49 protein-coding genes and 1 tRNA gene (2 of these 50 cut by a window edge) are annotated in these 57,671 nt (G+C 58.2%); 20 read left to right on the forward strand and 30 right to left on the reverse strand.

Annotated features, from left to right (window positions below; genetic code table 11):
- The 6 genes from Q6A51_RS21485 to Q6A51_RS21510 form a co-directional block, all read right to left on the reverse strand.
- A protein-coding gene (locus Q6A51_RS21485) for an AGE family epimerase/isomerase (protein ID WP_304575685.1) crosses the window boundary here: on the reverse strand, positions 1–1,066 show its 5' portion. 65 nt of this gene lie to the left of the window's left edge; the window shows 1,066 of its 1,131 coding nt (coding positions 1–1,066); the start codon lies at positions 1,064–1,066; the stop codon falls past the left edge of the window.
- Positions 1,067–1,179: 113 nt separating this feature from the next.
- Positions 1,180–1,980, reverse strand: a complete 801-nt coding sequence (locus tag Q6A51_RS21490; RefSeq protein WP_304575686.1) for a carbon-nitrogen hydrolase family protein — start codon at positions 1,978–1,980, stop codon at positions 1,180–1,182.
- 18 nt (positions 1,981–1,998) lie between these two features.
- Positions 1,999–3,678: a flavin monoamine oxidase family protein gene (locus Q6A51_RS21495; RefSeq protein ID WP_201018153.1), complete on the reverse strand. Its 1,680-nt coding sequence runs from the start codon at positions 3,676–3,678 to the stop codon at positions 1,999–2,001.
- 182 nt (positions 3,679–3,860) lie between these two features.
- Positions 3,861–4,904, reverse strand: a complete 1,044-nt coding sequence (locus tag Q6A51_RS21500; RefSeq protein ID WP_201018152.1) for a methyl-accepting chemotaxis protein — start codon at positions 4,902–4,904, stop codon at positions 3,861–3,863.
- A gap of 315 nt (positions 4,905–5,219) precedes the next feature.
- Positions 5,220–5,681: an Lrp/AsnC family transcriptional regulator gene (locus tag Q6A51_RS21505; protein WP_304575687.1), complete on the reverse strand. Its 462-nt coding sequence runs from the start codon at positions 5,679–5,681 to the stop codon at positions 5,220–5,222.
- 11 nt (positions 5,682–5,692) lie between these two features.
- Positions 5,693–6,760: an FUSC family protein gene (locus Q6A51_RS21510; protein WP_201001794.1), complete on the reverse strand. Its 1,068-nt coding sequence runs from the start codon at positions 6,758–6,760 to the stop codon at positions 5,693–5,695.
- Between the two features lie 550 nt (positions 6,761–7,310).
- Here Q6A51_RS21510 and Q6A51_RS21515 point away from each other — a divergent pair.
- Positions 7,311–8,201, forward strand: coding sequence for a glycosyltransferase family 2 protein (locus Q6A51_RS21515; RefSeq protein ID WP_201018151.1), 891 nt, complete (start codon positions 7,311–7,313; stop codon positions 8,199–8,201).
- On the opposite strand, the gene Q6A51_RS21520 is transcribed toward Q6A51_RS21515, so the two are convergent.
- The 6 genes from Q6A51_RS21520 to rpsU form a co-directional block, all read right to left on the reverse strand.
- Positions 8,191–9,393 (reverse strand): O-antigen ligase family protein, encoded by a 1,203-nt coding sequence (locus Q6A51_RS21520; protein WP_304575718.1) that lies wholly within the window; start codon positions 9,391–9,393, stop codon positions 8,191–8,193. The genes Q6A51_RS21515 and Q6A51_RS21520 overlap by 11 nt on opposite strands.
- 682 nt (positions 9,394–10,075) lie before the next feature.
- Positions 10,076–10,152: transfer RNA gene (locus tag Q6A51_RS21525), tRNA-Ile, on the reverse strand.
- A gap of 15 nt (positions 10,153–10,167) precedes the next feature.
- Positions 10,168–13,395, reverse strand: a complete 3,228-nt coding sequence (locus tag Q6A51_RS21530) for a bifunctional diguanylate cyclase/phosphodiesterase (RefSeq protein WP_304575688.1) — start codon at positions 13,393–13,395, stop codon at positions 10,168–10,170.
- Positions 13,396–13,535: 140 nt separating this feature from the next.
- Entirely contained in the window at positions 13,536–15,386 is a 1,851-nt protein-coding gene (rpoD, locus tag Q6A51_RS21535; protein WP_304575689.1) for an RNA polymerase sigma factor RpoD, read from the reverse strand.
- Between the two features lie 67 nt (positions 15,387–15,453).
- Positions 15,454–17,409 (reverse strand): DNA primase, encoded by a 1,956-nt coding sequence (dnaG, locus tag Q6A51_RS21540; protein ID WP_201001798.1) that lies wholly within the window; start codon positions 17,407–17,409, stop codon positions 15,454–15,456.
- A gap of 469 nt (positions 17,410–17,878) precedes the next feature.
- Positions 17,879–18,094: a 30S ribosomal protein S21 gene (rpsU, locus tag Q6A51_RS21545; protein ID WP_002551877.1), complete on the reverse strand. Its 216-nt coding sequence runs from the start codon at positions 18,092–18,094 to the stop codon at positions 17,879–17,881.
- 198 nt (positions 18,095–18,292) lie between these two features.
- Here rpsU and tsaD point away from each other — a divergent pair, with 198 nt between their 5' ends.
- A complete protein-coding gene (gene tsaD / locus Q6A51_RS21550; RefSeq protein ID WP_201018148.1) occupies positions 18,293–19,318 on the forward strand; it encodes a tRNA (adenosine(37)-N6)-threonylcarbamoyltransferase complex transferase subunit TsaD in 1,026 nt (341 codons plus the stop codon).
- Positions 19,319–19,367: 49 nt separating this feature from the next.
- Here tsaD and plsY read toward each other — a convergent pair whose 3' ends face one another.
- Entirely contained in the window at positions 19,368–19,937 is a 570-nt protein-coding gene (gene plsY, locus Q6A51_RS21555) for a glycerol-3-phosphate 1-O-acyltransferase PlsY (RefSeq protein ID WP_304575690.1), read from the reverse strand.
- A 74-nt stretch (positions 19,938–20,011) separates the two neighbouring features.
- On the opposite strand from plsY, the gene folB reads away from it, so the two are divergent.
- Positions 20,012–20,365: a dihydroneopterin aldolase gene (gene folB / locus Q6A51_RS21560; RefSeq protein WP_201001801.1), complete on the forward strand. Its 354-nt coding sequence runs from the start codon at positions 20,012–20,014 to the stop codon at positions 20,363–20,365.
- A complete protein-coding gene (gene folK, locus Q6A51_RS21565; RefSeq protein WP_304575691.1) occupies positions 20,356–20,871 on the forward strand; it encodes a 2-amino-4-hydroxy-6-hydroxymethyldihydropteridine diphosphokinase in 516 nt (171 codons plus the stop codon). The genes folB and folK overlap by 10 nt, the downstream gene beginning before the upstream one ends.
- An 8-nt stretch (positions 20,872–20,879) precedes the next feature.
- Here folK and Q6A51_RS21570 read toward each other — a convergent pair whose 3' ends face one another.
- The 11 genes from Q6A51_RS21570 to Q6A51_RS21620 form a co-directional block, all read right to left on the reverse strand.
- Entirely contained in the window at positions 20,880–22,118 is a 1,239-nt protein-coding gene (locus tag Q6A51_RS21570; protein WP_201018145.1) for a multifunctional CCA addition/repair protein, read from the reverse strand.
- A gap of 86 nt (positions 22,119–22,204) precedes the next feature.
- Positions 22,205–23,767, reverse strand: a complete 1,563-nt coding sequence (locus tag Q6A51_RS21575; protein ID WP_201001804.1) for a SpoVR family protein — start codon at positions 23,765–23,767, stop codon at positions 22,205–22,207.
- Positions 23,764–25,035, reverse strand: coding sequence for a YeaH/YhbH family protein (locus tag Q6A51_RS21580; RefSeq protein WP_198724432.1), 1,272 nt, complete (start codon positions 25,033–25,035; stop codon positions 23,764–23,766). Before Q6A51_RS21580 ends, Q6A51_RS21575 begins: the two co-directional genes overlap by 4 nt.
- Before the next feature lie 116 nt (positions 25,036–25,151).
- Entirely contained in the window at positions 25,152–27,074 is a 1,923-nt protein-coding gene (locus Q6A51_RS21585; RefSeq protein ID WP_201001805.1) for a PrkA family serine protein kinase, read from the reverse strand.
- Positions 27,075–27,410: 336 nt separating this feature from the next.
- Positions 27,411–27,731 carry a thiosulfate sulfurtransferase GlpE gene (gene glpE / locus Q6A51_RS21590; RefSeq protein WP_201018144.1) on the reverse strand — a complete coding sequence of 107 codons (321 nt, stop codon included), beginning with the start codon at positions 27,729–27,731 and terminating at the stop codon, positions 27,411–27,413.
- Positions 27,732–27,754: 23 nt separating this feature from the next.
- Positions 27,755–28,639 (reverse strand): symmetrical bis(5'-nucleosyl)-tetraphosphatase, encoded by an 885-nt coding sequence (locus tag Q6A51_RS21595; RefSeq protein ID WP_201001807.1) that lies wholly within the window; start codon positions 28,637–28,639, stop codon positions 27,755–27,757.
- On the reverse strand, positions 28,639–29,019 hold the full coding sequence (gene apaG, locus Q6A51_RS21600) for a Co2+/Mg2+ efflux protein ApaG (protein WP_201001808.1): 381 nt from the start codon (positions 29,017–29,019) through the stop codon (positions 28,639–28,641). Before apaG ends, Q6A51_RS21595 begins: the two co-directional genes overlap by 1 nt.
- Before the next feature lie 120 nt (positions 29,020–29,139).
- Positions 29,140–29,946 (reverse strand): 16S rRNA (adenine(1518)-N(6)/adenine(1519)-N(6))-dimethyltransferase RsmA, encoded by an 807-nt coding sequence (rsmA, locus tag Q6A51_RS21605; protein WP_201018143.1) that lies wholly within the window; start codon positions 29,944–29,946, stop codon positions 29,140–29,142.
- Complete coding sequence (gene pdxA / locus Q6A51_RS21610; protein WP_201018142.1) at positions 29,943–30,932, reverse strand: 4-hydroxythreonine-4-phosphate dehydrogenase PdxA; 990 nt, start codon at positions 30,930–30,932, stop codon at positions 29,943–29,945. Before pdxA ends, rsmA begins: the two co-directional genes overlap by 4 nt.
- Entirely contained in the window at positions 30,929–32,251 is a 1,323-nt protein-coding gene (locus Q6A51_RS21615; RefSeq protein ID WP_201018141.1) for a peptidylprolyl isomerase, read from the reverse strand. Before Q6A51_RS21615 ends, pdxA begins: the two co-directional genes overlap by 4 nt.
- On the reverse strand, positions 32,232–35,003 hold the full coding sequence (locus Q6A51_RS21620) for an LPS-assembly protein LptD (protein WP_201001812.1): 2,772 nt from the start codon (positions 35,001–35,003) through the stop codon (positions 32,232–32,234). Before Q6A51_RS21620 ends, Q6A51_RS21615 begins: the two co-directional genes overlap by 20 nt.
- Before the next feature lie 129 nt (positions 35,004–35,132).
- Between Q6A51_RS21620 and Q6A51_RS21625 the strand changes: the two genes are divergently transcribed.
- The 3 genes from Q6A51_RS21625 to Q6A51_RS21635 are packed head-to-tail and all read left to right on the forward strand — an operon-like array spanning position 35,133 to position 37,641.
- Positions 35,133–36,158, forward strand: a complete 1,026-nt coding sequence (locus Q6A51_RS21625) for an aminoglycoside phosphotransferase family protein (RefSeq protein ID WP_201001813.1) — start codon at positions 35,133–35,135, stop codon at positions 36,156–36,158.
- A gap of 43 nt (positions 36,159–36,201) precedes the next feature.
- Positions 36,202–36,873: an N-acetylmuramate alpha-1-phosphate uridylyltransferase MurU gene (gene murU / locus Q6A51_RS21630; protein ID WP_201018139.1), complete on the forward strand. Its 672-nt coding sequence runs from the start codon at positions 36,202–36,204 to the stop codon at positions 36,871–36,873.
- Positions 36,874–37,641 carry a TerB family tellurite resistance protein gene (locus tag Q6A51_RS21635; RefSeq protein ID WP_304575692.1) on the forward strand — a complete coding sequence of 256 codons (768 nt, stop codon included), beginning with the start codon at positions 36,874–36,876 and terminating at the stop codon, positions 37,639–37,641. It abuts the gene before it with no gap.
- Between the two features lie 72 nt (positions 37,642–37,713).
- Here the strand turns inward: Q6A51_RS21635 and Q6A51_RS21640 are convergent, their stop codons facing one another.
- Positions 37,714–38,670, reverse strand: coding sequence for an alpha/beta hydrolase family protein (locus tag Q6A51_RS21640; protein WP_304575693.1), 957 nt, complete (start codon positions 38,668–38,670; stop codon positions 37,714–37,716).
- 113 nt (positions 38,671–38,783) lie between these two features.
- On the opposite strand from Q6A51_RS21640, the gene Q6A51_RS21645 reads away from it, so the two are divergent.
- The 9 genes from Q6A51_RS21645 (at position 38,784) to trpE (ending at position 49,283) form a co-directional block, all read left to right on the forward strand.
- Positions 38,784–40,796, forward strand: coding sequence for a sensor histidine kinase (locus Q6A51_RS21645; RefSeq protein ID WP_304575694.1), 2,013 nt, complete (start codon positions 38,784–38,786; stop codon positions 40,794–40,796).
- Positions 40,793–41,422 carry a response regulator gene (locus Q6A51_RS21650; RefSeq protein ID WP_025258351.1) on the forward strand — a complete coding sequence of 210 codons (630 nt, stop codon included), beginning with the start codon at positions 40,793–40,795 and terminating at the stop codon, positions 41,420–41,422. The genes Q6A51_RS21645 and Q6A51_RS21650 overlap by 4 nt, the downstream gene beginning before the upstream one ends.
- Positions 41,423–41,696: 274 nt before the next feature.
- Positions 41,697–42,821 carry an ABC transporter ATP-binding protein gene (locus tag Q6A51_RS21655; RefSeq protein WP_304575695.1) on the forward strand — a complete coding sequence of 375 codons (1,125 nt, stop codon included), beginning with the start codon at positions 41,697–41,699 and terminating at the stop codon, positions 42,819–42,821.
- 81 nt (positions 42,822–42,902) lie between these two features.
- Positions 42,903–43,934 carry a polyamine ABC transporter substrate-binding protein gene (locus Q6A51_RS21660; protein WP_201001818.1) on the forward strand — a complete coding sequence of 344 codons (1,032 nt, stop codon included), beginning with the start codon at positions 42,903–42,905 and terminating at the stop codon, positions 43,932–43,934.
- Between the two features lie 79 nt (positions 43,935–44,013).
- Complete coding sequence (locus Q6A51_RS21665; protein WP_095068343.1) at positions 44,014–45,261, forward strand: ABC transporter permease; 1,248 nt, start codon at positions 44,014–44,016, stop codon at positions 45,259–45,261.
- 11 nt (positions 45,262–45,272) lie between these two features.
- The gene (locus Q6A51_RS21670) at positions 45,273–46,097 is read left to right on the forward strand and encodes an ABC transporter permease (RefSeq protein ID WP_304575696.1); all 825 of its coding nucleotides are present in this window, start codon (positions 45,273–45,275) and stop codon (positions 46,095–46,097) included.
- Positions 46,098–46,235: 138 nt separating this feature from the next.
- Positions 46,236–46,910, forward strand: a complete 675-nt coding sequence (rpe, locus tag Q6A51_RS21675) for a ribulose-phosphate 3-epimerase (RefSeq protein ID WP_201001820.1) — start codon at positions 46,236–46,238, stop codon at positions 46,908–46,910.
- Positions 46,907–47,725 (forward strand): phosphoglycolate phosphatase, encoded by an 819-nt coding sequence (locus Q6A51_RS21680; RefSeq protein WP_304575697.1) that lies wholly within the window; start codon positions 46,907–46,909, stop codon positions 47,723–47,725. The genes rpe and Q6A51_RS21680 overlap by 4 nt, the downstream gene beginning before the upstream one ends.
- Before the next feature lie 70 nt (positions 47,726–47,795).
- Entirely contained in the window at positions 47,796–49,283 is a 1,488-nt protein-coding gene (gene trpE / locus Q6A51_RS21685; protein ID WP_201018132.1) for an anthranilate synthase component I, read from the forward strand.
- 63 nt (positions 49,284–49,346) lie between these two features.
- On the opposite strand, the gene Q6A51_RS21690 is transcribed toward trpE, so the two are convergent.
- Entirely contained in the window at positions 49,347–50,375 is a 1,029-nt protein-coding gene (locus tag Q6A51_RS21690) for a bile acid:sodium symporter family protein (RefSeq protein WP_201018131.1), read from the reverse strand.
- Positions 50,376–50,460: 85 nt separating this feature from the next.
- Here Q6A51_RS21690 and Q6A51_RS21695 point away from each other — a divergent pair, with 85 nt between their 5' ends.
- Together Q6A51_RS21695 and Q6A51_RS21700 are read left to right on the forward strand one after the other, a co-directional pair.
- Positions 50,461–51,264: an AraC family transcriptional regulator gene (locus tag Q6A51_RS21695; RefSeq protein ID WP_236250183.1), complete on the forward strand. Its 804-nt coding sequence runs from the start codon at positions 50,461–50,463 to the stop codon at positions 51,262–51,264.
- 234 nt (positions 51,265–51,498) lie between these two features.
- Positions 51,499–52,395: a PA4780 family RIO1-like protein kinase gene (locus Q6A51_RS21700; protein WP_201018130.1), complete on the forward strand. Its 897-nt coding sequence runs from the start codon at positions 51,499–51,501 to the stop codon at positions 52,393–52,395.
- 71 nt (positions 52,396–52,466) lie between these two features.
- On the opposite strand, the gene cueR is transcribed toward Q6A51_RS21700, so the two are convergent.
- The 3 genes from cueR to Q6A51_RS21715 form a co-directional block, all read right to left on the reverse strand.
- A complete protein-coding gene (gene cueR / locus Q6A51_RS21705; RefSeq protein WP_304575698.1) occupies positions 52,467–52,868 on the reverse strand; it encodes a Cu(I)-responsive transcriptional regulator in 402 nt (133 codons plus the stop codon).
- Entirely contained in the window at positions 52,865–55,063 is a 2,199-nt protein-coding gene (locus Q6A51_RS21710) for a heavy metal translocating P-type ATPase (RefSeq protein ID WP_304575699.1), read from the reverse strand. Before Q6A51_RS21710 ends, cueR begins: the two co-directional genes overlap by 4 nt.
- 69 nt (positions 55,064–55,132) lie before the next feature.
- Complete coding sequence (locus Q6A51_RS21715) at positions 55,133–55,513, reverse strand: hypothetical protein (protein WP_201001827.1); 381 nt, start codon at positions 55,511–55,513, stop codon at positions 55,133–55,135.
- A 146-nt stretch (positions 55,514–55,659) separates the two neighbouring features.
- Between Q6A51_RS21715 and Q6A51_RS21720 the strand changes: the two genes are divergently transcribed.
- The gene (locus Q6A51_RS21720) at positions 55,660–55,860 is read left to right on the forward strand and encodes a heavy-metal-associated domain-containing protein (RefSeq protein WP_201018127.1); all 201 of its coding nucleotides are present in this window, start codon (positions 55,660–55,662) and stop codon (positions 55,858–55,860) included.
- A gap of 104 nt (positions 55,861–55,964) precedes the next feature.
- On the forward strand, positions 55,965–57,167 hold the full coding sequence (locus Q6A51_RS21725) for a multidrug effflux MFS transporter (RefSeq protein ID WP_201001829.1): 1,203 nt from the start codon (positions 55,965–55,967) through the stop codon (positions 57,165–57,167).
- A gap of 129 nt (positions 57,168–57,296) precedes the next feature.
- On the opposite strand, the gene Q6A51_RS21730 is transcribed toward Q6A51_RS21725, so the two are convergent.
- Positions 57,297–57,671: the final stretch of a zinc-binding alcohol dehydrogenase family protein gene (locus tag Q6A51_RS21730; RefSeq protein WP_304575700.1), read on the reverse strand. It continues 639 nt past the right edge of the window; only the last 375 of its 1,014 coding nucleotides appear in the window; the start codon falls outside the window, past its right edge — the gene reads right to left on this strand; its stop codon occupies positions 57,297–57,299.

Consider the following 57,671-nt stretch of genomic DNA (forward strand, 5'->3'; position numbering starts at 1 on the left):
CGCTGCGGCTGACCTGGCCATCGGTGTCCAGGCATTCATGCCAGCCCTTGGCATGCAGGAATCGCTGCTGCAGCGCTATCAGGTGATCATTCAGGCGGCTCAGACTGTCAGGACGCAACGCCAGCGCCCGAAGGTATTCGGCCTGTGCCCAGATTCTCTGGGTGCCATCACGTACAACACCGTCACATGTCAGCATCGCGGTCACAGCACCGCTTTGTTGATCGACACCCTGAGTCTCTGCAAGAGTGAACGCGCGGTTCAACGAGGCATACAACGGAGTGCTGCGAAGTTCGGCAGAGGTGTGCAGCAAGAAAAACCACTCGAACTGGTGCCCCGGTTCATACCAGTTATCCACAGCCCCCAGCGGTTTCTCCAGCATCACACTTGTCGCCGGGTCGATGAAACGGCGCTGCATGTGAGTGACCAGCCCATTCAAGGCCGATTGGGTCCTGGGATCCGGGCGTACCGACAGCGTTGCCAGAAACGCCTCCGCCAGATGCATCAACGGGTTCTGCAAAGGGCCGCTACCCAGCGTGGACCAGTCTTCGTCCAGGCTCGCTTCGTAAAGACCTGCGCCATCGTCGAAACGCTCGGCGACGACATTGAGCGCGGCATTGAGTGCCGACTCGGCCAGAGGCTCTTTTACCCTGGCCCAGTAATGGGCGAAGGCAAAAATGATAAAGGCGTGGGTGTAGAGATCCTTGCGGCGGTCCAGCGGTTGGCCTTGTGGATCGATGCTGTAAAACCAGCCGCCGTGTTCGGCGTCATGAAAGTGTTGCTGCATTGAGCGAAACAGCGCGCCGGCGCGAGTCGCGGCGTCCGGAAACTCCGGATGACCGATCAGGCTGGAAAACAGGAACAACTGCCGGGCGCAGGCCATGGCTCTGTAGCGCTGTGGCGGCAGAGGATGGTGCTGTGCATCGAGCGCTTCATAAGGCAACGCCAGTTGCGCGTTCCAGCCAGGACCTTGCCAGAGCGGCACGACGACTTTGAAGAAGTGTTCCTGAAGGCGGGTGAGGCTGGAGGTCAACTCAGACCTCGAGGCAGAACTGGAAGCATGGGGCATCGGCTGGCGTCACGGCAGTGTCGAGATGCGCCACATGTTAGCAGGAGGCGCTCGGGATTTTGCGCTCAGGCCGCTACAGGAGCGAATTTATTCGCGAACAACGCCATGAAAACTCAGGTCTTGGTCAGATCTCGGTACAACTCCGGCCGCCGATCCGTGAAATAGGTAGTGATCGCCCGCGAGCCTTCCATCAATGGCCTGTCCAGCTCGACAACCATCAGCGTCTCATTTTGCGCCGCCAAGGCCGGGCGGCTGCCATCCGGTGCGCAAAGGCTGCTTTGCCCGCAGTAGTGAATATCGCCCTCGCTGCCACAGTAATTGGCATACACCACATAACATTGGTTCTCGAACGCTCGCGCACGCACGGTAATGTCACAGACGAAATCGTAAGGAACCATGTTCGCCGTAGGCACCACAATCAGTTCGGCACCGGCCAGTGCCAGACGCCGGGTGTTTTCGGGGAATTCCACGTCGTAGCAGATCAGCAGCCCCAGACGCCAGCCATCGAGCTCTACCACCGGGAAGTCATCACTGCCCGCCGTGAACATCGACTTGTCCAGCTCGCCGTACAGATGGGTCTTGCGGTAGTTGGTCAGGCTTTGTCCGTGGCTGTCGATCAGTTGCGCCGCATTGTAAATGCGCCCGTCACTGCCCAGTTCGGGATAGCCATACACAATCGCGATGCCGTGTTCTTGGGCAATAGCCGCAATCCGAGAGGCTGCAAGGCCATTGACCGGCTGTGCCAGCTTGCGAGCGGCTTCTGCGCCGATGTTGTAGCCGGTCAGAAACATCTCCGGACAGACCAGCAGGTCGGCTTTTTGCTCTGCCGCGGCCTTGGCCTGCTGCTCCAGTCGCAGCAGGTTGGCACCGATATCCAGTGGCAGAGGAGGGCATTGATACTGCGCGATGCGCATGGCTGTTTTCCTTCTCAATCAGTCGGCAAGCGCGATGGGGCCGATCTCGTGGAACACATCGCCGGGGCCTGGGTTTTGCGGGAGCGTCTTGCCGCCAAAGTGAGTCATGATGCCCCATACGGCATTCAATGACGTCTGCACCGCGCCCTCGACCCACGCGGGCGTCCAGGAGATATCATCGCCGGCCAGAAACATGCCGCGATGTTCGGCGGGCATGTCCTGTTGCATGAAGTGCGAGTACATCCGCTGGTTATAGCGGTAATGACCCGGCAGCGCACCTTTGAAAGCACCGAGGAAATGCGGGTCGGCTTCCCATGAAATGGTGATCGGGTCACCGATGATACGCGCTGCGATATCCACTTTCGGATAGATCTTCTTCAGGGCATCCAGAGCCAGTTTTACGCGCTTGTCGATAGGCTGCGGCAGCATCTTCAGGGCATCGCTCATCCACGAGTAGGACAGGCAGATCACGCCCGGCTTGTCGTCGCCGTTATCGAACAGATAGGTGCCTCGGGTCAGCCTGTCGGTGAGGGTCATGCTCATGAGGTCGCGACCGGTTTGCGGGTCTTTGTCTTTCCAGAACGGGCGATCCACCATGACGAAGGTTTTCGAGGATTGCATGTAGCGGGTGCGATCCAGAGCCATCCACATCTTTTGTGAGAACAGCGACTCTTCACACTCGATCTGTGTCGTCAGCAACCAGCTCTGGCATGTGGTCAGCACCGCCGAGTAGTGCCGCGTATCGCCCCAGTTGTCGGTGACGGCCAGGTTTCCGTCCTCGGTCCGCGCAATGCGTTTGACCCCGGTCCGCGGCGCGCCATGATGCAGCGACGACAGGCTGGTGCCTTGCGGCCAGTGGGCGCAACGATCCGGTACGTGACGCCAGATACCCAGCGGGACCTGCTCAACGCCACCGACAATCAGGTGTTGGTGATCGTCGCAGTTGGTCATCACCACGCGAAAGATTTCCAGCATCGAGTTGGGGAAATCCGAGTCCCAGCCGCCCGTGCCGAAACCGACCTGACCGAATACTTCGCGGTGATAGAACGACAGTTTGGCGAAGGCTTTGGAGGTGGCGACGAAATCGTAGAAGGTTCGGTCGTCCCAGAGCGGAACCAGTTTGTTCCACAGCTCCTTGAGGCGCGGCACATCACGGTCGCGAATGGCCTGCTGGATATCGGAGAACTGCGAGCCGCACTCCAGCGCATCGGCCCAGGCGTCGGCCACTTCCTGAAATATCGTCGGTAAATCCGACAGCTTCTGTGCGTAATAGGTTGTGCCTTCCAGATCGATGACGGTGCTGCCTGAAGCCGCCGTCAGCGGGTTGGGAAAGGGTCTGGACTCAAGACCCAGCTTGTCGACGTAGTGATAGAACGCGGTGGATGAGACGGGAAAGCGCATCCCGCCCAGTTCCGCGATGATCCCTTCGGCACCCTCAAAAGCCTGGGAGCGCAAGCGGCCGCCCATTTTCGAGGCTTCGTAAACGACGGGTTTGAGGCCCAGCTTCATCAGCTCATAGGCCGCCACCAGACCCGCGATCCCGGCGCCAATGATCGCGACTTCCTTGCCATGGTTTTCTGCCGGAATGCTGCCCAGGCCTGCCGGATGCTCGATCCAGTCATCAAAGGCAAAAGGAAAGTCAGGGCCAAAAATGGTGATCGGCTTTTTGCCGTCTTGAGGATGACGATTGTTTTTCATGACAGACCTTGATTCGGCTACAGCGAAAACAACAGTCTAGATAAGCGTGAGTACGTTAATAAGACGCAAAGTGTCGTCGTTATGATGTGTTTTTATTCAATGTGACGAATATGTAGGTCATTTTGTAGTGGTGGCTGACCCCGCGAGCGAGTCAGAAGGTCCGGCTCGCGGGTTGGGCTGCGTCAGGCTTCTATGGCAGGGAGTTGTTGCTCGATGACGCCAAGCCATCCCATACCGGGCCAGGTTTCAAAGCCGGGCGTCAGTGCATAGCCTTGAATGGCTTGAGCCTGCTGGGTGCTGTAACCGCTGTTCTGCCCGGCCTTGGTTTGTAACTGGACAGGCTCGCCGAGCAGGCTTTCTGCATCGGAACTGGCGATTATCCGGTGGTTGGCGTCGACCATCATTACACGGCTGCGCGCGCGTTCTTCGTCACTCAGTCGAACGCCATCAATGACCGATCGGGCCTGACTTTGCCAGTCGAAGAGAATACCGATGACACCGATCACTGGGCTTTGCGAACCAGCATTGCTGCGCACCGCGGCACTGAACGCGCATGTCTGCGAGTTGTTCAGTAAAGGTTCTACAGCCACTTGCCCTGCGTAGTACTGATCGCTTGAGGTGTGACGCAAGGCGTTCTTGAACCACGGCTCTTCGGCGACATTGGCTCCCATGACTTTTTCGTACGTGCCAGAGCGGCCAGAGGCAACCACTCGACCGTTTTTATCAGCCACCCATATGTCCAGATAGACGGTGTAACTGTCCAGAATGATTCCCAGGCGTTTGCTGGCATGCGCGCAGGTTTGCGGTGTCTGGGTGGTAAGCATATCGACCAGCGAGGCATCCGTTGCCCACCAGCGAACGTCACAGGTCCGTTCGTACAAGTTACGGTCGATGATTTCGATCATGTTCAGTGACAGGTCGGCCAGGCGCTGGCCGCGCATATCGAAACACATGCCTTGGCCCAGTTCGATCAATTGATTGACCGAGGCTTGCAAATCATGAGTCAGGGCTGCAGCGATCTTTGAAACACGCTCGGAGATGTTCTTGACCTCTTCGGCCACTACTGAAAAACCTTTGCCTGCGCTACCGGCATGGGCGGCTTCGATCAGTGCATTGATTGCCAGCAAGCGTGTCTGTCGGGTGATGACTTGAATATCACTGACGCCCCGATTGGCTAACGCTTCTACTTCTTTGGACAGGATGACAATCCGCTCTGGCTCAATCATTTTCGTTCTACTTGAAAAAATGTGGAGTGGCGGCAGAGTTCTCGAACGTCGAGAAAGTAAAACGGAAAAAAGGGCTTTTTAGCCCTGAATTTATTGTCCCTGAATTTTTATGTGCTCATCGGAATGGATGGCGTCCCTGATTTTCGCAACTTAGCTGAAAAGTTCAGTGATGTCATCCTGCCTGCGTGTTGTTTTGATTATTATTTAACCATGTCGTAAATAGATAAATGCAGGTCGTTAGTGGATGCCTGAACTCAATAAAAACGGGTTTTTAAATTACGTGTAAGCGCCATTATTCCGCTCGCAAAAACATGATCAAACAGCGTGTCCGCGATCAATCTTGCTGCTGAGAATAATTGAGGTCGTGGTCTTTTCCACGCCATCGATGCTGCCGATCAGGTCCAGCAACTGGTCCAGTTGCTCCGGTGAGTCGGTGCGCAGCCAGGCGACGTAATCGAACTCGCCACTGACGGCGCATAACTGTTGAACCTGTGCCAGTGTGCTGAGCCGGCGCAGCACCTCTTTGCCCGAACGTGGCTGGACGGTAATGCCGACATACGCCTGCAAGCCGCCATCCACGACACGCTGACTCAGGCGCACGCCATAACCTGTGATCACCTTGGTGCTTTCCAGGCGGGCAAGCCGTGAAGTGACGGTGGTACGGGCAATCCCCAGTTGCCGCGCCAGCATGGCCACGCTTTCCCGTGCATTGAGTTGCAGGGCCGCAATCAACTGGCGGTCGATATCGTCGAGGGTGAGAGGGCGGCTATCGGACAAAATGCTCTCCTTCAAAATTTCCAGCGCTTGGCGGTCTTGGACAGGCGCTCCTGCAGGCGATCCAGATTGTGCGCCAACTGTTGAGTCATCAAGTGGTAGCCGGTCAGTTCGGCAGGTATTGCCGATTCGGTGGCCGCCGTTTCGGATTGCCGTGCCAGACGCTCGGTAGCACCGGTTTGCAGGGCTCGGGCCATGCCGATCAGTTGCCTGCGAATCTGGCGGTAGTCGGCGTCCATGGACGTTTTCAACGCAGCACCTGCGGCTTGGTCTAGATTGGCAGGACGAATGTTGGAAAGGATCTCCAGCGTGCTCAGGCACATCCGGAAATGACCCTGTATGGCATCCAGTTCGACCATGGAAATCTTCACTTCCTTGGACACCGATGGCAGCAGTGAGCGCAGTTGCAGCATCGTGGCGTTGAGCCTTGCAGTCAGTTTCAAGTGCTCGTCGGCGCTGATCGGCTCGCCTTGATGGATGCGCCCGTAAACCTTCGCGCAATCGCGCAGGCCGCTGGCCAGGTTGTACCGCCAGGAAAAGACCGCATACAGCGGCAAGGCAAAGGAGAAGGCCAGCGCCAGTGCGATACCGATCATGATATCCAGCGTCCGCCACAGACCATCACTGATCGGGTTGACCCCGTGGCCCGCCACGATAAACAGGGTAATCGCCGACAGCAGCGCGGTATAACCGCCCTTGCCGATCGCGTGATAAGCGAAGAAACCACACATCACGGACATCATGACGTAGGTCAGCAACGGAATTTCCAGATACCCCTGCTGCACCACCACAAACAGCCCAAGGCCCGCGCCAATCAGCGTCCCGTATGCGCGCTCGACGGACTTCTTGCCGATGTTGCCATGGTGCTGCAAACCGCCGATCACGATCAGCATCGTTACCGACGCCCATTCACCATGGGGCATGTTCAAGCCGGAAGTCAGCAGGATCGATACCAGCAGCCCGACCACGATACGTGCGGCATGAATCAGCCGCGCATGCCGATAGCGGCGATACGGGTCAAGCACAGGACGCAGAACAGGGCGAAGCCAGGAAGGGATAAAAACAGAGCGCGAATTCGTCATGCGTTAAATGGCCGCGAGGGTGGGGAAAGTGTCCATGCTTTGATGATGGCGATGCCCAGTAAGCCACAAGTGGAGGGGGAATTGTTTATTGCTTTCCTGCTTTGAGTCATTGTCATTGGCGCGACAGACTCATGAGAAAAACGAATGCCAACCCCGCTTGATGCACTGACACGCTGCGGCGGTTGGCCCAGCTGGTCAAGCAGGCACGTCTGCACAGGATATCCGCCTCTCGGCGCCATGAGTCACAAGCGTGTGCGTCTGGCCCAGAGCAAGCCGGAGAATCTCTGATGCGGAATGTGTATATCTACATGGAATGCCCGGTACGCGAAGACGTTTACGCCGGGCAAGCTGGCTGTCGAGAAGGGGGGAAGTGGTGGTCTGGATTTCAGCAAGGGCAGTCCTTACAGGCTGAGATACCTACGAAAACATGGGTGATTCAAGTAATATTGCGCAAAATTTATTCGCCGGGGCCTACGAGCCTTGAGCCCGGCATTCACAGTTTTCAGCTGAAAATACTGAATGCCGTACAGATTCGATCCAGGGGATTTTTATGTGCGCTCAACGTCACGATGTCACCGATACACCATTGGTGACAGTGATCATCGCTTCCTACAATCACGCACGCTACATCGAAGACAGTATCAATAGTGTCATCAATCAAACCTACCCGAATATCGAGCTTCTGGTCGTCGACGATGGCTCTAAAGACGAAAGCCCGGAAGTCCTGAAGCGGCTTCAGGAGGCGCATGGCTTTGATCTGCGCTTTCAGGCCAACCAGGGCCTGGCCCGCACCCTCAATGAAGCGATCGAGCGTGCGCGAGGCGAGTTGGTCGTTCCCTTCGGCTCCGATGACATCATGTTTCCCCACCGTATCGCCACGCAAGTGGAGTACATGAAAGACAAGCCTGAAGTGGGCATCTGCGCGGCCAACATAGAAACTATCGACCAGAATGGCCAGGTGATGGGTGAGCGTGAGCAGCGCAACAGAAACCTTCCATTCCGCCGTCTGGATTTCGACGATCTATTTCTCAATCGCAAGCCAGGGCCTGCCTCAGCCACATTGATGTTTCGACGAGAAGCTCTGGATAAGGTCGGCGGCTTTAACGCCAATATTCGGCTTGAGGATATTTATATCGAGCTGGCGATTGCCCGCGCCGGTTACTTCATCGACATTCTCGGTGAAGTGCTGGCGCAATACCGTGACCACCCTAGCAACACCTTCAAGAACGGTCGGTTCATGGTGGACAACGTGCTCAAAACGTACGAGGTGTTTCGTGATCATCCTCAGTACGAGAAGGTGTGCATGAACTTCCGCAACTCCATGGTGCTCAAGTACGCCAACCGCGACAAGGCGCTGACTCGGGAAATCCTGGCAGATATCCCGGTCAGGTTCTGGAACAGGAAAACCCTGCGCGGCATGTGGCGGCTGGTTATTTCTTGATCGTTTGGCTGCGCGCCCGGTAAATCAATGACTGGGCGTAGACCAGGGCCAGGGGCATCCAGATCAGGAACCAGTGTTCCTTGGGACGTGACATGAAGGCATTGCCTTCAGTCAGCCCTGAAGCAAAGCCGAATACAAGCCAGGTCGCCGCGATGGTGACGGCTGGATACTGGCGGTGGGTCCAGCAGAAATGGATCGCCAGGCCATACATCGTCATCCACAGTACCAGCCCTATGATGCCGCCCGAATAGAGCACGCCCAGCTCTATATTGTGTGGATCGGCAAGATTGAAGGGCAGGCCTGGAATCACTACTGTCATCGTTGTACCGAAACCATAGCCCAGCCACGGGTGTTCGCTGATCTGGCGCAGTGATTCCATCCATATCGCGGGCCGGTAGGACAAACCGCGCTGCGTGATTGCGTCGGGATGAATCAGCAGAACAGCAATCAGGGCAATAACGGCTATCCCGATGGCAAACAAGCTGCGTCGCCGGTCACCAACGAGTAACAGCCACCCAAGGGCAGCCGCCAACCCAATCAATGGCGTCCGTGACCCGGTTGCCATGATTGCTGCTCCCAGAAATGCCAGACAGATAATCGGCACCGGGTTCCATGCCTTGCGTGCCTGGAACCATGAGGCTAGCCAGAACGCAGCGAATGCGCCCAAGACATGAGAGGTAAGCAACGGATTTTCGAGCACGCCGTAACCATTCAGGCGGCTTTCACCGGCAGGTATATCGAAAAGTACGAAATAGGCCAGTGACAGGCAAGCCACCACTGCGGCAATGATGGCTGACAGGCGTGTGGACTGCTCCAGCCGTGCGGGGTAATTCAAGGCAATGATGCCTGTAGAAAACAACAACAACGCGATGTAGAGAGGGCGTTTGAGCAGGCCTGGCAGATCATCCTCCGTCACGGCCCAGGCAATGCTGATCAGGATGTATGCACTGAAGACACCGAATGCAATGAATAATGGATTGCAGGTCAGGGGCTTCAGCAAGCGAGGCCGCATGACCAATACGAGAAAGGTAGGGAAGGCCAGAAATATATAAAAAAGCTTGTGGTAGAGCGCTCTATCCCAGATCCAGAATATCCCTGTCAGGGTAACGAGCCAGCCTAGCGGTAACAGGTACTTGTTGATCAGATTACCCAAGCGTTGATTTGTGCTCTCTGCTGATACATCAGCTGACATTTTTCGTGCCCATCTAAATAAACCCTGTAATTGTACGGGATGCGCCTGTGATTTATCAGAGGCATCTTGCGGGCTGTTTTTGTTTGGTATTCCTGAAAACGGAGGGCCGTAGTCTTGCTTCAAAAAAATCAGGCATCTACCCGATGTGTCCGGCCAATCTCGGTATGAGCCCCTCAGCGGCATATTCCCCGCTTCGAGCGCTACCGTCTGTATAGCAGCAATTCCTGTACGAGCCAGCCATCCTCAACGTGACCGGCGCCGGTAGCTTACACGTCAGTGGGAAAAAAGGGCGTGTAGCTTTTATTCGGGAGCGTTGCAAAACTCATCATCAGCACGGAAAACCCACCATTCAGGGCGGCTGCTTCCATGAGGTGATTCGAGCGTCTGCGGGCGCTGGAGGTTCCCGGAGGGCTCGGTGAAATCCTCTTACGGTGATTGTGCTGACGTGAGCCTCTCTTGTTTTGATTTCTCCCAAAAGTCAGGCATACGTTACATTCAAGGTCACTTGTCACGTAAACCGAGCATGGATTACGCCTGAACGGCTTGAGGTAGTCGATTTGAACTCTTTGGCAAAGTGTGGTGGACACTTTGTGGACTCAGCCAGCATCGAGCAAGGCGAATCAGCCTGAAATTCCTGGGATTTAAAACGACAAAAGCCGCGCAATGCGCGGCTTTTGAAAAATGGTGGGCCCACACGGACTCGAACCGTGGACCAAAGGATTATGAGTCCTCTGCTCTAACCAACTGAGCTATGGGCCCTCAGTAGGCCGCGGATTATAACGGCGGTTTCGCGGCTGTGCTATCCGAAAAATCCGAAAGATTCATAAGAAGAAATCTGGAGCAGAATTCCTCGGGAGGTAAGGGGAGGCTGACGATGTAGCCCTGAATCTGTTCGCAGCCGTGTTCGGTGAGGAATTTCTGTTGTTCGGGGTTCTCGACGCCCTCGGCGATGATGGTCAGTTGCATGCTGCGGCCCAGGGCGATGATGGCGCGAACGATGGCTGCGTCGTGGGTGTCTTCGGGGAGGCCGCGGACGAAGGACTGATCGATTTTCAGGATGTCCAGTGGCAGTCGTTTGAGATAACTCAAGGACGAGTAGCCGGTGCCGAAGTCGTCTATGGCCAGTTGAACGCCAAGCTTTTTCAGTTTGTGCAGCACCGAGAGGGCTTCTTCTGTCTGGCTCATGATGAAGTTTTCAGTGATTTCCAGTTGCAGGCAGCCGGGCTCCAGGTCGTTGTCCAGAAGCAGTTGCTCGATGCGTTTGAGCAGGTTGGGCTGGCGCAGTTGAGCGCCGGCCAGGTTTACCGAGAGTGGTCCGAAGGGTTCGTAGGTCTTGCGCCATTTGCGCATCTGGATGCAGGCATGTTCCAGGACCCAGTCGCCTATCTGGAGGATCATGCCGTTTTCTTCCGCCAGCGGGATGAAGTGTTCAGGCGGTACTTCACCGAAGGTTGGGTGACTCCAGCGAATCAGGGCTTCGGCGCCCACCAGTTTGTTGGTCAGCAGGCTGGTTTTTGGCTGATAGGACAGGCTCAGTTCGTTGCGTTCAATGGCTCTGCGCAGTTCCTGTTCCAGGGCGATCCGTTCGCTGGCCTGAGAGGTCAGGTCGCGGGTGTAGCTTTCGATCCGGTTGCGCCCCTTGGCCTTGGAGCGGTACATCGCTGCATCAGCGTTCTTGACCAGTGTGGCGACGTCGGTGCCATCAGTCGGGAAGAGGCTGCTGCCGATGCTCGCACTCATGAAAAACTCATGTTCGCCTGCCTGGAACGGTGCGGTAAAGCAGGCCAGGAGCTTGTTGCCGATGGTTTGCGCATCGCCAGGTTGCAGCAGGCCGGGTAGCAGGACGATGAATTCATCGCCGCCGAGGCGTGCCACGGTGTCTATGTCGCGCAGCGTCTCCTTGAGGCGCTGTGCGATGCCTTTGAGAAGCAGGTCGCCCACGGGATGCCCGAGGCTGTCGTTGATGTGCTTGAAGCGATCCAGATCGAGAAACAGCACGGCGCCAAGGCTGCCCGACTCTTCGCTGTGTAGCAGGGCGGATTGCAGGCGGCTTTCAAACAGGGTGCGGTTGGGCAGGCCGGTCAATGGATCGTGATGGGCCTGATAGTCCAGACGGGCCTGGGCGTGTTTGAGGCTGGAGATGTCGGCAAACACGGCGACGAAGTGGGTTATGAAGCGATCCTTGTTGCGCACGGCACTGATCGTCAGCCAACTGGGGTAAAGCTCGCCATTCTTGCGACGGTTGCAGATTTCGCCTTGCCAGTGCCCTTCGGCGCCCAGTTGGTGCCACATGGAGGCGTAGAACGCGCTGTCATGCTGCCCGGAGGCGAGCAGGCGTGGTGTCTGGCCCAAGGCTTCCTGTTCGCCGTATCCTGTTATTTCGCTGAATGCACGGTTGACGGCGTTGATGCGCTGGCGGGTATCGGTGATCAGCACGCCTTCGGCGGTGCTCTCGAAGACGGTCGCGGCCAGGTGCAGTTTTTCCTGCATCTGTTGGCGTTCGGTAATATCACGGGCCAGGGTCATGATGCATTCTTCCCCGGCGATGAGCAGCGGATGCGAGGACATTTCGCAAAGCCGGACCTGGCCATCCAGGCGACGGATCTGGCCACGGAAATCCCGTACGACGCCATGCTGCTGTAGCTGCTTGACCAATTGCTGGCGCTCGCTCGGATCGACCCAGATCTGTAGATCAAGGCCTGAGCGTTCCAGGCACTGGTCTTCGCTGTAGCCGGTCAAGCGGCAGAAGCCCTCATTGACTTCCATCAGCATGCCGTCGCTGGTCCGGGCGATAACCAGGCCGTCTGGCGATGAGTGGAAGGCTTTGGCGAATTTCTCTTCGGACAGTTGCAGTTGCTGCTGGGCCTGCTTGAGAGGCGTGATATCGCTCACGGTGAGCAAGACGGCTGGTGTAGCGCTCATCTCGAAAGGGTCGGCTGACATGAGGCAGGAAAATGTACGGCCATCCTTGCGGCGCAGGGGCATTTCCAGATTGCGGATACGGCCTTGTTGCAGGCGCTCCAGCAGGCCCGGCCCAACGCCGGGAATGGCCCACAGGTTGATTTGTGTGGCGGTTTTGCCGATGGTTTCTTCGCTGGTCATGCCGGTCTGGGCCACGAAGGCTTTGTTGACCTCAAGAATGATGCCGTCGCAAAGGCGGGCGATGATCAGAATGTCCGGGCATTGGGCAAAGACCGAGGAGAACTTTCCTTCTGACAGGCGCAGGGCTTCTTCGGTTTGTTTGCTGGCGCTGATGTCGATCATCAGGCCGCGGATGATGGGTTCTGGGCCGCACTTGATCAGGCTGACGATGTCGCGGATCCAGAGTATCCGGCCTTCGGCGTTACGGACCCTGTAGTCGAGGCTGTGGTCGTTGCCGCTCAGTGCCTGTTGCTTGCAGAAGGTCTCGGCTGCGTCGATGTCTTCCGGATGCACAATGCTGCGCCAGAAGCCGGGTTGCAGCCATTTTGCCAGCGGGTAGCCCAACAGGCTTTCGGCCTGCGGCGAGACATAGTTGTAGGTCATTTTTTCCGGGTTGGCTTCCCAGGCAACCGCTGAGAGGCTTTCAACCAGCCCGCGATAATGGTACTCGCTGCCTCTGAGTTTCTGTTCCAGTTCGACTCCGCGAGAAATCTCCAGGTTGAGTTTCCGGTTATTGCGGATAACGACTGCCAGAACCGCCGAAAGAAGTAATAGGCCCGGAAGGCCATAAAGCAGAAAGTTTTCCCAATGCACCGGCTCGCTGTTTTCCCATCTATCGATGTCGGGCTGTTGCAGGCTCGTCAGCGTGCTGTCCGAGACGAGCAGCAAGGCTTTTGAATCTTGCTGGGCGAGCCAGAGTCTTGGGCTTTCGGTGTCCTGAAACGGGTAGGCATGAGTGCCGTTACGAAGTTCTTCGCTGGCGGTCAGAGCGTCTTGTCTAGTGTCCGGCAAGCCCGGAGTGTTGGCATGTGCTATGGAGCCGATCAGACAAAAGAGTGTGATGGCCGACAGTCGTAACATGGCAGCCTCATAGCGGCGGATAGTAATGAGACGAGTGTAGACGGCGTTGGGAAAGGGGTGAAAAAACTACTAATCGGAAAGTGTTATTCCAGAAAAGCAAAACCCCCGGCGGGCCGGGGGTTTTTGACTTGTTTGTGCTATTACTCGTCAAGGAACGAGCGCAGGTGCTCGCTTCTTGTCGGGTGACGCAGCTTGCGCAGTGCCTTGGCTTCGATCTGACGAATCCGCTCGCGGGTTACGTCAAACTGCTTACCAACCTCTTCCAGCGTGTGGTCGGTATTCATGTCGATGCCGAAGCGCATGCGCAGAACCTTGGCTTCGCGAGCGGTAAGGCCCGACAGCACTTCGCGTGTCGCTTCTTTCAAGCTTTCTACCGTGGCGACATCGATTGGCGACTGCATGGTCGAGTCTTCGATGAAGTCACCCAGATGCGAGTCTTCGTCGTCGCCGATCGGGGTTTCCATGGAGATCGGCTCTTTGGCGATCTTCAGTACCTTGCGGATCTTGTCCTCAGGCATTTCCATGCGTTCGCCCAGCTCTTCCGGAGTCGGTTCGCGACCCATTTCCTGCAGCATCTGGCGGGAAATACGGTTGAGCTTGTTGATCGTCTCGATCATGTGTACCGGAATACGGATGGTGCGTGCCTGGTCGGCAATCGAGCGAGTGATCGCCTGACGGATCCACCAGGTTGCATAGGTCGAGAACTTGTAGCCGCGACGGTATTCGAACTTGTCCACCGCTTTCATCAGGCCGATGTTGCCTTCCTGGATCAGATCGAGGAATTGCAGGCCGCGGTTGGTGTACTTCTTGGCAATGGAGATCACCAGACGCAAGTTCGCTTCGACCATCTCTTTCTTCGCGCGGCGGGCCTTGGCCTCACCGATCGACATGCGACGGTTGATGTCCTTGATCTCGGCAATCTTCAGGCCGGTTTCTTCTTCAAGCGCGGTCAGCTTCTGCTGGCAACGCTGGATGTCCGGCTGCAGACGAGCAATGGCTTCGGCATATTTGCTTTTGCCTTTGGCCAGTGCGTCGGTCCAGCTTTCGTCAACTTCGTTGCCTGGGAACTGGCGAAGGAAGTCTGCACGTGGCATGCGGGCATCACGAACACACAGCTGCATGATCGCGCGCTCTTGGGCGCGGAGGCGATCAAGGGCGCTGCGAACGCGCTCTACCAGGCCTTCAAACTGTTTTGGAACCAGTTTGATTGGCATGAACAGTTCGGCCAGGGCAACCAGCTCGGCGATGGCATTCTTGTCTTCACGACCGAATTTCTTCAACGCCTTGCGGGTGATTTCCATCTGCTCGGAAACTGCACCGAAGCGCTGTTGAGCCACGACGGGGTCTGGACCGCTTTCGGCTTCTTCTTCGTCGTCCGAAGATTCGCCCGATTCTTCTTCGTCATCGTCGCTGTCGTCAGCCTTGGCTGCTTTCGCGTCGAGTGGCGGAGGTACTTCGGCAGGCGGCGCAATGCCGTCGTCCGGGTCGATATAACCGCTCAGAACGTCAGACAGGCGGCCGCCTTCGCTCGTGACACGTTCGTATTCGGAGAGAATATGGTCAACCGTGCCAGGGAAGTGCGCGATTGCGCTCATCACTTCACGGATGCCTTCTTCAATACGCTTGGCGATTTCGATCTCGCCTTCACGGGTCAGAAGTTCAACGGTACCCATTTCGCGCATGTACATACGCACGGGATCGGTAGTACGACCGATGTCGGTTTCAACCGCTGCCAATGCTGCGGCCGCTTCTTCTGCGGCTGCTTCATCGGTATCGGCATCGGCCAGCATCAAGGCGTCTGCGTCCGGAGCACTCTCGTGTACCGGGATCCCCATGTCGTTGATCATGCGGATGATGTCTTCCACCTGCTCAGGATCTGAAATATCCTCAGGCAAATGGTCGTTGACCTCTGCGTAAGTCAGATACTTCTGCTCACGACCCAGGGTGATCAACTCTTTGATACGAGATTGCTGTTGCGCTTTTCCGGACATAACACCCTATCCACTGAAGGTCTTGGCGGGCAAAAAACAAGCCGAGGATTATACCCGAGCTATGACCTCACGCGCCAGTTGAGGTCGGGTTTTGTGCAGAAACATTGCGACTAAGCAGCTGGAGCAGTAGAGTTTTCTCTTCTGCCGTCAGGCCGACTTGGCGATCCTTGATGATCAATTGATCAATGTTCCGCTCACGTTGGTTTGCCGATAGCCTAGTTATAGTGTCGAAAAACTGTTGTTCAAGGTTGTCGGCCTCGATCAGCCATTCCTTTTCTGCCAGTGCGCGCAGCAATCGGCCTTGTTCCGTGCCGTGCCAACGCGCTATCAACTGTAACGACCGAAGATTCGGATTCTTTTGTCGGGCCTCGATCAGGGCGACCAGTAACTGTGCCTGTGCGTGGTCTTCTGCGGCGAAGTGGCTCGCATTTTCGACCTTTTCGGCCAGTTCCGGGTGGTGCAGCAGGGTTCTCAGTGCTGCCTGCAACGGCGGTTCGACTGCCGTTGGTACGCGCGGGGCGCGAGGCTCGAACTCCTGACGCTTGCCTTTTTTGTCCCAGGGCTTCTTGTCCCATTTTTTCTGATTCTGACCGCCGGTTTTCTTGGGCGTCCATTGCGGCTGCTCTTCGTAGCCGCCGTGCTGCTGGTAATCCGCGAAATCCGGCATTGCGTCGTAATCGACGTACGGATCGTAGCTGGGAGGCACATCTGCGGGCGCACTTTGTACCAACTGACTGACGGCTTCGTTATTGAGGCCGGTGATTTCGCTCAGGCGCTGGCGCATGAGCGTGCGCAGATTCGCGCCGGGAACCTTGTCGATCAGCGGTGCCGCAAGGGTGGCCATGTGGGCCTTGCCTTCGAGCGAGCGCGGGTCGGATTCCTTGGTCAGTTGCTCGAAGAAGTAGTCGGCCAGCGGTTGAGCATGCTGATTGATGCGCGCCTTGAAGGCGTCAGTACCTTCGGAGCGCACCAGGGTGTCCGGGTCTTCGCCTTCGGGCAGAAACAGGAAGCGTGCGCGCCGTCCGTCCTGAAGGCTCGACAGGGTGGCCTCCAGTGCGCGCCATGCGGCATTTCGGCCGGCCTGGTCGCCGTCAAAACAGAACAGCACGTTGGGCACGACCCTGAACAGTCGCTTCAGGTGCTCTTCGCTGGTCGCGGTGCCCAGGGTGGCGACGGCATTGCGCAGGCCTTGCTGGGCCAGGGCAATGACATCCATGTAGCCTTCGACAACGATGATTTCGTCGAGATTGCGGTTGTACTTGCGCGCTTCGAACAGGCCGTACAGTTCCTGTCCCTTGTGAAACACCGGGGTTTCAGGGGAGTTCAGGTATTTGGGCTTGTCGTCGCCCAGTACCCGGCCACCAAAGGCGATGACGCGGCCTCGTGAGTCGCGGATCGGGAACATGACCCGGTCACGAAAGCGGTCGTAGCGTTTGCCGGTTTCCGCGTTCTCGATCAGCAGGCCGGCATCGATCATGACCTTTTGCTGAAGTGTGTCGCTGCTCAGGTGCTTGTAGAGATTGTCCCAGCCCGGCGGGGCGAACCCCATGCCAAAGTCTCGTGCGATCTCGCCCGACAGGCCGCGGCCCTTGAGGTAGTCCACGGCGGCCTTGCGCATCGGGTGGCTTTTCAGGGCCTGGCGATAAAACTCGGCGGCGGCTGTCAGCAGCGGATACAGCGGTGAGTCGGTCGGCTGGCGTGGTTTCTGGCCTTTGACGCTCTGTTCGCGTGGCACTTCCATGCCTGCCGCTTTGGCTAGTTCCTCGACAGCCTGGGGAAAGTCCAGGTTGTCGTGGTCCATGATGAAGCCCAGTGCGTTGCCGCCGGCACCGCAACCGAAGCAGTAATAGAACTGTTTGTCAGGGCTGACACTGAAAGAGGGGGTTTTCTCTTTGTGGAACGGGCAGCAGGCGCTGAAGTTTTTCCCGGTTTTCTTCAATTGCACGCGCGAGCTGACAACATCGACGATGTCGGTGCGGTTCAGAAGGTCGTCAATGAAGCTTTGGGGGATTAGCCCTGCCATGGCGTTCTCGTCATCAGGCTTGTTACGAAAGTATCGTGGCGAATCTGTAAGCGTGCGCCAACCTGTCGGCCGCCTTTGTCAGCAATGGTAGCGACATACGGATGGGTATCGGCATCCGATAATCGGGCCTGCAGCTTTGAAAGGAAATAAGTGCGCAGCGATTTCATGTGAATTCGACTTCAGCCTGTAGCTTTGGTGTTCACTGAGTGATCGCAAGAGACGCTGCCTTGGCTGAGCTTCTTGCGAAGTCATCAAGGCATGCTCGTCATGCTCATTGATCAAGCCTGTCCGAAGGGCAGATCAATCAATGTTGCCTGAAGCAGGCTGGACGTGCTTTGACGGATTTGTCTGGGTCGCATGTGCGGCTTCGACGGCCTCTGTCAATGAAGCGTGAGGCTAGTGCTCCAACTGCCGACAGCCCGGCGTTGATGGCCGGGCAAGGCAGAAGCTTGCGACGTACGGCTGTAAATTAATACAGACGAACGGCGCGGCGCTGTTCGCGCTGGACTTTCTTGGCGTGACGCTTGACAGCAGCAGCTGCCTTACGCTTACGCTCGGAAGTCGGCTTCTCGTAAAATTCGCGGCTACGAACTTCAGCCAGAACACCGGCTTTTTCGCAGGAGCGCTTGAAACGACGCAGAGCTACGTCGAAGGGTTCGTTCTCTTTAACTTTGACGGCTGGCATCCAGAGCTACCTTCATTCATTACCGGGGTCAACGCCTCGTGCAAACACTGCACAAAAGTACGTCGGTTTTTAAGGGTTGCGGATGTTAACCCCTCATTGAGAGGAATGCAAAGCCTCTGATCGAAAACCGCTGGTCGGAGCCTTGAGCGACGACTATCATGCGCGCCTTCAAATCTGCCCCCTACAAGGCGCAAACCCATGTTAGTACTGGGATTAGAAACTTCTTGTGATGAAACCGGCGTCGCACTTTACGACAGCGAGCGCGGTTTACTGGCTGACGCATTGTTCAGTCAGATCGACCTGCATCGCGCCTATGGTGGCGTGGTGCCGGAGCTGGCGTCACGCGATCATGTAAAGCGCATGTTGCCGCTGATTCGCCAGACTCTGGCCGAAGCGGACTGTGTCGCGACCGATATCGATGCCATTGCCTACACGGCCGGGCCGGGTCTGGTCGGTGCCTTGCTGGTGGGCGCTTCCTGTGCCCAGGCTCTGGCATTTGCCTGGGATATTCCGGCTCTTGGCGTCCATCACATGGAAGGCCATCTGCTGGCCCCGATGCTTGAAGAGCAACCGCCACAGTTTCCGTTCGTCGCCTTGCTGGTGTCCGGTGGGCATACGCAACTGGTTCGGGTCGACGGCATTGGTCGTTACGAGCTGCTGGGCGAAACCCTGGATGACGCCGCAGGCGAAGCTTTCGACAAGACGGCCAAGATGATGGGCCTGCAATATCCCGGTGGTCCTGAAATCTCGCGGCTGGCGACTCGCGGTGTCGCGGGGCGCTTTGTATTCCCGCGCCCGATGACCGACCGCCCGGGCCTGGTATTCAGCTTCAGCGGCCTGAAAACCTCTGCGCTCAATACCTGGCAGCAGTGCCAGAGCGCTGGAGACGACAGCGAGCAAACCCGTTGCGACATCTCTCTGGCCTTCCAGCAGGCGGTAGTGGAGACTTTGACCATCAAATGCAAGCGTGCGCTCAAGCAGACCGGCCTCAAGAGCCTGGTCATTGCGGGTGGCGTCAGTGCCAACAAGGCGTTGCGACTGTCGCTTGAGAGCATGCTGGGTGATCTGCGCGGTAATGTTTACTACGCTCGTCCCGAGTTCTGCACCGATAATGGTGCGATGATCGCGTTCGCGGGCTGTCAGCGTCTGCTGGCGGGTCAGAAGGAAGACTTGAGTATCACCGTGCAGGCGCGTTGGCCGATGGAGCAGTTGCCGGGTATCTGACTGTTTTTCGGGGGTGTGGCGTGAAGTTGAGCCGTTTTCATGCCACCCCTCAGAAATGCCGTTCGCGCCCGGCGAGCAGGTCGCGTAGATTGCCTCGGTGACGCCAGACGATCAGCAAGGTCAGGACACTCATGGGCAGCAGTGCCCGAGGTTCCTGCCAGGCCAGCAGTGGCAGGGTCAATGGCGTGGCGATCAGCGCAGCAAGCGAGCTGGTACGGGTCAGGTAGAACGTCAGCAGCCAGGTCGTAATGGCCAGGGCGGCGGCAGGAGGGTAGAGCCCCAGCAGCATTCCGGCTGCGGTTGCAACGCCTTTGCCGCCCTTGAAGCGGAAGTACAACGGAAACAAATGGCCCAATACGGCGCAAACGCCGATCCAGGCCTGTTCTCCGGGGTCAAGGCCGCCAAGGCTGGCGAGGAGTACCGGTATCAGACCTTTGCAGAGGTCACCGATCAAGGTCAGGACGGCCAGCTTTTTGCCGGCCAGACGCAGCATGTTGGTTGCGCCTGCATTGCCTGAGCCGCTGGCGCGCGGGTCCGGGCTGCCATTGAGGCGGCTGAGCAGGATGGCGAAGGACAGTGAGCCGAGCAGGTAGGCGAAAATAGCCAGTAACCAAAACATGCTAACCATTCCGGGCGAGGATGCCCTGATTCTAACGGCGCATCGCGCCCTTGTCGTGCAGTGGAGAGTAGTGCTTGGACAGAGTTTTCATCGACGGTCTTGAGGTCGATACGGTGATCGGCGCTTATGACTGGGAGCGTGGCATTCGCCAGTGCTTGCGGCTGGACCTGAGTTTTGCCTGGGATAACCGGCCTGCCGCCGCGGGTGACGACCTGAGCAAGGCGCTGGACTATGCGAGTGTTTCAACCCGTATTCAGGCCTTTGCCGAGCAGGCGCAGTTCCAGTTGGTGGAGACTTTTGCCGAGCGTCTGGCCGAAGTGTTGATGAGCGAGTTTCATATTCCCTGGCTGCGTCTGAGGCTGACCAAGCCGGGCGCTGTCGCTGCTGCTGCGGGTGTGGGCGTGGAGATTGAGCGCGGATGTCCCTGACTCGGGTTTTTCTGGGGCTCGGCAGTAATATCGAGCGCGAAAGGCACCTGCATGCCGGGCTGGATGCACTGGATTCATTCCTGAGCGAGCTGACCTGCTCGCCGGTATTCGAGAGCCAGCCGGTGGGGATCAAGAGCGGTCCGTTCTTCAATCTGGTGGTTTCGGCGCTGACTGATCTGCCATTGCTGGAGCTGGACCGCCGTTTGAAGATGATCGAAGCCGATAACGGCCGTTACGCGCCTGATCGCAAGGGTCTGCCGCTGGATATCGACGTGCTCCTGTATGGCGAGCAGGTCGGTAATTTCGACGGATTGATCCTGCCGCGTGCAGAAATTCTCAAGAATGCCTTTGTGCTGTGGCCCTTGTCGCTGATCGCGGCGGATCGCCTGCATCCAGGTGTTGGCGTGCCTTTCGGCACGCTCTGGGCTGATGCGCAGATCGATCAACAGCTCTGGCCTGTAGCGTTCGAGTGGCGCGGCAAGCAATTAACGCCGGATGCCGTGTAGGCGCGAATTCATTCGCGAAGCGCAGCGCACTCAGCCTTGTACACCTTGAGCGCATCCAGCCGTTCGCTTTTCAGCGCATTTCCCAAATCCTGCCCTTTCAAGCCCTTTTCAACCAGGGGCTGGACCGCAACGGTCCGGGCTGCATGGGCCGCGCCGCGCAGATAGTCAGCCTGTGGATAACTGCGCTCCTCGAAACCGTCGCGCCCACGGGCGTCCATCTCGCAGGCGGCGATGAACTCTTCGAATCGCTGCGGGCGGCGATAGACGTCGAAGCTTTGCAGCAGCTCCAGCAACGTCGAAGGCTTGAGTTCCAGCGCACGATGTCCATGGGTGTGATATTGGCCTGTCAGCAGCGCCAGTTCCTGACATTCCTTCGGTACCCGGAAGCGCTCGTTGACGGCTTTTATCAGGCGCAGGCCCGTATGCTCGTGTGCGATGTGCCGTGGCCATTCGGATTCGGGCGTCAGTCCTTTGCCCAGGTCATGCAGCAGGCAGGCCCAGCGCACGCTCAGCGGATGTTTATGGATGGCGGATTGCTCTAGTACGCTGAGTACATGCTTGCCCGTGTCGATTTCCGGGTGATGGGCGGCAGGCTGCGGCACGCCGAACAATGCCTCGACTTCAGGAAGCAACTCCTTGAGGGCGTCGCAATCATGTAGCACCTGAATGAAAACCTGAGGCTGATCTTCCATCAGTGCCCTGGAGATCTCCTTCCAGCTGCGCTCGGGTGTCAGGGCCTTGAGTTCGCCGGATTCGCTGAGCTGACGCATCAGTTCCAGCGTCTCTGGCGCGATGCTGAAGCCCAGTGAGGCATAACGTGCGGCAAAGCGGGCTACCCGCAATACCCTGAGGGGATCTTCGGCGAAAGCAGGGGAAACATGACGCAATACCCGTGCTTCAAGATCGCGCTGACCACCATAGGGGTCGGTCAGATTACCGTCCTTGTCTTCGGCAATGGCGTTGATGGTCAGGTCGCGGCGGATCAGGTCTTGTTCAAGGGTAACTTCGGGGCTGGCATGAAAGACAAAGCCGCCGTAGCCGACGCCGCTTTTGCGCTCGGTACGGGCCAGAGCGTATTCCTCACCCGTGAGCGGGTGAAGAAAGACCGGAAAGTCAGTGCCAACCGGGCGATAGCCTTTGATCAGCATTTCTTCGGCGCTGGCGCCTACGACTACCCAGTCACTGTCGGTAACAGGTTGACCCAGAAGGCGGTCGCGTACAGCGCCACCCACTTTATAAATCTGCATAAAAAACCTCCGTAAGCGCGACAGGATAAACCTGAGTCGCCCTCGCGGAGGTTAAAACTTAAAAACATTCTTCCAGGCTCTGCTCCTCAGAGATGAACAACTGCCAGGTCGAGCCTCGGATAGTCGCCCTCGGCATGTTCGCCGCGTGGCGGGACATGGTGAGTTTTCATCACCTGATCGCCTTGTAGGGTTTCCAGGTGGATATCGAAGCCCCACAGACGGTGCAGGTGTTTGAGCACTTCGTCCGTGGAGTCGCCCAGTGGTTTGCGGTTGTGTTGTTGATGGCGCAGCGTCAGCGAACGGTCGCCACGGCGGTCGATGCTGTAGATCTGCACGTTGGGTTCGCGATTGCCCAGGTTGTATTGGGCTGCCAGGGTTTCCCGAATGGTCCGATAGCCGGCTTCATCGTGAATCGCGGGCACCAGCAGGTCATCTTTCTGATCGTCATCCATGATGCTGAACAGTTTGAGGTCACGAATGACCTTGGGTGACAGGTACTGGAGAATGAAGCTCTCGTCCTTGAAGCTGGACATGGCGAACTTGATTGCCGTCAGCCAGTCTGTGCCTGCAATCTCCGGGAACCAGTGGCGATCCTCATCGGTCGGGTGTTCGCACATGCGCCGAATGTCCTGATACATGGCAAAGCCCAGGGTGTACGGGTTGATGCCGCTGTAATAGGGGCTGTCGAAGCCAGGCTGGTAGACCACGCTGGTGTGCGACTGCAGGAACTCCAGCATGAAACCGTCGGTGACCAGGCCTTCGTCGTACAGATCGTTCATCAGCGTGTAGTGCCAGAACGTCGCCCAGCCTTCGTTCATCACTTGGGTCTGGCGCTGCGGATAGAAGTACTGGGCAATCTTGCGCACGATGCGCACCACTTCGCGCTGCCATGGCTCCAGCAGCGGTGCATGTTTTTCGATGAAGTACAGGATGTTTTCCTGGGGTTCGGCAGGGAAGCGGGCATTGTCTTCCTTGTTGCCCTTGTCGGCGCTTTTCGGAATGGTGCGCCACAGGTCGTTGATCTGCCGTTGCAGGTGTTCTTCACGATCCTTTTGTCGGCGTCGTTCTTCCTCTGCTGAAATCGGATAGGGCCGCTTGTAGCGGTCCACACCGTAGTTCATCAGGGCATGGCAGGAGTCGAGCAGGTCTTCCACTGCATCGATGCCATGGCGCTCTTCGCATTGCATGATGTACTGCTTGGCGAAGACCAGATAATCGATGATCGAACTGGCATCGGTCCAGGTCCGGAACAGGTAATTGCCCTTGAAGAAGCTGTTATGCCCGTAGCAGGCGTGGGCGACGACCAGAGCCTGCATGCAGATGGTGTTTTCTTCCATCAGATAGGCAATGCACGGATCCGAGTTGATCACGATCTCGTAGGCCAGCCCCATCTGCCCGCGAGTGTAGGATTTCTCGGTACTCAGGAAGTGTTTGCCGTATGACCAGTGATGATAGCCCAGCGGCATGCCCACCGAGGCATAGGCATCCATCATCTGCTCGGCCGTGATGACCTCGATCTGGTTCGGATAGGTATCCAGAGCGTAGCGATCAGCGATACGGCTGATTTCGCGGTCGTAGGCCTGGATCAGTTCAAATGTCCACTCGGACCCTGTGGAGAGGGGTTGGCGCTTCTGCTCTCTAGCGGTCATGTCACTAACCTGCGCTGGAAGAGTTCACGGAATACCGGATAGATATCACCGGCAGAGACCAGCTGCTGCTGGGCAAACGTATCGGCAAACTCTTCACCGATGCGTTCGTATTCAAACCATAAGGCCTGATGCTCGCGTGGGGTGATCTCCACGTAGGTGTAGTACTGCACGAAAGGCATGATCTGCTTGGTCAGGATTTCGCGGCAGATCGGTGAGTCATCGTTCCAGTTATCGCCGTCGGAAGCCTGGGCGGCATAGATGTTCCATTCGTTGCTCGGGTAGCGTTCGGCCATGATTTCCTGCATCAGCTTCAGAGCGCTGGAAACGATGGTGCCGCCGGTTTCCCGTGAATAGAAGAACTCTTCTTCATCAACTTCGCGGGCGCTGGTGTGGTGGCGGATGAACACGACTTCGATCTTGTCGTAGTTACGCTTGAGAAACAGGTACAGCAGGATGAAAAAGCGCTTGGCAACATCCTTGGTCGCCTGGGTCATGGAGCCAGAAACGTCCATCAGGCAGAACATCACCGCTTTCGAGCTTGGGTTGGGTTGCTTGACCAGCAGGTTGTACTTGAGGTCGAAGGTGTCCAGGTAGGGCACGCGACGAATCCGCGCTTTCAAACGGTCTATTTCTACTTCCAGTTCCTGGATATCGCCGAAGTTGTCTGGTTCTTCGCGCTTGAGGCGCTCCAGTTCGTTCACTGTTTCCTTGAGCTTGGCGCGGCTGCTGCCGGACAGCGCGATGCGGCGTGCATGGGCCGAGCGCAGGGTACGAATGATATTGATGCGCGAGGGGTTGCCCTCGTTACTGATCCCGGCGCGTACAGTCTTGAACGTGTCGGTGCCGGTCAGGTTGCGTTTGACCAGGTTGGGCAGCTCGAGGTCCTCGAACATGAATTCGAGAAACTCTTCCTGGGTGATCTGGAAGACGAACTCGTCCATGCCTTCGCCGGAGTTGCTTGCCTTGCCAGGCCCCTTGCCACCGCCACCACCTTGCGGGCGGGCGATATGCTCGCCGCTGGAGAATTCCTTGTTGCCGGGATGGACAACCGTCTGTTTGCCACCGCGACCATGATGAAGCACCGGCTCGTCGATATCGCGACCGGGAATGCTTATTTGCTCGCCATGCTCCATATCGGTAATGGAGCGACGACTGACCGCTTCTTCCACTGCTTTTTTGATGTGGTCACGATAACGCCGCAGAAACCGCTGGCGATTTACCGTGCTCTTGTTCTTGCCATTGAGGCGTCGGTCGATCACATAGCTCATAGGCCCTCCGGGCAGCCGCAAGTAGAAAGCAGCTTCAAGCTACAAGCTGGTTGCGGTCGTATCTGTGAACCCGACCGTCCCAGCTTGTTGCCTGAGGCTTGTAGCTTACCGCTGCATCACTGTGACTTGCGCACGCGCAGATACCACTCGGAGAGTAGACGCACCTGTTTGTCGGTATAGCCCCGCTCGACCATTCGGGTGACGAAGTCGTTGTGTTTTTGTTGATCCTCTTTGCTGGCCTTGGCGTTGAAACTGATGACTGGCAGCAGGTCCTCGGTGTTGGAGAACATTTTCTTCTCGATCACCACACGCAGTTTTTCGTAACTGAGCCAGGTTGGATTCTTGCCGTTGTTGTTGGCGCGGGCACGCAGCACGAAGTTGACGATCTCGTTGCGGAAATCTTTCGGGTTGCTGATGCCGGCAGGTTTTTCGATCTTTTCCAGCTCTTCGTTCAGGGCGACACGGTTGAGAATTTCACCGGTTTCCGGATCACGATATTCCTGGTCCTGAATCCAGAAGTCTGCATACAGCACGTAGCGGTCGAAGATGTTCTGACCGTATTCGCTGTAGGACTCAAGGTACGCGGTCTGGATTTCCTTGCCGATGAACTCGATGTAGCGCGGTGCCAGATACTCCTTGATGAAACGCAGATAGCGCTCACGGGTTTCAGCCGGGAATTGCTCCTGTTCGATCTGCTGCTCCAGCACGTACAACAGGTGTACCGGGTTGGCGGCGATTTCGTGCGGATCGAAGTTGAAGACCTTGGACAGGATCTTGAATGCGAAGCGGGTTGAAAGGCCGTTCATGCCTTCGTCGACGCCCGCACTGTCGCGGTACTCCTGGATCGACTTGGCCTTGGGGTCTGTATCCTTGAGATTCTCGCCGTCATACACACGCATCTTGGAGTAGATGTTGGAGTTTTCCGGCTCTTTGAGGCGCGACAGAGTCGTGAACTGCGCCAGCATTTTCAGTGTGTCGGGCGCGCAATGCGCCTTGGCCAGCGAGCTGTTGAACAGCAGCTTGTCGTAGATCTTGATCTCGTCGCTGACACGCAGGCAGTACGGCACTTTCACGATGTAGATACGGTCGATGAAGGCTTCGTTGTTCTTGTTGTTACGGAAGCTGTGCCATTCCGATTCGTTGGAGTGAGCCAGCAGGATGCCCGTAAACGGAATCGCCCCCAGGCCTTCGGTACTGTTGTAGTTGCCTTCCTGAGTCGCAGTCAGCAACGGGTGCAGGACCTTGATAGGTGCCTTGAACATCTCGACGAATTCCATCAGGCCCTGGTTGGCCCGGCACAGAGCGCCTGAATAGCTGTAGGCGTCTGCGTCGTTTTGCGGGAATTCCTCAAGCTTGCGGATATCGACCTTACCCACCAGAGCGGAAATGTCCTGGTTGTTCTCGTCACCCGGCTCGGTTTTCGCCACGCCGATCTGGTTGAGAACCGATGGATAAAGTTTCACCACCTTGAACTGGCTGATGTCGCCCCCGAACTCAGCCAGACGTTTGGTCGCCCATGGCGACATGATGGTGTTGAGGTAGCGCCGAGGGATGCCGAAGTCCTCTTCGAGAATGGCACCGTCTTCGGTTGCATTGAACAACCCCAGTGGCGACTCGAAGACCGGCGAACCCTTGATTGCGTAGAAGGGGACTTTTTCGATCAGTTGTTTGAGCTTTTCAGCCAGAGACGACTTGCCGCCACCCACCGGACCCAGCAGATAGAGGATTTGTTTCTTTTCCTCAAGGCCTTGGGCTGCGTGGCGGAAATACGACACGATCTGGTCGATGCATTCTTCCATTCCATGGAAGTCCGCAAAGGCCGGATAACGCCGGATCACCTTGTTGGAAAAGATCCGCGACAACCGTGAGTTGGTGGAGGTATCCACCAGTTCGGGCTCGCCAATGGCCAGCAGAAGACGTTCTGCGGCAGAGGCGTAGGCGCTGCGATCCTGTTTGCAGAGCTCCAGATACTCCTGTAACGAGAGCTCTTCCTGACGTGTGGTTTCAAAGCGTTGTTGGAAGTGGCTAAAAATACTCATGACGTCACCTCGCTCGATACGTTGAGCCGGCGGCGGATCGTCAGTCGATGCTGGCAGCAGCTGAGTATCCAGATGCCGTTTACCCCCCAGAACACCATAAAAGTAACTACCGATGACCCACGCGCCGGTGTACCGGCTCTCCCCTGATTACGGATGGCCTGAGGCTAAGGATAGTTCGGATTCAGAAAGATAAAGAAGGGATGAACAAGAAGTCGGGCTGACCGTTCGTCAGTTTGGGCGCGAACCCGCGCAGGACGCGGGATCAGCCGGATAAAAATATTTTTTCAGAGTCGTGCTGGCCGTTTATACATATCTGCACCAGCATCCGTTCTGTCGTTAACCTTGCGCTGTTTCGCCCGGGAACGTGGTGCGCCACAACTCGAAACCACCGTCCAGGCTGTACACGTCGGAGAAGCCCTGGCCTACGAGATAGGCTGCAGCACTCTGGCTGGAGTTTCCGTGGTAACAGACCACCACCAGCGGCTTGTCCAGATCGGCCTTGGCGATGAAGTCAGCGATCGAGTGATTGTCCAGATGCTGCGAATCGGGAATGTGGTTGCTGGCGAAAGCCTGAGGGTCGCGAACGTCCACCAGTACGGCGCCCTGTTCGCGCAGGGCGTGGGCCTGTTCAGGGGGAATGCGTTTGAATTCGGTCATGATTGGGCTCCTGAGCTGATCTTTTAACGCCGGGCCTCGCTGGCCTCTGGCTGGGAAATGAGGGATGTTGCCGGGCGTGGGGCGGCATTGCCGACAGCATCGCAATCGCAGCGATGACGTTCAAGGGTGTCGACGTTCATAAGGGTCATGGCGCCGCCCCACACGCACCCGCTGTCCAGCGCATAAATGCCGGGCTCGTCGCACTTGCCTTCAAGGGCTGCCCAGTGGCCGAAGATGATCTTCAGGTCCCGGGTCTTGCGATTCTCGTGCTGGAACCATGGTTTGTAGCCTGGCAGGGCGGTCTCGATGCCTTCCTTGCTCTTGAGGTCGAGCTTGCCTTCGCGGGTACAGAAGCGCATGCGGGTGAAATAGTTGGTGATGACGCGCAGCCTTGTCACGCCTTGCAGGTCATTGTCCCACTTGACGGGTTCATTGCCGTACATGCCATCCAGAAAGGGCTCGTACAGATTGTCGTCCTGTAAGGCCTGTTCGACTTCGCTGGCGCACTTGAGGGCTTTTTTCAGCGACCACTGCGGGGCTATGCCTGCGTGGGCCATGGCGATATTGCGCTGGGCGTCGTAGTGCATCAGTTTTTGCCGACGCACCCAATCCAGTAGTTCATTGCTGTCCGGCGCTTCAAGAATCTCGCGCAGGGTGTCGGATTTCTTGAGGCGTTCTATCTTGCGTGAGGCGGCCAGCAGGTGCAGGTCATGATTGCCCAGTACACAGACGATGGACTCGCGGATGCTGTAGAGAAAACGCAGCGTTTCCAGCGATTGCGGGCCACGGTTGACCAGGTCGCCCACTAGCCATAGCTGATCCCTGGCCGGATCGAACCGGACATCGTCGAGCAGGCATTTCAACGGTTCAAGGCAACCTTGCAGGTCGCCAACGGCATATACCGCCATCAGTGAAGGGCACCTGGTACGGCAAGGCGGAAGGGCGCAATCACTGCATCGAAGCGTTTGCCGTCTTCGGCGAGCATCTGATACGAGCCTTGCATGTTGCCGACTTTCGTCGTCATCACTGTGCCGCTGCTGTAAGTGTGGCTCTGGCCAGCCTGGATCAATGGCTGTTGGCCTACGACGCCTTCACCACGCACTTCTTCGACATGGCCGTCACCGTCAGTGATGACCCAGTGCCGTGAAAGCAGCCTGGCAGGCAGTTCGCCGTTATTGTGGACGGTGATGGTGTAAGCGAAGGCGAAGCGATTCTGCTCGGGTTGCGATTGTTCTGCGAGGAAGCGCGTGACGACGCTGACGTCGACCTGATAACGGGAATCGGGCATGCGGTAGACCTTGAAAGCTATAGCAGCGGAAAAAACTGGAGCATTCGATAGATAGGTCAGTCTAGGACAAGTAAACGGAAAATGACTAACGGCACATAGCCATTTACTTGCCCCTTCAGATTATTCCACCCCTGCCTTTTCACTGAGTTTGTCCGCCAGACGGACAAATGCAGCAAGATCCAGTTGCTCGGGACGCAGGCTGCCATCGACACCGGCAGCCGCAATGTCATCTGCGCTCAGCAGTAGTTTGAGTGTGTTGCGCAGGGTCTTGCGGCGCTGGTTGAAGGCTTCGCGCACAAGGCGCTCCAGCAGGCGGTGATCCTTGGCCGGGTGTGGCAGTGTTTCATGGGGCACAAGGCGGACAATGGCAGAGTCCACTTTCGGTGGCGGGTTGAATGCTCCCGGCCCGACGTTGAACAGGTGTTCCACACGGCAGTGGTACTGAACCATGATCGACAGGCGGCCCCAGTCTCCGCCGCCCGGTCCGGCGGCGAGCCGCTCGACCACTTCCTTTTGCAGCATGAAGTGCATGTCGCGAATCAGGCCGGCGTTTTGCAGCAGATGAAAAATCAGCGGCGTGGAAATGTTGTAGGGCAGGTTGCCCACGACACGCAGGCTGTTGGGCGCAGCGCCCAGGCTGTTGAAGTCGAACTTCAGGGCATCGCCTTGATGCAGGTTGAAGTTCGGCTTGCCTGCGAACTGGCTGTTGAGGATCGGGATCAGGTCCTTGTCCAGTTCAACCACATCGAGGTGCGCGCCGCTGTTGAGCAGCCCTTCTGTCAGGGCACCCTGGCCCGGGCCGATTTCCAGCAGGCGGTCTTCAGGCTTGGCCCGGATGGCGCGCAGGATCTTGTCGATAACGCCCGCGTCATGCAGGAAGTTCTGCCCGAAGCGCTTGCGCGCCCGGTGTTGGTATTGCTCGGTCATGAATGAGTCTCGGCCATCTGGTAGGCGGTTTGCAGGGCTACTTTCAGGCTGCCGGTGTCGATGTTTCCGCTGCCAGCCAGATCCAGCGCAGTGCCATGATCGACGGAAGTGCGGATGATCGGCAGGCCGAGCGTGATATTGACTGCCGCGCCGAAACCTTTGTATTTCAGCACGGGCAGGCCCTGGTCGTGATACATCGCCAGCACTGCATCGCAGTGCTCCAGATATTTGGGGGTAAACAGAGTGTCGGCAGGCAGCGGGCCTCGCAAGTCGATGCCTTCGCTGCGCAGACGCTCCAGGGTTGGTTCGATGATGTCTATTTCTTCGCGGCCCAGATGACCGCTTTCGCCGGCATGCGGATTGAGGCCGCAGACCAGAATGCGTGGCCGGGCTATGCCGAACTTGTTGACCAGATCGGCATGCAGGATGCGTGTGACGCGCTCCAGGCGTTCCGGTGTAATGGCATCGGCAATGTCGCGCAGCGGAAGATGGGTGGTGACCAGCGCCACGCGCAGATCGCCCGTAGCCAGCATCATCACTACTTGCTCGGTGTGAGTCAGTTCTGCAAGAAATTCCGTATGGCCGGAGAAGGCGATGCCGCCCTCGTTGATCACGCCCTTGTGGACAGGAGCGGTAATCATCCCGGCGAACAGCCCGTCGACACAGCCTTGAGCGGCGCGAGTCAGGGTCTGCAGTACGAAAGCGGCATTGGCCTTGTCCAGCGCGCCAGTAACCACCTTGGCCTGCAAGGGCGTATCCCAGACATACAGGCTGCCGGCAGGCGCCGGTACGTCCGGAAAGACGTCAGGGGTGACGGCAAGCAGATTGACAGCCACCCCCAACTGCGTGGCCCGCTCCAGGAGCAGGTCACGGTTGGTAATGGCTATCAGGGGGTGTGGCTGAGGCTGCGTGGCGAGTAGCAGGCAAAGGTCAGGACCAATGCCGGCCGGCTCGCCGGGTGTCAGTGCGAAACGCTTTGGCTTCACTGTGCAGCCTGGGCTGCGCCAGGGAGTTTGATTTCAACGTAGGCTTCGTCACGGATCTGACGCAGCCAGGTTTGCAGCTCTTCGTCGTATTTGCGGTTACGCAGTACGCCCAGGGCTTGCTGGTCACGGGCCTGGCTGGTGGCGTCGGTGGCGCGGCGGCCAAGAACTTCCAGAATGTGCCAGCCGTAAGCTGTCTTGAAGGGTTTGGACAGCACGCCTTGTGGTGTGTCGTTCATCGCTGCGCGGAACTCTGGAACCAGAGAGTTCGGGTCCACCCAGTTCAGGTCGCCACCATTGAGCGCCGAACCCGGGTCTTCCGAGAAGCTCTTCGCCAGTTCGCCGAAGTTCTCGCCAGACTCGATGCGATCATAAAGCTTGGTCGCCAGACGGCGTGTCTCTTCTTCGCTGCGGATTTCGCTTGGCTTGATGAGGATGTGACGCACATGCACTTCGTCGCGTATCTGGGTCTGGCCTTCGCCGCCGCGTTTTTCCAGCAGCTTGAGGATGATGAAACCGCCCGGTGTACGTGCCGGTGGAGTCACCTCGCCTGGACGCATCGAACTGAGCATGTCACCGAAAGGTGGTGGGAGTTGAGCTGCCTTGCGCCAGCCCATGTCGCCGCCTTCCAGTGCGCTTTCGCTTGCCGATCGTGCAACGGCCAGTTGAGCGAAGTCGGCACCTTTCTGCAATTGACCGTAGATGTCCTGAGCCTGACGGGCCGCCGCCTGAATCGCATCGGACGAAGCGCTGTCCGGTGTCGCGATCAGGATGTTGGCCAGATGGAACTCTTCGGACAACTGAGCCTTGCCCAGGTCCGAGGCCAGGAAGTTCTTCACTTCCTGTTCGGACACCTGGATACGCTCGGCCACACGACGCTGGCGCACGCGGCTGATGATCATCTCGCGACGGACCTGCTCGCGGGCATCGTTGTAGGACAGGCCGTCATGAGCCAGGGCTGCACGGAATTGCTCAACGCTCATGTTGTTACGCTGGGCAATGGTGTCGATAGCCTGGTTCAGCTCTTCATCGGTGATGCGAATGCCGGAGCGTTCGCCAATCTGCAGTTGAAGGTTTTCCAGGATCAGGCGATCGAGTACCTGCGGCTGAAGCGCTTCGGCCGGTGGTGTGCCGGCCCCGCGCTTGGCAATGGTCTGCTGGACTTCGCGAACACGCTGGTCCATCTGGCTTTTCATGATCACGTCGTTATCGACGATGGCCACTACGCTGTCCAGAGGTTGGACCGCTGCATGAACAGCGCCGCTCAGGAGTAACGCGCCCAGCATCAGCGGGCGCAAACAATCAGAAAGCTTGGTCTTCACGTTCACGATAACCTTGAATGCCTTTGTCCAGGAAGGTCTCTACTTTGGCGCCGGTAACGCCACCGAGTCCCTTCAGCACAATTTGTAGGAATATGCCGCGGTCGCCTTTTTCGTTCTGAGGGGCTTCCTGGCTGTATTCGTCGTAGTCGACCCAGTAACGGTTGATCAGACGCAGTTTCCAGCAGCAGTTGTCGTACTCGAAACCACCAAAGGCTTCAAGGGTACGGTCGCGGTTGTAGTCATACTGCCAGCGGCTGATCAGGCTCCATTGCGGCACGATTGGCCAGATGACCGAGAAATCGTGCTGCTGGATCTTGTAGTAGTCCTTCACGTAGCCCGGCTGGCCAGGCGTGCCATAGTCGCCACCGCCCACTGTCCAGCGGCCAGTGTTCTCGTCGTAGCGGACCTGGTCGTTGCGATAGCGGTAGCCGGCGTTGATGATCTTGCCCGGGTTATCTTCAGGCTGGTAATGCAGCATCGTGCTGCCCGAACGGGTGCTGCGGCTGTCCGGATCCCAGTTGAAGTCGGAGTTGATACGGAAATCGCGGTTGAAGCGATATTCGTGTTCCAGTGCATAAGGCGAAACATTGGCCTTGGCATCGTCGCGGTCGGCGAAGGTGATGCCCGGCAGTTGAACCTTGCGATCACTGAAGTACACCGCCTGACCAATGCTGAAGCGCTGACGTTCAAAGCCGTTTTCTTCGATCCAGCGGTTGGTGACACCGAAGGAAAGCTTGTTCTCGTCACCGATACGGTCGTAACCGGTAAAGCGGTTGTCGCGGAACAGGGACGAGTAGTTGAACGTGCTTTCACTCGTGTCGAAAACCGGAATGTCTTCCTGATCTCTCTCGGGTGAGTAGAGATAGAACATGCGCGGTTCCAGAGTCTGGCGATAATCCTTGCCGAACCACTGGGTATTGCGGTCGAAGTACAGGCCGCTGTCCACGCTCACGATTGGCACGCTGCGGGTCTGCTTGCTTTCGAAGTCAGGCACGGCGGCTCGGCCGCGGCTGTCCAGATCCAGGTCGTACTGGGTGTAGACATACTTCAGCTTGGGCGTCAGGAAACCATAGGTCCAGTTCATCGGCAGGCTGACCGACGGAGCCAGGTTCAGACGATCACCGTTGGCGCGTGCAAGGCCGCCTACGTTGGTGTCCAGACGGGCTTCCGGGTTGCCATCCCTGTCGAAGTAGGTGCCGGTTTGCAGGTCACGCTCGAAACGCACGGCTTCGGTTTCATAATCGAAACGAAGGCCCGCCGGCCTGAAGGGCAGTGTGCCGTTGAGGGTCAGCTGTGGCAGACGGTCGTATGGCGTGATGTTGGCGATCGATGCCATCTTGTAGGCATGGACGTTGAACATTGCCCTGTAGCTGTCACCGCGATAGGTCAGGGACCCTTGCTGGTTGAGGAACTCAGGTGTGTTCACGCCGATCTGATCGGTTTCCAGATCCTGGAAGTAGTACGGGTCGCTGATGTCGGTGTAGTCGACCTTGGTCATCCAGCGGGAGTCCAGGCCACCCACGTGCTGCCAGTTCATCATCCAGCGGGTTTTTTCGTACTCGGACTGCAGCCTGCGCTCGTCATTCTCGTCATTGAGGTAAGCGCCGCCGAACTGGCCTTCGCTGCTCTTGGTGAGGTAACGGAATTCGCCTTCCATCAACAGGCCGCGGTCGGCCATGTAGCGTGGATACAACGTGGCGTCGTAGTTGGGCGCCAGGTTGAAGTAGTAAGGCGTGACCAGCGTGAAGCCGTTGTCGCCACCTGCAGCAATGGTCGGTGGCAGGAAGCCTGACTGGCGACGATCGTCGATCGGGAAGTAGATATACGGCGTGTAGAGTACCGGTATGTCCTTGACCCGCAGCGTAACGTTGGTCGCGGTGCCGAAACCGGTAGCCGGGTTCAGCGTGATGTTGTTGCCCTTGAGCGTCCAGGCATTGCTGCCGGGTTCGCATGAGGTGTATGTACCATCCTTGAGGCGGATGATCGCGTTCTCTGCACGTTTTGCGTAACGGGCGTTACCGCGGATGTTCGACTTGTGCAGGACATACTCGGCGTTGTCGACCTGGGCTTCGCCGGTGTCGAGTTGCAGCTCTGCCCTGTCGCCAACGATCAAGGCGCCGTTGTCGCGCAAACGGACATCACCGTTGAGTTCGCCACGGTTCTCGGCCTGATACAGGGCCGCTTCCTGAGCCTGGACCTGCATGCTGCCCTGACGCAATACGACATCGCCTGCCAGGGTCGCGATCTGCTCTTCCTGCTGGTAACGCGAGACCTTGGCTCCGATGAATGTCGGGGCGTCGCTCTTGGGCGTCTTGTCATCCATGCCCGGACGGATCGGCTCTACATAAGCACCGGAGCAATAAGGACCGGTTTCGGCCAGTTGCGCAGGCGTGAGCTTTTCACGGGGAACCCAGTCAAGGTGGCTGTAGTCAGCACTACGCGATGCCAGGCCTTTGCCTTTGGCTTCGGTGACCAGCAGCGCTGTATTGGCAGGTTTGCCAGCCGTGGTGCCTTGCGAAATCACTGTGCCGTTGGAACTGACCTCGGTCGCGTTATGCACGGGACGTGGAGGCAGCTCTACAGCAGCTGTATTTGATTTCGGCGCACAGTTCCAGGCACCCGAAGCAGAGACTGAGCAGTCATACTGTTCCGCGGCAACCACGAACTGAGTGGCCAGAGGTTGCATCGCCAGCAGACTGCCGGTTACGAGCAACGGAAATTTTTTACGAAACGCGGGGGATTTCAATGCCATCTTATTAGTCCGGGCTTCCTGCGCGCCATCTGCCCGCGGGGGGGCCGCACGCCTCTCGATGGGCTGAAAAAGATCCCGGATAATAAAGCATGACCCGCTTGACGGCTAGCGCCGTCGGAGACCCTTGTAATGTCAGACCAAGATATACGCCTTCAATCCCTGAAAGTTTGGCTCGATGAGCAGTTGCCAGCGCTCTTTGCCAGGCAACAATGGGGCGCCGTACCCCCGGCCACGTTGACTGCGGCCAGTAGCGACGCAAGTTTCCGTCGCTATTTCCGCTGGGAAGGCGGCGATAAAACTTTTATTGTCATGGATGCGCCACCACCGCAGGAAAACTGCAAACCCTTCGTGGATATTGCTCATTTATTGGCCAGATCCGGCATTAATGTTCCGAAAATTTATGCCGAAGACCTGACGCAGGGCTTTTTGCTGCTCAATGATCTGGGGCGTCAGACCTATCTGGACGTGATCGATGCGGACAACGCCGATGCGTTGTTTGGCGATGCCATCGAAGCGTTGCTGGCCTATCAGCAACTGCCGATGGATGCGCCATTGCCCAGCTATGACGTAGCCTTGCTGCGCCGTGAGCTGGAGCTTTTTCCAGAGTGGTATGTGAAGCGGCATCTGGGTATCGAAATGGACCCGGCGCAACAGACCAAGTGGCAACATGTCAGCGACCTGTTGATCGAAAGTGCTCTGGCACAGCCCAAAGTGCTGGTTCATCGCGACTATATGCCGCGCAACCTGATGATCAGTGAACCGAATCCGGGCGTGCTGGATTTCCAGGATGCGGTATACGGGCCGGTTACTTATGACATCACCTGCCTGTTCAAGGATGCTTTCCTGAGCTGGCCTCAGGAGCGTGTGAACGGCTGGTTGCAGACCTACTGGGACAAGGCGCGTGCGGTGGGCATTCCGGTTCATGAGGATTTCGCCAGTTTTTCGCGAGCCAGTGATCTGATGGGCGTGCAGCGGCATTTGAAGGTCATCGGGATTTTTGCCCGTATCTGCCATCGTGATGGCAAGCCGCGCTATCTGGGTGATGTTCCGCGCTTCTTCTCCTATATAGAGGCCGTTGTGTCGCGACGCCCGGAACTGGCGGAGCTGGGACAATTGCTGAACAGTTTGCAGCACCGCGTCGATGCGTCGGCGTGACGTGTGATTTTTAAAAGGGATCGATTGTGTTGAAGAGGATTGAATGAAAGCGATGATTCTCGCCGCCGGCAAAGGCGAGCGGATGCGCCCCTTGACCCTGCACACACCAAAGCCTTTGGTGCGTGCCGGTGGTGTTCCCCTGATCGAATACCATCTCAAGGCATTGCATCAGGCCGGGTTTCACGATCTGGTCATCAATCACGCCTGGTTGGGGCAACAGATCGAAGACTATCTTGAGGATGGTCAACGTTGGGGGCTGAATATCCGTTACTCCCCGGAAGGCGAACCACTGGAAACAGGTGGCGGCATTCTCCGGGCTTTGCCACTGCTGGGCGATGAGCCTTTTGTGGTGGTAAACGGCGATATCTGGACCGACTACAACTTTGCCGAACTGCGCAGGCCCATAGCCGGGCTTGCCCATCTGGTGATGATCGATAATCCCGCGCACCACCCGACTGGCGACTTTTCCCTGATCGACGGCCAGTTGCAGGATGGCGTTCCAGATGCGCAGCGCCTGACCTACAGCGGCATTGCCATCTTGCATCCACGCTTGTTTGCAGGCTGCGAAGCCGGTGCGTTCGCACTGGCTCCGTTGCTGCGTCAGGCGATGGCGCAAGGGCAAGTGACGGGCGAGCATTTTCGCGGCACCTGGATCGACGTCGGCACTCATGAGCGTCTTGGCGAAGTCGAGCGATTACTGTCGGGGACCCGCTAGATGCTGTGGCCAGGCACACTGTTCGGCGCTGGTGCTGGATATGCCATTGCCGACATTCCGGGTGCGATGCTCGGTTCCCTGTTGGGGCAGGCTCTGGATCGTCGCCTGCAACTGCACACCTGGGCTCATGTACGTGAGCGCCTGGGCGGGCGCTCTGCCGTGCGCGACGAGGATCTGCTGTTCGTGCTGCTGGGGCGTCTGGCCAAGAGCGGTGGTCGGGTCGTTGCCAGCCATATTCATCAGGCGCAGGCGGAAATGCGGCGCTTGAATATGGATGAGGCGGCACAGCGTCTTGCGATTGCGGCTTTCAATCGTGGCAAGGACGGTGCTGACGGGCTGCGCAGTTATCTGCGTCGTCTGCGTGGCCAGCCGGGTATGGCTGAGGGCTTGCTGCGAGCTTGTTGGCGCATGGCCTGGGCTGACGGAAAGGTCACTCGCATCGAGCGTGAACTGATCGGCGCGTGGGGGATGTGGCTGGGCTGGTCGGAGCTGAAAATCGAGGCGCTGGCTGCCGAGCATGATCCGATGAAAAGACGGCCTGTCAGCAGCTCGGATGAATACAGCGGAGCGTTGTCACTCCTGGGCGTGGAGGCCGATACGGATCCTGCGAGCATCAAGCGCGCCTATCGTCGTCTGCTCAGTCGTCACCACCCCGACAAGATTGCCGGGGGCGGTGCCAGTGCATTGCAAGTGCGTGTTGCCACTGAAAAGACCAGCGAACTGCATAGCGCTTACAGAGTGATCAAGGCGCGTCGCGGGTTTCGTTGATTGCGTTTGTTCGCGAATGAATCCGCTCCTGCGTGATCGACGCAGGAGCGGATTCATTCGCGAAAAGGACTGTCATTCCGCCTCTACCCAACCCCGAATACGGCGAAATATCTGCTCCTGCTCGGCGTCTTCATTACCCACAATGTTGATCAGCGCAACCTGGGTAAAGCCTGCACCCTTGGCGCGCTTGCTGACTTGCAAGCGAGCACTGGCTGCCTGAGGTGCCTGATTCTTGTAGATGAAGTCCGCTGTTTTCATTTTCAGTGTCGGTACCAGATCCAGCAGCAAAGGCTTGGTATTGACCGGCTCGCGGGCGGCAACCATCGCGAACTTCTGGACCAGCGGAGATTGCCGCTCACTCAGAAAGCGCGCAGCCCAATAGGCACCACTGCTGTGGCCGATCAGTACGATGCTGCGCGCCTTGTTCTGCTGTGCGAAGCTGATTGCGCTTTCGATGCGGGCAAAGATGTGCTCGGCTTCGGCCTTGGCGCGTTCCTCGGCAGCGGCAGCTCTGGCGACCTCGTCACCAGCCTGCGCCTGAGTGTCGGCTGCTTTTGCCGCGTCATCCTTCGGCGCATCCTTGGGTTTTTCCTCGGCGGCAGGTGCGTCCGGCTCGCGAGGCATCAGGGCTTCGTCCTGTACATCCGGCAGGGTGATACTCAGCGTGGCCCAGCCGGTATCGGGGAACTTGCGACGTAGCGGGCCGACCACATCCGGCCAGTCGGCCGATTCGCCAGCACCCGGCAGGAAAATGATCGCGCCTTTCGGGTCGGCGCTGTTGGCGGGCTTCCAGAGCGCCAGGAAACTTTCGTCACCCGCCTGCAATTGCTGCAGATCCTGCGGTGGCAACTGACGCTCAAGGGCAATGGCGTCTTCCTGCGCACGGGTCAGCAGTGGCGCACGCTCCACGGGAGCATCGGCGGACGCTGCATCCTTGGCGGGTGGATCGGCAGCCACCACTGGCAGCGCGCAAGGTACTATCAGCGACAGGAGCAACGCAGGAAGCGTTGCACGAAAGGTATGGGACATCGAATATTCCAGGCCAGAAACTATCCCGGCAGCCTAATGCGTTGATCGGTATTTGTCAGGTCCCGGGGGCGATCCATGGTCGCCAAACGAAAACAGACGAGAACGACACGTTGATGATTGGTCTTCTGCGCACCGGTTTTATCGGCTGCCTGGCTTTGCTCTTGATGCTTCAGGTGGCGAATGCACAGGCTGATGAGTCGCAACCTTCTGTGCAGGTGCCGCTGAGCCAGGAGCTGCGTACCTGGCTGGACCAGCATGGCCCGCTGCGGGTCGGTCTGGTGATGCACGCTCCCTATGCCCAGTTCGATCAGCGTTTACAGCAATTGTCCGGTGCCAACGTCGACTTGATGAATGCACTGGCGGCGGCCTTGCGGGTCGAGTTGCTCTGGCGCAATTTTCCCGATCAGGCGGCCCTGGAAAAGGCGGTGGCTGCGGGGCAGATAGATCTGGCGCCAGGCTTGATGCAAACCCCCGCCGGGCTGCGAACATGGCAGTTTTCCGATCCTTATCTGCGGGTTTCGCAATTGGTGATCGGAGAGCGTGATGGCAGCTCGGTGGTGGATCTGGAAAAAGTCGATGAGCGTTCGCGGGTGGCCGTGCGCATGCCGAGTTCGACGGCAGATTACCTGCGCAGCAATTACCCTCACCTGAACCTGCAAGGCGTGCCACTTGAACGCCAGGCCCTGCAATTGTTGTTGAGCCAGCAGGCGCGCTATGCCGTGGTGGATGAAGCGCAACTCAGCCGTCTGTTCCGGGAGCCGGAGTTTGCCGGGCTGGCCGTGGTGGGCGATATCGGTTTGCCGCAATTGCTGCGCGTGGCGACACGCCGGGATGCTCCGCAACTTGCCACCATCGTCAGCGAGGCCTTGCATGTGATTCCGGCGAAAGAACTGGACCAGTTGCACTCGCGCTGGATGCCGCTCAAGTCTTCGCGTTTCAGTGAGTCCCCCGGCCTGTGGCAGAACCTCTGCCTGCTGCTGTTGGTGATGTTGCTGGCCTGTTTTGCGATTGTGGTCTGGCAGCGCCGTCAGCAGCAGGCCCTGGAACAAGAGCTAGTCGGCGCACGCGAAGACATTGCCCGGCGTGTGGAAGGCGAGGAGGCGCTGCGTCTGGCGCAGTTCTCCATCGATCAGAGCACGGTCGGCATTCTCTGGGTCAACTGGGACAGTCGGGTGCGTTATGCCAACCATGCGGCCGAGACCATGCTCGGGTATGCGCGCGGCGGTGTGGTGGATCGGCCGCTGATCGATTTCGAGCCCGGTCTGCATATGGATCGCTGGCTGAACCTGTGGAAGAACGCCCGCTCGAGCGAAGACAGCCCGCAAGTGTTCGAGACCAATTGCATCCGCGCCGATGGCAGCGTGCTGCCCACTGATGTGTCTTTGAGTTTTCTGCGCTTTCGCGAGGCGGAGTATCTGGTGGTGTTCCTCAGTGACGTCAGCGAACGGCGTCGCGCCCATGACCAGTTACGCGAGCTGTCGGCGCATCTGGAGAGTGTGCGCGAAGAGGAAAAAGCCCGTATCGCTCGTGAGGTCCATGACGAGTTGGGCCAGATGCTGACAGTGCTGAAGCTGGAAACCTCCATGTGTGAGCTGGCTTATGCCGACCTCGATCCCGGGTTGAGTGAGCGCCTGAACAGCATGAAGCGTCTGATCGCTCAACTCTTCCAGTTGGTACGCGACGTTGCCACAGCGTTGCGTCCGCCGATTCTCGATGCGGGTATCGCATCGGCCATCGAGTGGCAGGCCCGGCGCTTCGAGGCCCGCACGCAGATTCCGTGTCTGGTTCAGGTGCCGGACAACCTGCCGCCACTCAGCGACGCCAGGGCCACTGGCATGTTTCGTATCCTTCAGGAAGCGCTGACCAACGTTATCCGCCACGCCCTGGCGGATACGGTAGAAGTCAGCCTGACGCTGGACGACGGTGTGATGTGCATGACCATCGCCGACGACGGTCAGGGCTTTGTGATGCAGTCTGGCCGGCCTGTCTCCTTCGGTCTGGTGGGAATGCGCGAGCGTGTCCTGATGCTGGGTGGCAGATTGGAACTGGACAGCGAGGTCGGTGAGGGCACAACCTTGCGCGCATATATCCCGTTGGACCCCGTTGGGCAGGAGCGAGAAAAGTGATTCGTGTACTGGTAGCTGAAGACCACACCATTGTGCGTGAGGGCATCAAGCAGCTTATCGGCCTGGCGAAGGATCTGCTTGTGGTGGGCGAGGCCAGTAATGGCGAGCAGTTGCTTGAAACCCTGCGGCATGTGCCCTGCGAAGTGGTGCTGCTGGATATCTCCATGCCGGGCGTCAACGGCCTGGAGGCGATTCCCCGGATTCGGGCGTTGAATAATCCGCCGGTGATTCTGGTGTTGTCGATGCATGACGAAGCGCAGATGGCTGCCCGTGCATTGAAAGTCGGCGCGGCGGGATATGCGACCAAGGACAGCGATCCGGCCCTGTTGCTGACAGCCATTCGTCGGGTGGCGGCCGGAGGGCGTTATATCGACCCAGATCTGGCGGACCGCATGGTATTCGAGGTCGGTCTGACCGACAGTCGCCCGTTGCACTCGTTACTGTCGGAGCGCGAGTTTTCGGTGTTCGAGCGTCTGGCTCAGGGCGCCAACGTCAATGACATCGCTCAGCAACTGGCCCTGAGCAGCAAGACGATCAGTACCCATAAAGCGCGTCTGATGCAGAAGATGAACCTCCACTCGCTGGCGGACCTGGTGAAATATGCTATGGAGCACAAGCTGCTCTGATCCTGAAAACGACACCGTAGGAGCGAATTCATTCGCGACAAACTATGTACCTGTGGTGTCAGGTAGGGCGCTTTCCCGAATGAATTCGGTCCTACGGGGTTTTCTGCGTACAAAAGTGCTTGATTGCCACTTATCCAATCCCGCCATCCGTGTAGGGCAATCCCTACACCGGGGCTTCCAGCCTGCTTAGGCAAATCTCTCCTGGCCCCCGATTTGCGCGGTATGTGCGCTGTTCTAGTCTTGATCCCACGCAGACAAAACAAAGGTGTGGGTAATGAGCGACGTCGATTCAAGCGCTGGGGCAAATGATGTTCTGGTCAGCTTTCGTGGTGTGCAGAAGAGCTACGACGGCGAAGCACTGATCGTCAAAGACCTTAACCTGGACATTCGCAAAGGCGAATTCCTCACCTTGCTCGGGCCGTCGGGTTCCGGCAAGACCACCAGTCTGATGATGCTGGCCGGTTTCGAGACGCCGACCTCGGGTGAAATCCTGCTGGGCGGCCGGGCCATCAACAACGTGCCGCCGCACAAGCGCGACATCGGCATGGTGTTCCAGAACTACGCTCTGTTCCCGCACATGACCGTCGCCGAGAACCTGGCGTTCCCGCTGTCGGTGCGTGGCATGAGCAAGACCGATATCGGCGAGAAGGTCAAACGCGCACTGGGCATGGTCCAGCTTGACGCTTTTGCGCATCGCTATCCGGCGCAATTGTCCGGTGGTCAGCAGCAGCGCGTGGCCCTGGCCCGCGCACTGGTTTTCGAGCCACAACTGGTGCTGATGGACGAGCCGCTCGGCGCGCTCGACAAGCAACTGCGCGAACACATGCAGATGGAGATCAAGCATCTTCACCAGCGTCTGGGTGTGACCGTGGTCTACGTGACCCACGACCAGGGCGAAGCGCTGACCATGTCCGACCGTGTTGCGGTGTTCCATCAGGGCGAAATCCAGCAGATCGCTCCACCGCGCACCCTTTACGAAGAACCCAAAAACACCTTCGTCGCCAACTTCATTGGCGAGAACAACCGTCTCAACGGGCGCTTGGTCAGCCAGAACGGCGACCGCTGCGTCGTCGAGCTGGGGCGTGGTGAAAAAGTTGAGGCATTGGCGATCAATGTCGGCCAGGCCGGTGATCCGGTCACCCTGTCGATCCGCCCTGAACGCATCAGCCTCAATGGCCGTAGCGAAAGTTGTGTAAACCGTTTCTCGGGCCGTGTTGCCGAGTTCATTTATCTGGGCGACCACGTTCGAGTGCGTCTGGAAGTGGCAGACAAGACCGACTTTTTCGTCAAGCAGCCTATCGCCGAGCTGGATGCGGCGTTGAGCGTTGGCGACGTCGTGCCCCTTGGATGGCAAGTCGAGCACGCTCGCGCGCTCGATCCCTTGCAGCAAGTGCATTGATCTATCGATAAAAGCAACAACAGAGGCGAACGATCGCCCATCCCAATCGCTTACCAACACTGCTCGTGGAGAAAAGAATAAATGCTGAAATCATTGAAGTTCACCGCTATCACGTTGGGCATGATGTGCGCGGCGCAAGCCATGGCCGCTGATCTGACCGTTATCTCCTTCGGCGGCGCCAACAAGGCGGCCCAGGAAAAGGCTTTCTATGCCCCTTGGGAGAAAGCAGGTAATGGCAAGATCATCGCTGGCGAGTACAACGGTGAAATGGCCAAGATCAAGACCATGGTCGACACCAAGAGCGTTTCCTGGGATCTGGTAGAAGTCGAATCGCCCGAGCTATCCCGTGGTTGCGACGAAGACATGTTCGAAGAACTGGACCCTGCGTTGTTCGGCAAGGCCGAAAACTTCGTACCGGGCGCGCTGACCACCTGCGGCGCAGGCTTCTTCGTATGGTCCACCGTGTTGGCTTACAACGCCGACAAGGTCAGCACTGCTCCGACCAGTTGGGTCGACTTCTGGGACACCAAGAAATTCCCGGGCAAGCGCGGCCTGCGCAAAGGCGCCAAGTACACCCTGGAATTCGCTCTGATGGCTGATGGCGTTGCGCCGAAAGACGTCTACAAGGTACTGGCCAGCAAGGACGGTCAGGACCGCGCCTTCAAGAAGCTCGATGAGCTCAAGCCAAACATTCAATGGTGGGAAGCAGGCGCTCAGCCTCCTCAGTACCTTGCCTCCGGCGACGTGGTCATGAGTTCGGCCTACAACGGTCGTATCGCTGCCGTGCAGAAGGAAAGCAACCTGAAAGTGGTCTGGACCGGCGGCGTTTATGACTTCGACGCATGGGCCATTCCAAAGGGCTCGAAAAACGTTGAAGCGGCGAAGAAGTTCATCGCTTACATCCTGAGCCCGGAGCAGCAGAAGACCTATTCGCAGAACATTGCCTACGGCCCGGCCAACACCCAGGCGGTTGCTTTGCTGGACAAGGAAACCCTGCAGAACATGCCGACCACTCCTGAAAACATCAAGGATCAGGTGCAGATGGACGTGACGTTCTGGACTGACAACGGCGAGTCGCTGGAACAGCGCTTCACCGCTTGGGCAGCCAAGTAATCGCGTCAACCTGAGTTAGATCCAGGAGCGTTTCCGGTTCAGGAAACGCTCCCCTCGTTCAAAGATTTCGGAGTTCGCTATGGCCACCGCCGTGCCCCTGACTGAAGGCGCCAGCCCCAACTTGAAGCAACGCCTGGCTCGTGCCGAGCGGGTCAACCGCTGGAAAGCCCAGGCGCTGATTGCTCCGTTGGTCATCTTTCTGCTGCTGGTCTTTCTGGTGCCCATTGCTGCGTTGCTTTACAAGAGCGTCAGCAACCCGGAAGTCGTTGCCGCACTGCCGAGCACCGTGATTGAAGTCGAGAAGTGGGACGGTAAAGGGCTTCCGCCCGAGTCGACCTACAAGGCATTGAGCCTGGATCTGGCTGAAACCCGCAAGAATTCGACCCTGGGCGAGTTGTCCAAGCGCCTGAACATGGAACTGGCCGGTTATCGCAGCCTGCTGAGCAAGACCGCTCGCGCGCTGCCCTTCAAGACCGAGCCTGCCTCTTATAAAGATGCACTGGAAGCGCTGGACGAACGTTGGGGCGACCCTGCCTATTGGCAGGCCATTCGTCGCAACACCAGCAGCCTTACCCCCTATTACCTGCTGGCCGCTGTCGACCACCGCATCGACGATGTCGGTGAAGTGGCCGCTGCAACTCCGGACCAGGCCATTTACCTGGATATCTTCACCCGCACATTCTGGATGGGCCTGGTAATCACCACCATCTGTCTGGTGCTGGCGTATCCACTTGCCTATCTGTTGGCCAGCCTGCCTGCACGGCAGAGCAACCTCTTGATGATTCTGGTCCTGCTACCGTTCTGGACCTCGATTCTGGTCCGGGTAGCAGCCTGGATCGTGTTGCTGCAATCGAGTGGTCTGATCAATGGTGCGCTGATCGCCATGGGCATCATCGACAAGCCGATCGAACTGGTTTTCAACCGGGTCGGCGTCTACATCTCGATGGTGCATATCATGCTGCCGTTCATGATCCTGCCGATCTACAGCGTGATGAAAAACATCTCGCCAACTTACATGCGTGCTGCCATTTCCCTGGGCTGCCATCCGTTCACCAGCTTCTGGCGCGTGTACTTCCCGCAGACCTATGCCGGGATCGGGGCTGGCTGCCTGTTGGTCTTCATCCTGTCGATCGGCTACTACATCACCCCGGCATTGCTGGGTAGCCCGAACGACCAGATGGTCAGCTATTTCGTGGCCTTCTACACCAACACCAGCATCAACTGGGGCATGGCGACGGCACTGGGCGGCCTGCTGCTGTTGGCAACCGTCGTGCTGTATCTGATCTATAGCTGGCTGGTCGGCGCGAGCCGCCTGCGTTTGAGCTGAGGGGAATCATCATGCTGAATTCGTATTCGTCGCCCATCGAGCGCATCTGGTATTACGCACTGCGCATCATCTGCGCACTGGTGCTGCTGTTTCTGGTGTTGCCGGTGCTGGTCATCGTCCCGTTGTCGTTCAACTCGGGCAGTTTTCTGGTTTACCCGCTGCAAGGCTTTTCATTGCAGTGGTATCAGGACTTCTTCGGTTCCGCCGAGTGGATGCGCTCGCTGAAGAACAGCATGATCGTCGCGCCGGCCTCCACGCTGCTGGCGATGATCTTCGGGACATTGGCCGCCATCGGTCTGACCCGTGGTGATTTCCCCGGCAAGCCGCTGGTCATGGCGCTGGTGATCTCGCCGATGGTGGTGCCGATGGTGATCGTGGGCGTTGCCAGCTACCTGTTCTTCGCGCCGCTGGGGCTGGGCAACAGCTACACCTCGCTGATTCTGGTGCATGCGGTGCTGGGCGTACCGTTCGTGATCATCACCGTGTCGGCCACCTTGCAGGGCTTCAACTACAACCTGGTGCGCGCTGCTGCCAACTTGGGCGCTTCGCCACTGACGGCGTTTCGTCGAGTGACCCTGCCGCTGATCGCTCCGGGCGTGATTTCCGGTGCGCTGTTCGCCTTCGCGACCTCCTTCGACGAAGTCGTGGTCACCCTGTTCCTTGCCGGTCCAGAACAAGCGACCCTGCCACGCCAGATGTTCAGCGGCATCCGCGAAAACCTCAGCCCGACCATCGCCGCCGCCGCGACCTTGCTGATCGCTTTCTCGGTGGTGTTGTTGCTGGTGCTGGAGTGGCTGCGCGGACGCAGCGAGAAGCTGAGGACGCAGGTAGAGTAGCCTCTTCGCGAATGAATTCGCTCCTACAGTAGGAGCGAATTCATTCGCGAAAAACCAGAAACTCCATCCCCCCAAGGCATATCCCGATCTCTTGGAGTACAATGCGCGCCACCGTGATTCAGCTCAAACAGGTGCGCCATGCAGCCCTTCGTTATTGCCCCATCGATCCTTTCCGCTGACTTCGCCCGTCTGGGCGAGGAAGTCGACAATGTACTTGCCGCTGGCGCGGACTTCGTCCACTTCGATGTCATGGACAATCACTATGTCCCGAACCTGACCATCGGTCCGATGGTGTGCAGCGCGTTGCGCAAGTATGGCGTCACTGCACCCATCGACGTGCATCTGATGGTCAGCCCGGTGGATCGCATCATCGGTGATTTCATCGAAGCGGGTGCCACGTACATTACCTTTCACCCTGAGGCGACCCAGCATATCGATCGCTCGCTGCAACTGATCCGCGAGGGCGGTTGCAAGGCTGGTCTGGTGTTCAACCCGGCGACGCCCCTGAACCTGCTGGAATATGTCATGGACAAGGTCGACATGATCCTGCTCATGAGCGTCAACCCGGGCTTCGGCGGTCAGAAGTTCATTCCCGGTACGCTGAACAAGCTGCGCGAAGCGCGTGCCTTGATCGATGCGTCGGGACGTGACATCCGTCTGGAAATCGACGGTGGCGTCAACGTCGGAAACATCCGTGAAATCGCTGCTGCGGGCGCCGATACTTTTGTCGCCGGCTCGGCTATCTTCAATGCTCCCGACTACAAAGAAGTGATCGAGAAAATGCGCAACGAACTGGCGTCAGCCCGCGCATGAGCGGCTTCGAGCATTTGTTTGCGGGCAAGTTGCCCAGGCTGATCATGTTCGATCTGGACGGGACCCTTGTGGATTCAGGGCCTGATCTGGCCGTGGCCGTTGACAAGATGCTGCTCGAACTCGGTCGCCCTCCGGCCGGTCTTGAGTCGGTTCGGCAATGGATTGGCAACGGCGCGCTGGTACTGGTGCGTCGGGCGCTGGCCAATGACATTGATCACAGCGGTGTCGATGACGCCCTGGCCGAGCAGGCGCTGGAAATCTTCATGCAGGCTTATGCCGAAAAGCACGAATTCACCGTGGTCTACCCCGGCGTTCGTGAAACCCTGAAGTGGCTACAGAAAATGGGGGTCGAGATGGCCCTCATCACCAACAAGCCGGAACGCTTCGTCGCGCCGCTGCTGGATGAAATGAAGCTGGGGCGTTTCTTTCGCTGGATCATCGGCGGCGACACCATGCCGCAGAAAAAACCGGACCCGGCAGCCCTGTTCTTTGTCATGAAAATGACCGGTATTCCTGCCTCCCAGTCACTGTTCGTCGGCGACTCTCGCTCCGATGTGCTGGCGGCGAAGGCGGCTGGTGTAGCCTGTGTCGGGCTGACCTATGGCTACAACCATGGCCGGCCCATCGCTGAAGAATCCCCGTCGCTGGTGATCGATGATCTGCGCAAGCTGATTCCCGGTTGCCTGGATCAAGACGCTGAGATACTGTTGCCCGACATTCAACGTCCCTCCCTTAGAGATTCCATCGTGGTGGTCACTCGCAAACTCTGGATGAAAGTCATCAAGGCCCTGGCCCGTTGGCGTTGGCGCGCCTGATTTGATTCCGGCCGCTTGTGCGGCATGTTTGCCTACCTGACCGTTTTACCCTCAAACCACGAGGCTGTTCATGAACCGTGAAGAATTCCTGCGTTTGGCTGCTGCTGGCTATAACCGCATTCCGCTTGCCCACGAAACCCTGGCCGACTTCGATACACCGCTGTCGATCTACCTGAAACTTGCCGATCAGCCGAACTCCTACCTGCTGGAGTCGGTACAAGGCGGCGAGAAGTGGGGGCGCTACTCCATCATTGGACTGCCTTGCAGCACCGTGATGCGCGTTCATGGTCACCATGTCAGCGTGACCCACGAGGGTGTAGAGGTCGAAAGCCACGACGTCGAAGACCCGCTGGCCTTCGTCGAAGAGTTCAAGGCACGCTACAACGTTCCGACCATTGCCGGCCTGCCGCGTTTCAACGGTGGTCTGGTGGGCTATTTTGGCTACGACTGTGTGCGCTATGTCGAAAAGCGTCTGGCCAACTGCCCGAATCCGGACCCGCTGGGTGTGCCGGATATCCTGCTGATGGTTTCCGATGCTGTCGTTGTTTTCGATAACCTGGCTGGCAAGATGCACGCCATCGTACTGGTCGATCCGGCCCTGCAGGACGCTTATGAAAGCGGCCGTGCGCGCCTCGATGAGCTGATGGAAAAACTGCGTCAGCCGATCACGCCGCGTCGTGGTCTGGCGCTGGACAGGCCGCCAGCCGCCGAGCCGGTGTTCCGTTCCAGCTTCACCCAGAACGATTACGAAAAGGCGGTCGACACCATCAAGCAATACATCCTGGCCGGGGATGTGATGCAGGTCGTACCGTCGCAACGCATGTCCATCGACTTCAAGGCTGCGCCTATCGATCTGTATCGGGCGCTGCGCTGCTTCAACCCTACGCCTTACATGTACTTCTTCAACTTCGGCGACTTCCATGTGGTCGGCAGCTCGCCGGAAGTACTGGTGCGGGTCGAGGACAATCTGGTCACTGTTCGCCCGATTGCCGGTACACGCCCGCGTGGCGCCACCGAAGAGGCCGACCGCGCGCTGGAAGAAGACCTGCTGTCCGACGACAAGGAAATCGCCGAGCACCTGATGCTCATCGATCTGGGACGTAACGACACGGGGCGCGTCTCGGAAATCGGTTCGGTCAAGCTGACCGAGAAGATGGTCATCGAGCGTTATTCCAACGTGATGCACATCGTTTCCAACGTCACTGGCCAGTTGAAAAGCGGGCTGACGGCCATGGACGCGCTGCGTGCCATCCTGCCTGCGGGCACCCTGTCCGGCGCGCCGAAAATCCGTGCCATGGAAATCATCGACGAGCTGGAGCCCGTCAAGCGCGGTGTCTACGGCGGGGCAGTGGGGTACATGGCCTGGAACGGCAACATGGACACCGCGATTGCCATTCGTACTGCCGTCATCAAGGATGGCGAACTGCATGTGCAGGCGGGCGGCGGTATCGTTGCCGACTCGGTGCCGGCTCTTGAGTGGGAAGAAACCATCAACAAGCGCCGTGCGATGTTTCGGGCGGTGGCGTTGGCGGAGCAGACGAGCAGCGAGAAGGAATAAGCTTCAAGCTTCAAGTGAAACGCGGTGTCGGCTTTGGGCTGGCACCGCGTTTTTGTTTGGGGGTCAGGCTGCCCGTGCCTCTTCCAGGGCTTCGGCGGACAGTTGCTGGTTGTGGCGGTTGGCGTAGTTCTCGGCCATGACCGAGCAGACGATCAACTGCATGGGGTGGTAGATCATGATCGGTAGCAGGATCAGACCCAGCCCCGGATTGGCGCCGAAGATCAGGGCTGCCATCGGCGCACCGGCGGCCAGGGATTTTTTGGTGGCGCAGAACACCGCCGCCACCCTGTCAGCATGATCGAACTTCAAGGCACGGGCGGTGCGGGTGGTCATGAACAGGATCACTGCCAGCAGGATGGCGGTGCCGATGAAGGCCGTCAGAATCACGCTGCTGCCCTGGGATTGCCACATGCCTGAAATCATCGAGTTGCAGAACGCGGCATAGACCAGCAACAGGATCACGATCTTGTCGATCAGGTTGGTGTACTTCTTGTGACGCGCAAAGAACTTGCCTGCCAGCGGGCGAATCAACTGGCCGAGAATCAGCGGCAACAGCAACATGCCGCACAGATCCAGCAGGGTCGAACCCAGGTCGATCCCGCCAGAACCGGTGCCCACCACCAGGCTGACCAGCCATGGCGTGATGAAAATACCCAGCACGCTGGAAAGGCTTGCATTGAGAATCGCTGCCGGTACGTTGCCTTTTGCGCTGCCGGTCAGGGCCACCGAAGAGGAAATGGTGGACGGCAGGGCGCACAGGTAGAGGAAGCCGAGCATCAGCAGTGCAGGAATGTAGGCGCTCAGCAGCTTGTTGCCGATCAGCCAGAGCACCGGGAACACCACAAAGGTGAATGCCTGAATCATGACGTGCAGGCGCCAGTTCTTCAGCCCCTTTTTGATCTGCTCGCTGGACAGATTGACGCCATGCAGGAAGAACACCACGAACACGCCGATATTGATGACGTACTCGGCATGCATGCTGCCGCCCGTGGCGCCGAAGTGTGGGAAGAAGTAGGCCAGAACCGTCGCCAGGACCATTCCGCAGAGGAACCAGTCGGTCACGACGCGCTTGAGGTGTTTGAGTGCTTGCATAGGAGGCTCGTGCATTCTTTGTAAAAGTGAATCTCCGCAGGCTACTCTGTTGCTTTTTAGCCGTCTTGCGACATAAGGCCATTAGATGCCGAGTAACGGACAAAACAGTGCTCATCCTCCTACTGGCGAGCGGCAGATACCTGTCTTGCAGGATTTGCCGCGCCCGCTTTATGCCCGTGCCGAAAGCTTGAGCGCCGGATCGTGGACGCCGCCCCATCGTCATGACTGGGTGCAGTTTTCCTACGCCATCAGCGGCGTATTGGGCGTGCATACCGCAGAAGGCAGCTTCTTCGCGCCCCCGCAGTGGGGCGTCTGGATACCCGCCGGGCTTGAGCATCAAGTGGTGACGTCCATGCGCGCCGAGATGCGCAGCCTGTATGTGCGAACCGAGGATTGCGGCTGGGCGCCGGAGCGTTGTCGGGTGCTGGAAGTCACGCCGCTGGCTCGCGAATTGATCAAGAGTTTCTGCCTGCTGCCCGTGGCCTATCCGCAAGGCGATAGCCATGAAGCACGTCTGGTGCAGGTATTGCTGGATCAGTTGGCCCGGTTGCCTGAGGTGGGTTTTTCCCTGCCGTTGCCTCGGCACCCTCGGTTACTGGGGCTATGCAATGAGCTGATCGAAAACCCCGCTCAACTGATTACGCTGCATGACTGGGCCGAACGGCTCGGTACTTCCGAGAAAACCCTGATGCGCCTGTTTCAGCGGGAAACCGGCCTGAGTTTTCGGGGCTGGCGCCAACGGGCGAGGCTGTTGTCATCGCTCAGCGCACTGGAGGAGGGCGACAGCGTGACCAACACTGCGCTGGCGTGCGGTTACGATTCGACTTCGGCCTTTATTGCGGCTTTCAAGGGGCTGTTCGGCTACACGCCTGGGGAACTGTTCAAATAGATTTCGGCACAAAAGAACGGCTGATTGATGCTTTTTCCTACAGCAAAAATTTTTGAATTCGTAATATCTTTCACGGCTCATGCGGCATGAAAGGTGCTTGAATCCGGGAGTTATAGCTGTTTTCCACGAAAACTATTCAATCCCGACTGCCATTACCCCTACTCGCTGGCGGAGGATTGCCGTATAACGGCAACAATCGCGTATCTGGCAACAAAGGACCCACAATAAAAGCTGATGAAAACTCCTAAACGCATTGAACCCCTGATCGAAGACGGTCTGGTCGACGAGGTGCTGCGCCCTCTCATGAGTGGGAAAGAGGCAGCTGTTTATGTGGTGCGCTGTGGCAAGGAGCTGCGGTGTGCCAAGGTTTACAAGGAGGCGAACAAACGCAGTTTCCGTCAGGCGGCCGAGTATCAGGAAGGTCGCAAGGTACGCAACAGCCGACAGGCCCGGGCCATGGCCAAGGGTTCCAAGTTCGGTCGCAAAGAAACCGAAGACGCATGGCAGAACGCCGAGGTTGCTGCCTTGTTCCGTCTGGCCAACGCCGGTGTCAGGGTCCCCAAGCCTTTTGATTTTCTGGAAGGCGTGTTGCTCATGGAGCTGGTTGCCGACGAGTACGGCGATGCGGCACCACGTTTGAACGATGTGGTGCTGGAGCCGGATCAGGCGCGTGAATACCACGCTTTCCTCATCGAGCAGATCGTGCTGATGCTGTGTGCCGGTCTGGTACACGGTGACCTGTCCGAGTTCAACGTACTGCTGGGGCCGAGCGGGCCTGTGATCATCGATTTGCCTCAGGCGGTGGATGCAGCAGGTAACAACCATGCATTCAGCATGCTGGAGCGGGATGTCGGCAACATGGCCTCCTACTTCGGGCGCTTCGCACCTGAACTCAAGGCCACCCGATACGCCAAGGAAATGTGGTCGTATTACGAAGCCGGTACGTTGTCGCCGTCCACGGTGCTGACAGGCCAGTTCGAGGATACGGAAGAGGCCGCTGACGTCAGAGGCGTGCTGCGCGAGATCGAAGCGGCGCGTCTGGATGAAGCACGTCGTCAGGCTGCCCGTGCCGCCGACGATGCGCCACCGGGCAAGCCCAACGAAGAACCGCCGCCGCCCTGGATGCAGTAGTTTGATTTCGCGAATGAATTCGCTCCTACGGCCGCCGTAGGAGCGAATTCATTCGCGAAGGGTTACATCGTTCAGGTGCAGCAGCCGCCCGAAGCCAGGTCCTTGAGGATCGGGCAATCGGGTCGGTCGTCGCCGTGGCAATGTTCCACCAGCTCCTGCAGGGTATCGCGCAGGCTCGCCAGCTCTTCGATCTTCTGGTTCAGATCGGCGATATGTTTATGAGCCAGCGCCTTCACATCGGCACTGGCACGCTGACGATCCTGCCAGAGGGTCAGCAGCTTGCCGACCTCCTCCAGTGAAAAGCCCAGATCCCGCGAGCGCTTGATGAACGCCAGTGTGTGCAAGTCTTCGGAGCGGTACAGGCGGTAACCGCTGTCGCTGCGACTGGCAGCCTGCAGCAGCCCGATGGACTCGTAGTAGCGAATCATCTTTGCACTCAAGCCGCTTTTGCTGGCCGCCTGACCGATGTTCATTGGGCGTCTCCCAGATCATTGGGCTTCCAGGTTTTCAACAGCAATGCGTTGCTCACCACACTGACACTGGACAAGGCCATGGCGGCTCCGGCCAGCACCGGGTTGAGATAACCCAGGGCCGCCAACGGAATGCCGATCAGGTTATAGACGAAGGCCCAGAACAGGTTCTGGCGGATCTTGGCGTAGGTCTTGCGGCTGATCTCCAGCGCGGCAGGCACCATTCGCGGATCGCCGCGCATCAGGGTGATTCCGGCGGCGTGCATCGCCACATCGGTGCCGCCGCCCATGGCGATGCCGATATCGGCCGCAGCCAGTGCCGGCGCATCGTTGATGCCGTCACCGACCATCGCCACGACATGATCCTTTTTCAGTAACTCCACGATCGAAGCTTTTTCGTCGGGCAGCACTTCGGCGTGCACATTCCTGATGCCTAGCGCCTGGGCGACTGCCCTGGCGCTGCCGGGATTGTCGCCGGTCAGCAAGTGGCAACTGATTCCCCGTGCGCTCAGTTGCTCCATGGCCTGCTCTGCGCCGGGCTTGAGGGTGTCGCCAAAGGCGAACATGCCCAGCACGACCGGCTGAGGGCCTTGCTCGATCAGCCAGGACAGGGTTCTGCCTTCGGCCTCCCAGGTTTTGGCTGACTCGGCCAGTTCGCCCATCTGCAAATCGTTTTCTTCCAGCAGGCGCCTGTTGCCCAGCGCCAGTTGATGCCCTTCGACGTCACCGGCGATGCCGCGCCCGGTGAGTGCCTGGCTGTGCTCGGTGCTATCGAGTTTCAATTGCCACTCGCGACAGACTTCCAGCACCGCCTTGGCCAGCGGATGTTCGCTGCCGCGCTGCAAGGCTCCGGCCCGCTCCAGTAACTGCTCTTCGTTGCCCTTCACCGCAATCATGTTGGTGATACGGGGTGTGCCGCAGGTCAGTGTCCCGGTCTTGTCGAACACCACCGCGTCCACCTCATGGGCGCGCTCCAGCGCTTCGGCGTCCTTGATCAGGATGCCGTAGCGCGCAGCAATGCCTGTTCCGGCCATGATCGCAGTCGGCGTCGCAAGGCCCAGAGCGCACGGGCAGGCAATCACCAGCACGGCGACCGCATTGATCAAGGCGACTTCCAGCGATGCCCCGGCCAGCATCCAGCCCGTCAAGGTGAACAAGGCGATGACCAGCACGGTCGGGACGAATACCTGGCTGACCTTGTCCACCAGCTTCTGTATCGGCGCCTTGCCCGCCTGAGCGTCCTCGACCAGCTTGATGATGCGCGCCAGTACCGTTTGAGTGCCCAGGGCCGTGATCTTGATCAGCAACCGGCCTTCGCCGTTGATGGCGCCGCCGGTGACACTGTCGCCGGGTTGTTTGGGGACTGGCAGGCTTTCGCCGCTGATCAGGGCTTCATCGGCATGGCTCCGGCCTTCCATGACCTGGCCGTCCACCGGAAAGCGCTCACCGGGTTTGACCAGCACCAGATCATCGAGGCGCAAGGCACTGATCGCGACATCGTGTTCCTGGCCATCGATCACTTGCAGAGCGCGCTCCGGGCGCAGGGCTTCCAGGGCCCGGATAGCGCTGGCGGTCTGGCGCTTGGCGCGACTTTCCAGGTATTTGCCCAGCAGCACCAGCGCAATGACCACTGCCGAAGCCTCGAAATAAAGATGCGGCATGTTGCCTGGCGTGGCAGTGATCCATTGGTAGAGGCTCAGGCCGTATCCGGCGCTGGTTCCGATGGCAACCAGCAGGTCCATGTTTCCGGCGCCTGCCCGCACGGCTTTCCATGCGGCGACGTAAAAGCGTGCGCCGAGTATGAATTGCACCGGCGTGGCCAGCGCGACTTGCACCCAGGCGGGTAACATCCAATGCACGCCCAGCGGGCTCAGCAACATGGGCAAGACCAGCGGCAAGGCGAGGATCAGGGCTGCTATCAAGGCCCAGCGTTCGTGGTTCAGGTGCCGGATTTTTCTTGCGGCATCGGCCTGTTCGCTCTGAAACAGGGTCGCGCCATAGCCTGCATGGCTGACGGCGGCGATCAAGGTCTGCGGGTCGGTTCCGTTCTGTGTCTGTACATGGGCGCGTTCACTGGCCAGGTTGACCGTGACGTTGGTGACCCCGGGCACTTTGGCCAGGGCACGCTCGACCCGACCTGCGCAGCTTGCGCAGGTCATGCCAGTGATCGGCAGGTCGAAGGTGGTGTGTTCGTGCATCTTTTCACTCCCTGAAGGCTTGATACCTGCAAGGGTCAACCTTGCCACATGGACAAGGTCAAGTGCGAATCAATAGTTCAAGTCAGCTTTCTTCAGGTACATGCCGTTAAGGTCGGTCGCGATGCGGTACTTGAGAATGTCCCCGGCGCGCAGTTTGATCTTGGTACTGCTTTGCGCTTCCATCCCCGATGCGCAACCGACCACTGTCCCTGGCAACCTGCGCAGGCGTACCGAGACGTCGCCCGGCGGCAGATTGAAAGACACCGAGTCTTCCTGAAACAGGCGTCCGGCCAGCTGGTCTTGAATGTAAATGCCGATTTCGCAGGAGGTCGCGACTTCCAGACGCTCTCGGGAAATGATCAGGATGCCGTAATCCTGAGCGGCCTGAACGCTTGGGGAAGTAGCCAAAAGACCGAGAATGCCGAAGAGGCTCAATACTGACCAGCGCATTGCTGATACTCCTGCTGTAGACGTCGATGACGAAGCTTGGCTCAGGGCTGCGACTAATACCAGCCCGGCAGGAAAAACAGAAACTTGACCTTGCCACGATGACAAGGTTGAAGATGCCCGGCATCCATCACTCAAGGAGCATCACCATGCAGTTATTCACAGTACAAGGCATGACTTGCGGGCATTGTGTCCGCGCGGTGACTCAGGTTATCAAGAACGATGATCCGACTGCTGAAGTGCAGATCGATCTGGCCAGCTCGCAAGTGCGTGTGCAGAGTTCCTTGACCACGGAGCGGGTTATCGAATTGATTGGCGAAGAGGGCTATCAGGCACAACTGGCTGGATAGGCTAAAGCCTGAAAAGCCTTGAATTAAATTTCTTTGTCCGGCGTTATCGGCAAGGCAAGCCGGTTAGACTAGCCAGCTGCCTTGCATACGTTTATGGACACCCGATGAATTATAAAACCATCCTCATTCTTGGTGCCCTGAGCGCCTTTGGCCCCTTGGCCATCGACTTCTATCTTCCCGGTTTCCCCGCCATGGCCGCGTATTTCGGGACCGATGAAAAACATGTGCAACTGACGCTGGCGGCCTATTTCCTGGGCTTGTCCATTGGGCAACTGGCCTATGGACCTGTGGCAGACCGCTTTGGTCGGCGTATCCCCTTGCTGGTTGGCGTGACCCTGTTCACCCTGGCTTCGCTGGCCTGTACCTTCGCGCCGAATCTGGACTGGCTGATCGGTGCACGTTTCGTTCAGGCACTGGGCGGCTGTGCCGGGATGGTGCTGGCGCGGGCCATCGTCAGTGATAAATGCGATGCGGTGGAGTCGGCCAAGGTCTTTTCGCAACTGATGCTGGTCATGGGGCTTGCGCCTATCCTGGCGCCGATGCTCGGTGGTGTGTTGGTCAATGTCTCTGGCTGGCAATCGATCTTTGTCTGCCTGACGATTTTCAGTGCGCTGTGCCTGACGGCTGTCGCCATTGGCTTGCCGGAAAGCATGCCGGCTGGCGTTCCGCGTCAGCCGCTGCGCGGTGCGCTGAAGCAGTACGGCAATCTGCTCAAGGATCATGTCTTCATCGGCCATGCCTTGACCGGTGGCATTGTCATGGCCGGGATGTTCTCCTACATCGCCGGTTCGCCTTTCGTGTTCATCAAGTTGTATGGCGTCCCCGCCGAGCATTACGGCTGGCTGTTCGGTATGAATGCGGCGGCGTTCATTCTGGTGGCGCAGGTCAATGCACGCCTGTTGCGCAAGAGCAGCCCGGCTTCTCTGTTGCTGCGTACCATCTGGATCTATCTGGCTGCGGCCCTGACTCTGCTGGGCATTGCCAGCCTGCGTACCGAACAGCTCTGGCCGTTGCTGATTCCGCTGTTCATCTGTATTGCCAGCCTGGGCTGCATCATCCCCAACGCCTCGGCCTGCGCCATGAATGGCCAGTGGGCACGGGCCGGCAGTGCTTCGGCGTTGCTGGGCTGTTTGCAGTTCAGTGTCGCGGCGGGCGCGGCGAGTCTGGTGGGTGTGCTGCATGACGGCACGGCAACGCCGATGGCGGCCGTGATCAGCTTGTGCGGCGTGCTTGCCACGCTTGTCGCGCTGTATACCCGCCGCTTGCAGGCGCGCCGTGATGCATCCAGGCAGGAACCGATCAGTTAAGGCCTGAACAAAACTTGTTGGAGGCAGCTTGCTGGCGAAAAGGCCTGAAAACCGGCAGATATTTTGCGTCTGAAGTCGCCAGCAAGCTGCCTCCCACAAATGAACGGCATTACTCCTGCCTCTTGCTTATCAGAACCCCTCAAGCACGATCTTGCCCTTGGCCTTGCCGCTTTCCAGCAACTCATGGGCGCGGCGCAGGTTTTCGGCATTGATCGTGCCGAAGTGCTCCCCGAAGGTTGTTTTCAGGGTTCCGGCATCGATCAGTTCGGCGACGCGGTTGAGCAGGTTGTGCTGTTCGATCATGTCTGGCGTCTCGAACATCGAGCGGGTGTACATGAACTCCCAGTGCAGTGACAGGCTCTTGCGCTTGAGTTTGGAGACATCCAGCGCCTTGGGGTCATCGATCAGTGCCAGCTTGCCTTGAGGCTGGAGCGATTCCACCAGTTGGTCCAGATGCACATCGGTCTGGGTCAGGCTGGCGACGTGAGTGACCTGATTCTGGCC

Origin of the sequence: Pseudomonas serbiensis (genome assembly GCF_030580745.1) — a bacterium.
Lineage (GTDB): Bacteria > Pseudomonadota > Gammaproteobacteria > Pseudomonadales > Pseudomonadaceae > Aquipseudomonas > Aquipseudomonas serbiensis.

What these genes read in the sequence shown, in the direction of transcription:
- Q6A51_RS21500 (WP_201018152.1), bottom strand. Translation starts at nt 4,904, where the DNA reads ATGATTGAGCCAGAGCGGATTGTCATCCTGTCCAAAGAAGTAGAAGCG.
- rpe (WP_201001820.1), top strand. Translation starts at nt 46,236, where the DNA reads ATGCAGCCCTTCGTTATTGCCCCATCGATCCTTTCCGCTGACTTCGCC.
- Q6A51_RS21665 (WP_095068343.1), top strand. Translation starts at nt 44,014, where the DNA reads ATGGCCACCGCCGTGCCCCTGACTGAAGGCGCCAGCCCCAACTTGAAG.
- Q6A51_RS21575 (WP_201001804.1), bottom strand. Translation starts at nt 23,767, where the DNA reads ATGACCGCTAGAGAGCAGAAGCGCCAACCCCTCTCCACAGGGTCCGAG.
- tsaD (WP_201018148.1), top strand. Translation starts at nt 18,293, where the DNA reads ATGTTAGTACTGGGATTAGAAACTTCTTGTGATGAAACCGGCGTCGCA.
- Q6A51_RS21645 (WP_304575694.1), top strand. Translation starts at nt 38,784, where the DNA reads ATGATTGGTCTTCTGCGCACCGGTTTTATCGGCTGCCTGGCTTTGCTC.
- Q6A51_RS21670 (WP_304575696.1), top strand. Translation starts at nt 45,273, where the DNA reads ATGCTGAATTCGTATTCGTCGCCCATCGAGCGCATCTGGTATTACGCA.
- Q6A51_RS21515 (WP_201018151.1), top strand. Translation starts at nt 7,311, where the DNA reads ATGTGCGCTCAACGTCACGATGTCACCGATACACCATTGGTGACAGTG.
- rpoD (WP_304575689.1), bottom strand. Translation starts at nt 15,386, where the DNA reads ATGTCCGGAAAAGCGCAACAGCAATCTCGTATCAAAGAGTTGATCACC.
- Q6A51_RS21620 (WP_201001812.1), bottom strand. Translation starts at nt 35,003, where the DNA reads ATGGCATTGAAATCCCCCGCGTTTCGTAAAAAATTTCCGTTGCTCGTA.
- Q6A51_RS21495 (WP_201018153.1), bottom strand. Translation starts at nt 3,678, where the DNA reads ATGAAAAACAATCGTCATCCTCAAGACGGCAAAAAGCCGATCACCATT.
- Q6A51_RS21490 (WP_304575686.1), bottom strand. Translation starts at nt 1,980, where the DNA reads ATGCGCATCGCGCAGTATCAATGCCCTCCTCTGCCACTGGATATCGGT.
- Q6A51_RS21595 (WP_201001807.1), bottom strand. Translation starts at nt 28,639, where the DNA reads ATGGCGGTATATGCCGTTGGCGACCTGCAAGGTTGCCTTGAACCGTTG.
- rsmA (WP_201018143.1), bottom strand. Translation starts at nt 29,946, where the DNA reads ATGACCGAGCAATACCAACACCGGGCGCGCAAGCGCTTCGGGCAGAAC.
- Q6A51_RS21680 (WP_304575697.1), top strand. Translation starts at nt 46,907, where the DNA reads ATGAGCGGCTTCGAGCATTTGTTTGCGGGCAAGTTGCCCAGGCTGATC.
- Q6A51_RS21520 (WP_304575718.1), bottom strand. Translation starts at nt 9,393, where the DNA reads ATGTCAGCTGATGTATCAGCAGAGAGCACAAATCAACGCTTGGGTAAT.
- Q6A51_RS21580 (WP_198724432.1), bottom strand. Translation starts at nt 25,035, where the DNA reads ATGAGCTATGTGATCGACCGACGCCTCAATGGCAAGAACAAGAGCACG.
- Q6A51_RS21640 (WP_304575693.1), bottom strand. Translation starts at nt 38,670, where the DNA reads ATGTCCCATACCTTTCGTGCAACGCTTCCTGCGTTGCTCCTGTCGCTG.
- cueR (WP_304575698.1), bottom strand. Translation starts at nt 52,868, where the DNA reads ATGAACATCGGTCAGGCGGCCAGCAAAAGCGGCTTGAGTGCAAAGATG.
- murU (WP_201018139.1), top strand. Translation starts at nt 36,202, where the DNA reads ATGAAAGCGATGATTCTCGCCGCCGGCAAAGGCGAGCGGATGCGCCCC.
- Q6A51_RS21585 (WP_201001805.1), bottom strand. Translation starts at nt 27,074, where the DNA reads ATGAGTATTTTTAGCCACTTCCAACAACGCTTTGAAACCACACGTCAG.
- Q6A51_RS21625 (WP_201001813.1), top strand. Translation starts at nt 35,133, where the DNA reads ATGTCAGACCAAGATATACGCCTTCAATCCCTGAAAGTTTGGCTCGAT.
- Q6A51_RS21635 (WP_304575692.1), top strand. Translation starts at nt 36,874, where the DNA reads ATGCTGTGGCCAGGCACACTGTTCGGCGCTGGTGCTGGATATGCCATT.
- Q6A51_RS21700 (WP_201018130.1), top strand. Translation starts at nt 51,499, where the DNA reads ATGAAAACTCCTAAACGCATTGAACCCCTGATCGAAGACGGTCTGGTC.
- plsY (WP_304575690.1), bottom strand. Translation starts at nt 19,937, where the DNA reads ATGTTTTGGTTACTGGCTATTTTCGCCTACCTGCTCGGCTCACTGTCC.
- Q6A51_RS21725 (WP_201001829.1), top strand. Translation starts at nt 55,965, where the DNA reads ATGAATTATAAAACCATCCTCATTCTTGGTGCCCTGAGCGCCTTTGGC.
- folK (WP_304575691.1), top strand. Translation starts at nt 20,356, where the DNA reads ATGTCCCTGACTCGGGTTTTTCTGGGGCTCGGCAGTAATATCGAGCGC.
- Q6A51_RS21690 (WP_201018131.1), bottom strand. Translation starts at nt 50,375, where the DNA reads ATGCAAGCACTCAAACACCTCAAGCGCGTCGTGACCGACTGGTTCCTC.
- apaG (WP_201001808.1), bottom strand. Translation starts at nt 29,019, where the DNA reads ATGCCCGATTCCCGTTATCAGGTCGACGTCAGCGTCGTCACGCGCTTC.
- glpE (WP_201018144.1), bottom strand. Translation starts at nt 27,731, where the DNA reads ATGACCGAATTCAAACGCATTCCCCCTGAACAGGCCCACGCCCTGCGC.
- Q6A51_RS21510 (WP_201001794.1), bottom strand. Translation starts at nt 6,760, where the DNA reads ATGACGAATTCGCGCTCTGTTTTTATCCCTTCCTGGCTTCGCCCTGTT.
- Q6A51_RS21720 (WP_201018127.1), top strand. Translation starts at nt 55,660, where the DNA reads ATGCAGTTATTCACAGTACAAGGCATGACTTGCGGGCATTGTGTCCGC.
- Q6A51_RS21710 (WP_304575699.1), bottom strand. Translation starts at nt 55,063, where the DNA reads ATGCACGAACACACCACCTTCGACCTGCCGATCACTGGCATGACCTGC.
- Q6A51_RS21660 (WP_201001818.1), top strand. Translation starts at nt 42,903, where the DNA reads ATGCTGAAATCATTGAAGTTCACCGCTATCACGTTGGGCATGATGTGC.
- Q6A51_RS21715 (WP_201001827.1), bottom strand. Translation starts at nt 55,513, where the DNA reads ATGCGCTGGTCAGTATTGAGCCTCTTCGGCATTCTCGGTCTTTTGGCT.
- dnaG (WP_201001798.1), bottom strand. Translation starts at nt 17,409, where the DNA reads ATGGCAGGGCTAATCCCCCAAAGCTTCATTGACGACCTTCTGAACCGC.
- rpsU (WP_002551877.1), bottom strand. Translation starts at nt 18,094, where the DNA reads ATGCCAGCCGTCAAAGTTAAAGAGAACGAACCCTTCGACGTAGCTCTG.
- trpE (WP_201018132.1), top strand. Translation starts at nt 47,796, where the DNA reads ATGAACCGTGAAGAATTCCTGCGTTTGGCTGCTGCTGGCTATAACCGC.
- Q6A51_RS21655 (WP_304575695.1), top strand. Translation starts at nt 41,697, where the DNA reads ATGAGCGACGTCGATTCAAGCGCTGGGGCAAATGATGTTCTGGTCAGC.
- Q6A51_RS21695 (WP_236250183.1), top strand. Translation starts at nt 50,461, where the DNA reads ATGCCGAGTAACGGACAAAACAGTGCTCATCCTCCTACTGGCGAGCGG.
- Q6A51_RS21530 (WP_304575688.1), bottom strand. Translation starts at nt 13,395, where the DNA reads ATGTTACGACTGTCGGCCATCACACTCTTTTGTCTGATCGGCTCCATA.
- Q6A51_RS21570 (WP_201018145.1), bottom strand. Translation starts at nt 22,118, where the DNA reads ATGCAGATTTATAAAGTGGGTGGCGCTGTACGCGACCGCCTTCTGGGT.